39 protein-coding genes and 5 tRNA genes are annotated in these 49,935 nt (G+C 49.3%); 6 read left to right on the forward strand and 38 right to left on the reverse strand.

Annotated elements, in window-relative coordinates:
- Positions 1–236: 236 nt before the first annotated feature.
- From rpoC to HMPREF1640_RS08475, 25 genes are all read right to left on the reverse strand, one after another.
- Positions 237–4,571, reverse strand: a complete 4,335-nt coding sequence (gene rpoC / locus HMPREF1640_RS08355) for a DNA-directed RNA polymerase subunit beta' (RefSeq protein ID WP_036893866.1) — start codon at positions 4,569–4,571, stop codon at positions 237–239.
- Positions 4,572–4,595: 24 nt separating this feature from the next.
- The gene (gene rpoB / locus HMPREF1640_RS08360; protein WP_036893867.1) at positions 4,596–8,405 is read right to left on the reverse strand and encodes a DNA-directed RNA polymerase subunit beta; all 3,810 of its coding nucleotides are present in this window, start codon (positions 8,403–8,405) and stop codon (positions 4,596–4,598) included.
- 178 nt (positions 8,406–8,583) lie between these two features.
- Positions 8,584–8,964 (reverse strand): 50S ribosomal protein L7/L12, encoded by a 381-nt coding sequence (gene rplL, locus HMPREF1640_RS08365; RefSeq protein ID WP_036893869.1) that lies wholly within the window; start codon positions 8,962–8,964, stop codon positions 8,584–8,586.
- Between the two features lie 53 nt (positions 8,965–9,017).
- Entirely contained in the window at positions 9,018–9,542 is a 525-nt protein-coding gene (rplJ, locus tag HMPREF1640_RS08370) for a 50S ribosomal protein L10 (RefSeq protein ID WP_036893870.1), read from the reverse strand.
- 18 nt (positions 9,543–9,560) lie between these two features.
- Complete coding sequence (rplA, locus tag HMPREF1640_RS08375; protein WP_036893871.1) at positions 9,561–10,253, reverse strand: 50S ribosomal protein L1; 693 nt, start codon at positions 10,251–10,253, stop codon at positions 9,561–9,563.
- Positions 10,254–10,278: 25 nt separating this feature from the next.
- A complete protein-coding gene (gene rplK / locus HMPREF1640_RS08380) occupies positions 10,279–10,719 on the reverse strand; it encodes a 50S ribosomal protein L11 (protein WP_036893872.1) in 441 nt (146 codons plus the stop codon).
- A 54-nt stretch (positions 10,720–10,773) separates the two neighbouring features.
- Positions 10,774–11,322, reverse strand: a complete 549-nt coding sequence (gene nusG, locus HMPREF1640_RS08385) for a transcription termination/antitermination protein NusG (RefSeq protein ID WP_036893873.1) — start codon at positions 11,320–11,322, stop codon at positions 10,774–10,776.
- 12 nt (positions 11,323–11,334) lie between these two features.
- Complete coding sequence (secE, locus tag HMPREF1640_RS08390) at positions 11,335–11,538, reverse strand: preprotein translocase subunit SecE (protein ID WP_036893875.1); 204 nt, start codon at positions 11,536–11,538, stop codon at positions 11,335–11,337.
- A gap of 16 nt (positions 11,539–11,554) precedes the next feature.
- Positions 11,555–11,627 (reverse strand) — tRNA-Trp (locus HMPREF1640_RS08395).
- A gap of 62 nt (positions 11,628–11,689) precedes the next feature.
- Positions 11,690–12,895, reverse strand: coding sequence for an elongation factor Tu (gene tuf, locus HMPREF1640_RS08400; RefSeq protein ID WP_036893877.1), 1,206 nt, complete (start codon positions 12,893–12,895; stop codon positions 11,690–11,692).
- A 66-nt stretch (positions 12,896–12,961) separates the two neighbouring features.
- Positions 12,962–13,033 (reverse strand) — tRNA-Thr (locus tag HMPREF1640_RS08405).
- 13 nt (positions 13,034–13,046) lie between these two features.
- Positions 13,047–13,119: transfer RNA gene (locus tag HMPREF1640_RS08410), tRNA-Gly, on the reverse strand.
- A 23-nt stretch (positions 13,120–13,142) separates the two neighbouring features.
- A tRNA-Tyr gene (locus HMPREF1640_RS08415) sits at positions 13,143–13,225 on the reverse strand.
- 41 nt (positions 13,226–13,266) lie between these two features.
- Positions 13,267–13,340 (reverse strand) — tRNA-Thr (locus tag HMPREF1640_RS08420).
- 106 nt (positions 13,341–13,446) lie between these two features.
- Positions 13,447–13,749, reverse strand: a complete 303-nt coding sequence (hpf, locus tag HMPREF1640_RS08425) for a ribosome hibernation-promoting factor, HPF/YfiA family (protein WP_036893878.1) — start codon at positions 13,747–13,749, stop codon at positions 13,447–13,449.
- Positions 13,750–13,776: 27 nt separating this feature from the next.
- The gene (locus tag HMPREF1640_RS08430; RefSeq protein ID WP_036893880.1) at positions 13,777–14,655 is read right to left on the reverse strand and encodes a tyrosine-type recombinase/integrase; all 879 of its coding nucleotides are present in this window, start codon (positions 14,653–14,655) and stop codon (positions 13,777–13,779) included.
- A gap of 90 nt (positions 14,656–14,745) precedes the next feature.
- Entirely contained in the window at positions 14,746–14,937 is a 192-nt protein-coding gene (rpsU, locus tag HMPREF1640_RS08435; protein WP_036893881.1) for a 30S ribosomal protein S21, read from the reverse strand.
- 366 nt (positions 14,938–15,303) lie between these two features.
- Positions 15,304–17,415 carry a family 20 glycosylhydrolase gene (locus tag HMPREF1640_RS08440; RefSeq protein ID WP_231565869.1) on the reverse strand — a complete coding sequence of 704 codons (2,112 nt, stop codon included), beginning with the start codon at positions 17,413–17,415 and terminating at the stop codon, positions 15,304–15,306.
- The gene (locus HMPREF1640_RS13715) at positions 17,402–17,650 is read right to left on the reverse strand and encodes a glycoside hydrolase family 20 zincin-like fold domain-containing protein (protein WP_231565870.1); all 249 of its coding nucleotides are present in this window, start codon (positions 17,648–17,650) and stop codon (positions 17,402–17,404) included. The genes HMPREF1640_RS08440 and HMPREF1640_RS13715 overlap by 14 nt, the downstream gene beginning before the upstream one ends.
- Positions 17,651–18,211: 561 nt before the next feature.
- Positions 18,212–19,528, reverse strand: a complete 1,317-nt coding sequence (gene nhaA, locus HMPREF1640_RS08450) for a Na+/H+ antiporter NhaA (RefSeq protein ID WP_036893883.1) — start codon at positions 19,526–19,528, stop codon at positions 18,212–18,214.
- Positions 19,529–19,742: 214 nt separating this feature from the next.
- Entirely contained in the window at positions 19,743–22,103 is a 2,361-nt protein-coding gene (locus HMPREF1640_RS08455) for an ABC transporter permease (protein ID WP_036893884.1), read from the reverse strand.
- A gap of 2 nt (positions 22,104–22,105) precedes the next feature.
- Positions 22,106–24,499, reverse strand: a complete 2,394-nt coding sequence (locus tag HMPREF1640_RS08460; protein ID WP_081935324.1) for an ABC transporter permease — start codon at positions 24,497–24,499, stop codon at positions 22,106–22,108.
- Positions 24,500–24,508: 9 nt separating this feature from the next.
- Positions 24,509–25,189 (reverse strand): ABC transporter ATP-binding protein, encoded by a 681-nt coding sequence (locus tag HMPREF1640_RS08465; protein WP_036893886.1) that lies wholly within the window; start codon positions 25,187–25,189, stop codon positions 24,509–24,511.
- 18 nt (positions 25,190–25,207) lie between these two features.
- Positions 25,208–26,455: an efflux RND transporter periplasmic adaptor subunit gene (locus HMPREF1640_RS08470; RefSeq protein ID WP_036893887.1), complete on the reverse strand. Its 1,248-nt coding sequence runs from the start codon at positions 26,453–26,455 to the stop codon at positions 25,208–25,210.
- Positions 26,440–27,771, reverse strand: a complete 1,332-nt coding sequence (locus tag HMPREF1640_RS08475; RefSeq protein WP_197051502.1) for a TolC family protein — start codon at positions 27,769–27,771, stop codon at positions 26,440–26,442. The genes HMPREF1640_RS08470 and HMPREF1640_RS08475 overlap by 16 nt, the downstream gene beginning before the upstream one ends.
- A 278-nt stretch (positions 27,772–28,049) precedes the next feature.
- Here HMPREF1640_RS08475 and HMPREF1640_RS08480 point away from each other — a divergent pair, with 278 nt between their 5' ends.
- The 3 genes from HMPREF1640_RS08480 to HMPREF1640_RS08490 are packed head-to-tail and all read left to right on the forward strand — an operon-like array spanning position 28,050 to position 30,947.
- Positions 28,050–29,462 carry an alpha-amylase family glycosyl hydrolase gene (locus tag HMPREF1640_RS08480; protein ID WP_036893912.1) on the forward strand — a complete coding sequence of 471 codons (1,413 nt, stop codon included), beginning with the start codon at positions 28,050–28,052 and terminating at the stop codon, positions 29,460–29,462.
- A gap of 57 nt (positions 29,463–29,519) precedes the next feature.
- On the forward strand, positions 29,520–30,041 hold the full coding sequence (locus HMPREF1640_RS08485; protein WP_036893888.1) for a response regulator transcription factor: 522 nt from the start codon (positions 29,520–29,522) through the stop codon (positions 30,039–30,041).
- Positions 30,042–30,092: 51 nt separating this feature from the next.
- Positions 30,093–30,947 (forward strand): HAMP domain-containing sensor histidine kinase, encoded by an 855-nt coding sequence (locus HMPREF1640_RS08490; RefSeq protein ID WP_036893889.1) that lies wholly within the window; start codon positions 30,093–30,095, stop codon positions 30,945–30,947.
- A gap of 122 nt (positions 30,948–31,069) precedes the next feature.
- Here the strand turns inward: HMPREF1640_RS08490 and HMPREF1640_RS08495 are convergent, their stop codons facing one another.
- On the reverse strand, positions 31,070–32,062 hold the full coding sequence (locus tag HMPREF1640_RS08495; protein ID WP_036893913.1) for a malate dehydrogenase: 993 nt from the start codon (positions 32,060–32,062) through the stop codon (positions 31,070–31,072).
- A gap of 204 nt (positions 32,063–32,266) precedes the next feature.
- Between HMPREF1640_RS08495 and HMPREF1640_RS08500 the strand changes: the two genes are divergently transcribed.
- Positions 32,267–34,048 carry an aminopeptidase P family protein gene (locus HMPREF1640_RS08500; RefSeq protein WP_036893890.1) on the forward strand — a complete coding sequence of 594 codons (1,782 nt, stop codon included), beginning with the start codon at positions 32,267–32,269 and terminating at the stop codon, positions 34,046–34,048.
- 127 nt (positions 34,049–34,175) lie between these two features.
- Here HMPREF1640_RS08500 and HMPREF1640_RS13280 read toward each other — a convergent pair whose 3' ends face one another.
- On the reverse strand, positions 34,176–34,352 hold the full coding sequence (locus HMPREF1640_RS13280; protein WP_156098761.1) for a type IIL restriction-modification enzyme MmeI: 177 nt from the start codon (positions 34,350–34,352) through the stop codon (positions 34,176–34,178).
- Between the two features lie 427 nt (positions 34,353–34,779).
- Entirely contained in the window at positions 34,780–36,876 is a 2,097-nt protein-coding gene (locus HMPREF1640_RS08510) for an HD family phosphohydrolase (protein ID WP_036893893.1), read from the reverse strand.
- 100 nt (positions 36,877–36,976) lie between these two features.
- Between HMPREF1640_RS08510 and gltX the strand changes: the two genes are divergently transcribed.
- The gene (gltX, locus tag HMPREF1640_RS08515; protein WP_036893895.1) at positions 36,977–38,503 is read left to right on the forward strand and encodes a glutamate--tRNA ligase; all 1,527 of its coding nucleotides are present in this window, start codon (positions 36,977–36,979) and stop codon (positions 38,501–38,503) included.
- A 45-nt stretch (positions 38,504–38,548) separates the two neighbouring features.
- Positions 38,549–39,769 carry a 3-deoxy-D-manno-octulosonic acid transferase gene (locus tag HMPREF1640_RS08520; protein WP_036893896.1) on the forward strand — a complete coding sequence of 407 codons (1,221 nt, stop codon included), beginning with the start codon at positions 38,549–38,551 and terminating at the stop codon, positions 39,767–39,769.
- Between the two features lie 120 nt (positions 39,770–39,889).
- Here the strand turns inward: HMPREF1640_RS08520 and HMPREF1640_RS08525 are convergent, their stop codons facing one another.
- The 10 genes from HMPREF1640_RS08525 to HMPREF1640_RS08575 all read right to left on the reverse strand — a co-directional run bounded on the left by HMPREF1640_RS08525 (position 39,890) and on the right by HMPREF1640_RS08575 (position 49,935).
- On the reverse strand, positions 39,890–41,050 hold the full coding sequence (locus tag HMPREF1640_RS08525; RefSeq protein ID WP_036893897.1) for a MalY/PatB family protein: 1,161 nt from the start codon (positions 41,048–41,050) through the stop codon (positions 39,890–39,892).
- Between the two features lie 89 nt (positions 41,051–41,139).
- On the reverse strand, positions 41,140–41,985 hold the full coding sequence (locus HMPREF1640_RS08530) for a DUF3737 family protein (protein ID WP_036893898.1): 846 nt from the start codon (positions 41,983–41,985) through the stop codon (positions 41,140–41,142).
- Between the two features lie 209 nt (positions 41,986–42,194).
- Positions 42,195–42,833: a porin family protein gene (locus tag HMPREF1640_RS08540; protein ID WP_036893902.1), complete on the reverse strand. Its 639-nt coding sequence runs from the start codon at positions 42,831–42,833 to the stop codon at positions 42,195–42,197.
- A 43-nt stretch (positions 42,834–42,876) separates the two neighbouring features.
- Positions 42,877–43,926 (reverse strand): gliding motility protein GldN, encoded by a 1,050-nt coding sequence (gene gldN, locus HMPREF1640_RS08545; protein ID WP_036893903.1) that lies wholly within the window; start codon positions 43,924–43,926, stop codon positions 42,877–42,879.
- A gap of 80 nt (positions 43,927–44,006) precedes the next feature.
- Complete coding sequence (gldM, locus tag HMPREF1640_RS08550) at positions 44,007–45,563, reverse strand: gliding motility protein GldM (protein WP_036893904.1); 1,557 nt, start codon at positions 45,561–45,563, stop codon at positions 44,007–44,009.
- Between the two features lie 69 nt (positions 45,564–45,632).
- A complete protein-coding gene (gene gldL, locus HMPREF1640_RS08555; RefSeq protein ID WP_036893905.1) occupies positions 45,633–46,487 on the reverse strand; it encodes a gliding motility protein GldL in 855 nt (284 codons plus the stop codon).
- A 5-nt stretch (positions 46,488–46,492) separates the two neighbouring features.
- Entirely contained in the window at positions 46,493–47,905 is a 1,413-nt protein-coding gene (locus tag HMPREF1640_RS08560; protein ID WP_369699827.1) for an SUMF1/EgtB/PvdO family nonheme iron enzyme, read from the reverse strand.
- A gap of 78 nt (positions 47,906–47,983) precedes the next feature.
- Complete coding sequence (locus HMPREF1640_RS08565) at positions 47,984–48,922, reverse strand: type IX secretion system membrane protein PorP/SprF (protein WP_036893908.1); 939 nt, start codon at positions 48,920–48,922, stop codon at positions 47,984–47,986.
- Positions 48,923–49,008: 86 nt separating this feature from the next.
- The gene (locus HMPREF1640_RS08570; protein WP_036893909.1) at positions 49,009–49,230 is read right to left on the reverse strand and encodes a DUF2795 domain-containing protein; all 222 of its coding nucleotides are present in this window, start codon (positions 49,228–49,230) and stop codon (positions 49,009–49,011) included.
- Positions 49,231–49,356: 126 nt separating this feature from the next.
- A complete protein-coding gene (locus HMPREF1640_RS08575) occupies positions 49,357–49,935 on the reverse strand; it encodes a hypothetical protein (protein ID WP_231565871.1) in 579 nt (192 codons plus the stop codon).

A 49,935-nucleotide genomic window follows, 5' to 3' on the forward strand; every position in this document is an offset into this window, starting at 1 on the left:
AATTATGAGCATTTTTGACAGCATGGAGGCTGTATTACCCACACCACAAGGTTGTATGAAAGAAATAAATTAGCAGACCCTACTTATAGAGAACCTATAGATGTAACTATACGCGCGGCTGGGGTAACATGGAAAGACAGCCTGACCACAACGTCTCTTTATGGCAAAAACAAAAGAAGGCCGTAAAACTAAGAAACTTAGCTTACGACCTTCTTATGATGATTGATGGAATGTATTTACTCCGCGTTTACCTGATCGGCATAGTCGAGTACGTTCTTCTTGTTAGCCTCCATGCGCTCGTACTCCTCCTTGGACCCTACGATTATCTTGTCCCAAGCGCGCATACCAGTGCCGGCAGGGATGAGGTGACCGCATATCACATTTTCTTTCATGCCCTCCAAAGCGTCTACCTTTCCACGTATGGCCGCCTCGTTGAGAACCTTGGTGGTCTCTTGGAAAGAAGCGGCGCTCATGAAACTCTTCGTACCCAAAGCGGCACGCGTGATGCCCTGAAGGATTTGGGTGGAGGTGGCAGGCACGGCATCTCTAACTTGCACGGGGCGAAGGTCTCGACGCTTGAGACTGGAGTTCTCGTCACGAAGTTTGCGAGCGGTGATGATTTGGCCTTTCTTCATATTGTCAGAATCGCCAGCGTCTATGACAACTTTCTTACCCCAGATACGATCGTTCTCCTCGGCAAAGTCAAGTTTGTCTACAAGTTCCTGCTCCAAGAACGTGGTGTCGCCGGGATCGTCAATGCGTACTTTGCGCATCATCTGACGTACAATTATCTCGAAATGCTTATCATTGATCTTCACTCCCTGCAATCGATAAACGTTTTGCACCTCGTTGACGATATACTCTTGCACCGCCGTGGGACCCTTGATGGCAAGAATGTCATTCGGCGTAATCTCACCATCGGAGAGCGCCGTGCCAGCGCGGACAGCATCGTGCTCTTGCACCAAGATCTGACGTGACAGAGGCACGAGATACTTGCGCTGCTCACCAGTCTTGGACGTCACTATAACCTCGCGGTTTCCTCGTTTGAGCTTGCCCATGGTGACCTCGCCATCAATCTCTGAAACAACGGCAGGGTTAGAGGGGTTTCGCGCCTCAAAAAGCTCGGTGACACGCGGCAAGCCACCAGTGATACCACCCGCGCTAAACACTGAACGCGATATACGCACAAGAGTGACACCCGTGGAAATGGTCTGCCCATCCTCGATATTGGCAATGTGACCGCCTACAGGGAAGGAATACGTGCCAAGGACCTCTCCATCGGAATTGAGAACGTCTACCATTGGAACCATATTGTGCTCACGCGACTCTATGATAATGCGCTCGGTCATACCAGAGGTCTCGTCGGTCTCAGCTTTATAGGTGACGCCCTCAATGACGTTACGGAAACGCAACGTACCAGCATATTCACTGACTATAACAGCGTTGAAGGGGTCCCACTTACAAATAATGTCGCCTTTCTTGACTGTGTCTCCGTTCTTGAAGAACAGCGAGCTACCATAAGGAACGTTGAGGACGGCAAGAACAATATCCGTGTTCTGGTCGACAAATTGCACCTCGGCCAAACGGCTTACGACCATCTGGCACTCTCTCTCGGTGTCGCCTGTCTTGTCTACGAAAGGAACTGTACGCAAGCCGTCAAATTTGAGCTTGGCATCATACTTGGACTTCATGTTGGCATTGGCCGCAGCGTTCTCGGCCACGCCACCGGAGTGGAATGTACGAAGGGTGAGCTGTGTGCCCGGCTCGCCAATAGCTTGCGCGGCAATGACGCCCACGGCCTCGCCAATCTGCACCATACGAGAAGATGCCAAGTTGCGACCATAACACTTTCGGCATACGCCTTTCTTGCTCTCGCAAGTGAGAACGGAGCGTATCTCTACCATCTCAACCTGCGCCGCCTCTATGGCTTGGGCCTTGTACTCGGTGATTTCCTCACCGGCCTCGACAATAACCTCGTTGGTATGGGGGTTGACAACATCGTGAACAGACACGCGACCCAAGATGCGCTCGGACAATGTGGAGATGACCTCGTCTCCATCTTTAAGGGCCCGACACTCCAAACCGCGAAGCGTGCCACAGTCTTCCTCGTTGATAATAACATCATGGGACACGTCTACCAATCTACGGGTGAGATAACCGGCGTCGGCAGTCTTCATGGCGGTGTCGGCAAGACCTTTGCGGGCGCCGTGCGAAGCAATGAAGTACTCTTGCACGGACATTCCCTCCTTCAAGTTGTTCAGGATAGGGTTCTCTATGATAGAGTTGCCCTCCGCTCCAGCTTTTTGCGGCTTGGCCATAAGGCCACGCATGCCGGCAAGCTGCGCAATTTGGTCCGCGGAACCACGAGCTCCGGAGTCGAGCATCATGTACACGGCATTGAAGCCTTGGTCGTCTTCCGTCATATGTTTCATCACGGCTTTCTTGAGATTATCATTGACGTGCGTCCACGCGTCGATAACTTGATTGTAACGCTCCTTGTCCGTAATAAGACCCATGTCGAAATTGGCGGTTACCTCGTCAACCTCGTCTTGGCCTTTCTTGACCAACTCTTTCTTCTCCGCGGGAACAATGATGTCGTCAAGGTTAAACGAGAGACCTGCCACGTATGACATGCGATAACCCAAATCCTTCACACCATCAAGGAACGTGCAAGCGCGCGCCATGCCCACGGTGGTGATGACGTCGGCTATAAGGCCGCGTAATGATTTCTTGGAGATAATGCCATTGAAGAAACCTATCTCTTTCGGGATGATTTCATTAACAATAATACGACCGACAGTGGTCTCGACCATATGGCGAACAGGTTGTCTGTCCACGACATCGTCCACATAGCAATTAACAAGAGCGTGCTCGTCGCACCGTCCCTCGTTGTGAGCGATAATCGCCTCTTCCGTATCATAGAACGTGAGCCCCTCACCTTTGGCGCCAGGACGAGCCTTGGTGATATAATACAGACCCAACACCATGTCCTGTGACGGAACGGTGACAGGCGCGCCATTGGCGGGGTTGAGGATGTTGTGGCTCTGAAGCATGAGTATCTGGGCTTCAAGAACCGCCTCGTTGCTCAAAGGAAGGTGAACGGCCATCTGGTCACCATCAAAGTCGGCGTTGAACGGCGTACAAGCCAATGGGTGAAGCTGTATGGCCTTGCCCTCGATAAGTTTGGGTTGGAACGCCATTACCGACAGACGGTGAAGCGTAGGGGCGCGGTTTAGAAGCACGGGATGCCCTTTCATCACATTCTCAAGGATGTCCCAAATGACGGGCTCGCGACGATCCACGATTTTCTTGGCGCTCTTGACGGTCTTGACGATACCGCGCTCTATGAGCTTGCGTATAATAAACGGCTTGTAAAGCTCGGCCGCCATCAACTTGGGCAAACCACACTCGCCTATCTTTAGCTCTGGGCCCACAACGATAACCGAGCGGGCGGAATAGTCCACACGTTTTCCGAGAAGGTTTTGGCGGAAACGTCCCTGCTTGCCTTTCAGAGAGTCTGAAAGCGATTTAAGAGGACGGTTGGACTCGCTCTTGACCGCGCTGGCCTTACGACTGTTATCAAACAAAGAGTCTACGGCCTCTTGCAACATACGCTTCTCGTTACGAAGTATCACCTCCGGGGCCTTGATCTCCATGAGTCTCTTCAATCGATTGTTGCGAATGATGACACGGCGATAAAGATCGTTCAGGTCTGAGGTGGCAAAACGGCCACCATCCAACGGAACCAACGGACGAAGTTCTGGAGGAATAACGGGGATGATCTTTAGTATCATCCACTCGGGCTTGTTGATATTCTTGGAACCACGAAAAGCCTCTACAACCTGAAGGCGTTTTAAGGCCTCTGTCTTGCGCATCTGACTTGTGTCATTGTTAGCGCGGTCGCGAAGTTCATAGCTCAAAGAGTCCAAGTCAAGGTCGCGCAACAGATCAAGCACGGCCTCCGCACCCATCTTGGCAATGAACTTGTTAGGATCCTCATCGTCCAAGTAGTCATTGTTAGGGTCAAGCCTGTTGTCAATTATGTCAAGATATTCATCTTCGGAAAGCAAGTCAAACTGGTGAGAACCGTTGAGTTCTTCCACTCCCTCGGCATCCTTGGCGCCTGCCAACGCTCCCGGTTTGATAACTATATATTTCTCGTAATAAATGACCGAGTCCAATTTTTTTGTAGGCAGTCCCAACAAGTAACCTATCTTATTGGGCAACGAGCGGAAATACCAAATATGAGCCACAGGCACAACCAACTCAATATGCCCGCTTCGCTCACGGCGCACTTTTTTCTCGGTTACCTCTACGCCACAACGATCGCAGACGATGCCTTTGTAACGGATGCGCTTGTATTTTCCGCAAGCGCATTCGTAATCTTTTGTAGGACCAAAAATCTTTTCACAAAAGAGACCGTCTCTCTCGGGTTTATACGTACGATAATTGATGGTTTCGGGCTTGGTGACCTCACCATACGAATTTTCCTTGACCTCCTCGGGCGAGGCAAGGCCAATGGTTATCTTCGTAAAATTAGTTTTTACCTTTGTATCTTTTTTGAAAGCCATATTTCTAACTTTTCAGTATTCTTATTAATCCATCTTAACGCTTAAGCCAAGACCCCGCAGCTCATGCAAGAGCACGTTCAAAGACTCTGGGATACCAGGAGTTGGCATTGGGTCACCTTTGACAATTGCCTCGTAAGATTTGGAACGTCCCGTGACATCGTCGCTCTTAATGGTGAGCATCTCTTGAAGCACGTGGCTGGCCCCAAATCCCTCGAGGGCCCAAACCTCCATCTCTCCAAATCGCTGTCCTCCAAATTGGGCTTTACCACCAAGCGGCTGTTGGGTGATAAGCGAGTACGGACCTATGGAACGAGCGTGCATCTTATCCTCTACCATGTGTCCCAATTTCAAGAAGTAAGTGATACCTACAGTAGCGGGCTGGTCGAAACGCTCACCAGTCTCTCCATCATATATATAAGTAGAGCACAGATTAGGCAGGCCAGCCTTTTCAGTCCATTCCCTAAGGTCATCAAGCTTGGCGCCATCGAAAATGGGAGTGGCGAACTTCTTGCCTAACTTCTTTCCAGCGGCTCCCAAGATTGCCTCGAATATTTGACCAAGGTTCATACGTGAGGGAACGCCCATAGGATTAAGAACCAAGTCAACAGGCCGTCCGTCCTCAAGGAAAGGCATGTCTTCCATGCGCACGATCTTGGAGACTATACCCTTGTTACCGTGACGACCAGCCAACTTGTCGCCAACTTGGATCTTACGTTTCTTGGCAATGTAAACCTTGGCCATTTTGAGCACGCCCGAAGGAAGCTCGTCGCCAATAGTAATCGCGAATTTACGACGGTTTTGCTCCGCGGCGAGCTGCTTGTACTTATGGATATAGTTCACTATAAGTCTTCGAATAAGGCTATTGGTATGCTCATCGTCCGTCCACCCATTACTCTGTATCCCATCGTATTCGAGGTTTTTCAGTGATGCAATGGTAAATTTGCTGCCCTTGGTGATGATTTCGGCATCGGTGTAATCTTTTACGCCTTGTGATGTCTTGTCCTCCGTCAAGGTCATCAGCTTGTCAACGAGCATATTCTTCAACTCATCGCCTTTTGCCTCGTACTCTTCGTCTATTTTTTGAAGCAACAGTTTGTCTTTCTTCTTAGACTCACGTGTTTTCTCCGCGCGAGAGAACAACTTCTTGTCAATTACAACTCCACTCAAAGATGGGTTGGCCTTGAGCGAGGAGTCTTTCACGTCTCCGGCCTTGTCTCCAAAAATGGCACGCAACAGCTTCTCTTCCGGCGATGGATCGCTTTCACCCTTTGGCGAAATTTTACCAATCATAATATCGCCCGGCTCTATGCGGCTGCCTATACGGACAATGCCATTCTCGTCCAAGTCCTTGGTGGCCTCCTCACTGACATTAGGTATATCATTCGTAAGCACCTCTACGCCACGTTTGGTCTCACGCACGTCCAAAGAATATTCATCCACATGAACCGAGGTGAGCACGTCCTCGCGCACCATACGCTCAGAAATAACAACCGCATCTTCATAGTTGTAACCTTTCCATGGCATGTAAGCAACCAAAAGGTTCCGACCCAAAGCTAATTCTCCATTCTCCGTGGCATAGCCCTCGGTGAGAATGTCACCCTTCTGGACACGCTGACCTTTCGCGCAGATAGGACGAAGGTCTATTGTCATATTTTGGTTGGTTCTGCGGAATTTAGGAATGCTATATTCCTTGATAGCAGGCTCAAAACTTACAAACTCATCCTCCTCCGTACGGTCATAGAGTATCCTAATCGTCGTGGCGTCTACATATTCCACCACACCGTCACCTTCGGCCATTATCATTGTACGACTGTCTTCACAAACCTGTTTTTCAAGACCGGTACCAACTATTGGCGCGTCATTGTGAAGCAAAGGAACAGCTTGGCGCATCATATTGCATCCCATCAGCGCACGGTGACCATCATCATGCTCAAGGAAAGGAATCAGAGCCGCACTTACTGACGCTATCTGCTGGGGCGAAACGTCCATCAAAGTAACTTCCTCTGGATTCACAACCGGGAAATCCGCGGCAAAACGACAATGAACAAAATCACGGATGAAAGTTCCGTCTGTATTCAACGGCGCATTACCTTGAGCAACATATTGTCCCTCCTCTTCCTCGGCGGTCATATAGGTGACATCGTCATTGTCCATATCCACCTTTTTATTCTCAACCTTGCGATATGGTGTTTCTATAAAACCAAGCTCATTAATTGTGGCATAAACGCAGAGTGAAGAGATCAAGCCAATGTTCGGACCTTCTGGCGACTCGATAGGACAAAGACGACCATAGTGAGTATAATGCACGTCACGCACCTCAAAGCCAGCGCGCTCACGCGAAAGACCACCAGGACCAAGTGCGGAAAGGCGGCGTTTGTGCGTAACCTCAGCAAGAGGGTTCGTCTGGTCCATGAACTGGCTCAACGGATTAGTGCCAAAGAAAGAATTGATAACACTGGAAATAGTTTTGGCATTTATCAAATCCGTAGGCGTAAACACTTCATTGTCACGAACGTTCATGCGCTCACGGATCGTCCTGCTCATACGAGCCAAGCCAATAGAAAACTGATTTGCCAACTGCTCACCTACCGTGCGTACACGACGATTAGACAAGTGGTCTATATCATCAACCACGGCGTTAGAGTGGATAAGTTTTATCAGGTATTTGATAATCTCGATAATATCCTCCTTGGTAAGCACGCGAGTTTCCATACTGATGTCCTCGCCAAGTTTCTTGTTTATGCGATACCGTCCAACCTCGCCTAAATCATATCTCTTGTCAGAGAAAAATAGATTTTGAAACACCTCGCGAGCGCTGGCGTCGTCAGCAGGGTCAGCATTTCTTAGTTGACGGTAAATATAATTTACGGCCTCTCTACCAGAGTTGCTCGTATCTTTCTTAAGTGTCTCAAATATAATGTCAAACTTGCTGGCAACCTCAGCATTCTTGTGAACGAGTACTGTGGAAACGCCACTTTCAAGTATTTCGTCGAAATTGTCAGCTGTAATTTCTGTCTCACGCTCCAATATCACCTCGTTGCGCTCCACGGTAACAACCTCGCCCGTATCCTCATCTACAAAATCCTCATTCCAGCTCTTTAAGACACGAGCAGCTAATTGACGACCAATAAGCTCCTTACGATTGCGCTTGAGAACCTTTATCTCTTCAGCAAGGTCAAATATCTGCAAAATATCCTTGTCACTCTCATAACCTATAGCACGAAGCAAGGTGGTGACGGGAAGTTTTTTCTTGCGGTCGATGTACGCATACATAACGTTATTAATATCGGTCGCAAACTCTATCCATGAGCCTTTAAAAGGAATGATGCGCGCGCTATACAATACTGTGCCGTTGGCATGAACTCCTTGACCGAAGAAAACACCCGGAGAACGGTGTAGCTGAGAGACCACGACGCGCTCCGCACCATTGATAATAAAGGTGCCGTTGTCTGTCATGTAAGGAATTGTACCGAGAAAAACATCTTGAATAAAAGTACCAAAATCCTCATGATCAGGATCTGTACAATACAGCTTCATCTTAGCTTTCAATGGCACACTATATGTTAGCCCACGCTCCAAGCACTCACCAGTAGAGTAACGAGGCGGGTCAATATAATAGTCTAAAAATTCAAGAACAAAATTATTGCGCGTGTCAGTAATTGGAAAATTCTCTGCAAAAACTTTATATAAACCGTCATTCTTGCGTTCTTCTGGCGGTGTATCTAATTGCAGGAAGTCCCGAAACGACTTCAACTGGATGTCGAGAAAATCCGGATACGGATACGGATTATGAACGCTGACAAAATTTTCTCGATTATTAATAACGTTTGACATAAATAAAAATTAGTTATAATACCTATTAATCCTTTTGGATTTAAAAAGGAAATGTCGAGTGAGACACAAAAAGGTTAGGACTTACCGACTGGGCAAATCCTAACCATGTTTAGTACGATTGCTGATAAATACTGTAGCTATTTTTAAATAAGCTAAGTATTGGTCGATTAAAAATTAATTACTTCAAATCTACCTTAGCGCCAGCTTCTTCGATAGCTTTCTTCAAGCTCTCAGCTTCTTCCTTGGACAAACCCTCCTTGATGGTAGCGGGAGCGCTTTCCACAAGGTCCTTAGCATCCTTCAAACCAAGACCGCAAGCTTCCTTAACGGCCTTAACAACCTGAAGTTTTGTAGAGCCAATATCGGTCAAAACAACATCAAATGAAGTTTTCTCCTCTGCGGCTTCACCAGCGGCAGCACCACCAGCGGTAGCGGCAACAGCAACCGCTGCAGCAGCAGGCTCAATACCATACTCGTCCTTCAGGACTGTAGCTAACTCATTAACTTCCTTAACAGTAAGATTTACTAACTCTTCTGCGATAGCTTTAACATCTGCCATTTTATTCTAAAATTTATTATTTTCGTTAAAATTATGTTTTCGACTTTATTTCTTTACTCTGGACGTTCGCCTAAAGTCTTAAGCACGCCATGTATTGTATTACCTCCTGACTGAAGAGCAGAGATGACATTCTTTGCAGGTGATTGTAACAATGCCACAATATCCGCAATAACCTCATTTTTACTCTTCAACGCAGACAACTCATCAACCTTGTCGGCTCCTACATAGAAACCTTCCTCAGCATAAGCAGCCTTAAAAGCAGGAATTCCATCTTTTACGATTTTCTTGTCTTTCAAGAGTTTTGCAGGAACATTTGCAGTTTCACAAAACATCACGGCGGTTGTACCCTTAAGCACTCCATAAAGTTCAGAAAAATCAATCTCAGAAGCCTCGAAAGCCTTGTGAAGAAGATTATTCTTCACAACAACCATTTTTATCTTCTTCTCAAAACACTTGCGACGAAGAGAACTTGTAGCCTCAGCGTCCAACCCGGTAACATCTACCAAGTAGAAATGAGGGTATTCCTTCAACTTCTCGCCAAGCTTAACAATAATAGTATCTTTTATTTCTTTCTTCATATTAGCATACTTTTAGAGTTATTCAACTGATTTAGGATCTATCCTGATCCCTTGGCTCATAGTACTCGAAATATAGATACTCTTCAGATACGTGCCCTTTGCGGTAGCTGGTTTCAAGCGTACTATCGTATTGATAAACTCATTTGCATTACCAAAAATCTGTTCAGCAGTCATTGAACTCTTGCCAACAGATGAATGGATAATACCAGCCTTGTCAACTTTGAAATCTATCTTACCTTGCTTAACTTCGGTGACAGCTTTTGCGACGTCCATGGTTACAGTTCCGCTCTTAGGGTTAGGCATCAAGCCACGAGGACCGAGGAAACGACCCAACGGACCTATTTTACCCATACAAGAAGGCATCGTAATAATGACATCAATATCAAGCCATCCACCCTTGATCTTGTCGATATATTCATCGAGACCAACATAATCAGCGCCAGCCGCCTTGGCAGCCTCCTCCTGATCAGGTGTGCACAAACAGAGAACGCGAACCGTTTTCCCAGTTCCATTAGGAAGCGTCACCACGCCGCGAACCATTTGGTTAGCTTTGCGAGGGTCAACCCCCAAACGTACATCCATATCAATAGATGCGTCAAACTTGGTAGTCGTAACAACTTTTACCAACTCTGAAGCCTCTTTCAATGTGTATGCCTTCCCCACTTCAACCTTATCAGCTACTGATTTCTGATTTTTTGTCAGTTTACTCATTTTACTTAATTTAATTGAAGTTAAATTATTCTTCAGGGAAGTCCCCTTTAACAGTTATACCCATACTACGCGCAGTACCTGCGACAAGTCTCATAGCACTCTGTATCGTGAAACAGTTCAAGTCTGCCATTTTGTCTTGGGCAATAGCTCTCACCTGATCCCAAGTAACAGAAGCGACTTTTTTACGATTTGGCTGGCTTGATCCAGATTTTACTTTCGCGACCTCTCTGAGCTGAACAGCAGCGGGAGGAGTTTTGATCACAAAACTGAATGACTTGTCAGTATAGTAGGTGATAACAACTGGCAAAATTTTGCCAGCTTTATCCTGGGTACGGGCGTTGAACTCCTTGCAAAATCCCATGATATTAATACCTTTGGAACCTAAAGCGGGCCCAACGGGAGGTGAAGGATTGGCAGCGCCACCTTTAATCTGTAATTTGATTAATCCAGCAACTTCTTTAGCCATTTCTTTTTAATTAAAAAATTGGAATATATAAAGCCGCAGTTTAGTCCGTAACAACTATTCCGCAACCTTTTCAACTTGCATAAAACCAAGCTCTAATGGAGTTTTACGTCCAAAGATCTTTACCATCACTTTCAATTTATGTTTTTCAGAATTGATCTCCTCGATCACACCCTCAAAACCTGAAAAAGGACCATCTGTTACCTTTACCGTCTCATCAAGAACATATGGAATAGATACCTCGTTATCCATACCTGTATCTTCAGCGGCACCAATCATTCGATTGATTTGTGATTGTGGAACGGGATTAGGATTATCCAACCCACCAATAAAACCTAAGCAATTAGGCATAAACCGCAATGTAGCAGCCACGTCACCAATTAGAACAGCTTCTACGAAGATGTAACCAGGCAGAGAAGTTTTTTCCTTCTCCACACGTTTGCCGTTTCGCACAGTAGCATGTTTTTCCATAGGAATTAACACTTGAAAAACATTATCAGCAAGCAGCTTGTTGTGCTTCATTTCAGCCTCAATAGAATCTTTCAATTTAGCCTCTTTTCCGCTAACAACACGCAGTACATACCAATTTTTTCCTGTTACAGCCATCTTCTTAATTGATTAACCTGGATAAATTACACCCATTAGGTTCTTAAACACAAGGTCCAAAGCGAACACCACAATAGCAATGACAAGGGAAGCAGATAATACAATCACTGCACTATGGGTAAGTTCAGCGCGTGTTGGCCAAGTAGTTTTATGCGCAAGCTCATCGTAACATGCCTTGCAATAGTCTACTATTTTCTTTATTGTTTTATTAAACATATTATCTTTTTATTTGCACGGGTTGAAAGATTCGAACTCTCGACACCTGGTTTTGGAGACCAGTGCTCTACCAACTGAGCTAAACCCGTAAGAAAAGTCTCCGTAACCGCAGTTGCGGAGACATTTATATTATCTATGAAAAGAATAGCTATTATACATCTTTTACATCAGGAAGTATCTCCGTAATCTGGCCAGAGCCTACTGTACGACCACCCTCACGGATAGCGAAACGGAGACCTTCGTTCAATGCAACACGGTATATCAAAGTGACCTCGATTTCAACATTGTCACCAGGCATAACCATGTCTACGCCTTCTGGAAGAGTGATTTCACCAGTGCAGTCCATTGTGCGAAGGTAGAACTGAGGACGATATTTGTTACCGAATGGAGTGTGACGTCCGCCCTCTTCCTTCTTCAGCACGTAAACCGAAGCCTTGAAGTGGTCGTGAGGCGTGATGGCACCCGGGTGCACAACCACCATACCACGTTTAACCTCGTTTTTCTCTATACCACGAAGCAACAGACCTACGTTATCACCAGCTTCACCTTCCTCAAGAATCTTGCGGAACATCTCAACACCGGTAATTGTGGATTTCTTGTCCTCGCCCAATCCAAGCAGCTGAACCTCATCACCAATCTTGCAACGACCTGTTTCGATACGACCTGTTGCAACAGTACCACGACCCGTGATAGAGAAAACGTCCTCAACTGGCATCAAGAAAGGTTTGTCAACCATGCGCTCTGGCTCCTCAATCCAAGTATCAACGGCGTTCATCAATTCCATAATAGAATCTTGCCATTTCTCAACACCATTCAGCGCACCAAGAGCAGATCCACAAATGATCGGCGTATCTTCCTCATAACCATAAGAAGTCAAAAGGTCTTGAACATCCATCTTAACAAGGTCAATCATTTCCTCGTCAACTTCAGGGTCATCACATTTGTTCAAGAAGACAACCAATCGGGGCACGTTCACCTGACGGGCAAGCAACACATGCTCACGCGTCTGAGGCATTGGACCATCCGTAGCGGCACAAACAAGAATGGCACCATCCATCTGGGCAGCACCAGTAACCATGTTCTTCACATAGTCAGCGTGGCCCGGACAGTCTACGTGTGCGTAGTGACGCTTTTCTGTTTCATATTCAATATGAGAAGAGTTGATGGTAATACCACGCTCTTTCTCCTCGGGAGCATTGTCAATCTGATCGAAAGATTTAACATCTTCACCCGTACCCAAACGCTCATGCAAAGTCTTAGAAATTGCTGCGGTCAGAGTAGTCTTACCGTGGTCAACGTGACCAATTGTACCAATGTTAACATGCGGTTTCGTGCGCACGTACGTCTCTTTAGCCATAGCTTTACTTTTTTATTATAATAAATTAAATTTATCTATACACTCTTCTATCAGTTCACAATCTCGAGCTGTAACCGAGAGTTGAACTCGGGACCTCTTCCTTACCAAGGAAGTGCTCTACCACTGAGCTATTACAGCGAAGAAATCCATGAGCGGAAAACGGGACTCAAACCCGCGACCCCCAGCTTGGAAGGCTAGTGCTCTATCAACTGAGCTATTTCCGCATTTATCTTCCTGATCGAAGAAGTGGGTGGTGATGGATTCGAACCACCGTAGGCAAGAGCCAGCAGATTTACAGTCTGCCCCATTTGGCCACTCTGGTAACCACCCATAACATTTTCCAACAATTCCACCTAAAAGTTTTCGTGGAGAGCCTCTTGTCGGATTCGAACCAACGACCCCGAGATTACAAATCACGTGCTCTGGCCAACTGAGCTAAAGAGGCGTATATCCCAGCAGCCGGTCTATGCGACACTCGCAAAGGATTTGTTGTAAAACGGCTGCAAAGATACTGTTTATTTTTTAATCTTCAAAACTTTTTGACGATTTTTTCAACGTCTTCTTAACTTTTCCTTGAATTTCTCAAGTTGCACTTTCAATGCGTCTACACATTGATCCACCCCCTCTTCGAAAGTATCGCAAGTTTTTGCCACAAAAAGCGGACTGCCCCCTGGAGCAGACACCGTAATGCTTGTTTCTTTATTTAATGATGCCGCTGGTTTCACAACTTTTAATTGCACATCTACTTTCTGGATATCTTCAAATGTTTTTTCCAACTTGGCGACCTTCTTTTCGATGAACGCCTGCAACTTCTCGGTAGCGTCGAAGCGAATCGACTGAATTCTAATTTCCATAGTTACCTCCTATTTTAAAGGTTAAACTCACGCCCGCGGATGGGCATCTTCATATACTCGTTTAAGTTGCTCGAACGTGGTATGTGTGTAAATCTCCGTGGTGGAGACGCTTTCATGTCCCAACAACAGTTTTATGCTCTCTATACATGCGCCGTGATTGAGCATCGAAGTGGCAAAAGTATGCCTAAGAACATGAGGGGACAACTTCTTCAAAGTGCAAAACTTCGCAAGTTTTTTTTTCACTTCGTTACGCACCTGGAACGGTTTCATGCGACGACCTTCTTTCGTCAAAAACAACGCATCGTCTAACGCATTCACCTCACTGTTTCTCACCGAGATGTAACGAGCTATCGCCCCGCGCAGTTCCTCCTCAAACGGAATAAAACGCTGCTTGTTGCCCTTGCCTGTCACTTTGAGTTGCCCAATGCTCATGTCTACGGCGTCGTCATTGAGCGCGATCAATTCCGAAAGGCGCATCCCCGTTTCGTAAAACATCATGATGACCGTACGAGCGCGCACGTCCTCATATCCGTTTCCCCATTCTGTGTCATCCAACAGCCTGTCCATCTCGCTCTCTTTCAAGAACTGTGGCAGCGGCTTGCGCTTTTTAGGGCCAGCGACATGGTGCGCCGGATCTTTGTTCACCAATTTCCGCGCAAATGCAAATCGATAAAAGGATCGCAAAGCAGACAACCGTCTGTTCACACTCGCGGCATTGTTTCCCTTATCCATCATGCTCTCCATCCAATCGCGAATGACATCCGAGTCTAACGACTCCCACGAGAGTTGATCGTTCAAATTCTTGAAAAAAAATTCAAAAGCGTATAAATCTTCCGAATAATTTTTTATCGTCAGTGACGAGCGTCGCTGCTCATACCGCAGATAGTTCAAAAATTCTTCTATCATTGTCAAGTGATGTCGCTTTTCGTTTTCACGATATTTTTGGCAACGAATATATGGAAAATTACTGGAACTACCAAATTTTTCAAGAAGTTTTTACTCTTCTTCCTGACGCAGCTTCTGTACGTAGACGGCGCGCTCTTTCTGGAGACGTTTCAAGACAGACGGCTTATCGTATTGCTGACGAGTGCGAAGCTCCCTTATAACACCTGTCCTTTCAAACTTTCTCTTGAATTTTTTAAGAGCTCTTTCGATGTTCTCACCATCCTTAACTGGTACAATAATCATGTTGTTTTGGTTTTGATTTTTAAATGTAAAACATAACAAAATGAGGCAATGCCACAAAATGCGAGTGCAAAATTACTGCTTATTTTTCTATTATCCAAATGTTTAACTCTTTTTCTTTTATACCGAAGAATATTCCCTTCCACATCTGGTATTTATTTGATTAACATATTATTATGTAACCATTTTTACAGATTAGCATCGTCACGCTTATTTGATTTACCGATTTTTTCAATTAAACCAACAATCCTGTTTATTTGCGTCACCAATGGCATACAGGGTTAGTCACTCATTTTTGCTTCCGTACCAACTTGCATACCACATGCCAACACAGCTTTGTCAAAAGCATTTTACACAATCCATCCACTTCTAATTTTCATAAAAAAATTGGTCATTACTAACATTTACAAACTTCTTGGAGCTGTCCTTGCGCATTTGCATGTATAAATCGTTCCACCACGATGGCCATCCTCCTGTGACATTTGCTATAAAAACGAACTTGACTGGATGAAACCCTTGGGCCAATGCCACGCTGTTGTCATGACGCGACAGCGCTTTCACTTCGCCGGTATTGTCTATCAACAGTTTGCCATCCATCCACACTTGGTCCACCCTTGACGAAACATAATACACACCATCCTCGGGCACATTGACATAACCTTCGGCAATCGCGGCATAACATTTTTCGCCACGCAATACGAGGTAATCATCATCCTGCTTTACCTTCATGTCCTCCAGAGCGCTGATTACAGATGTCTTCCATGTAGTCTCAGACCATTCCAACTCATTCAGATTTTGGAAATATCCCATCGTACGTTTCATTTTCAAACCGGGTTTTACATTTTTCACATTAACAGCCGGCGTGTATTCTTTTCTCACCACTTGTACGTTTCTCACCTTACTCATTTTGCCATACGGCGTAATCGTCGCAATGCTGATCACGCAATCATGGCTCACCCTGATAGGTTCGGTATAAGTGGTTGATTTTGCGGTAGGAGCGGTGCCGTCCAATGTATATACCATTCGCATTGGGCGCGAGGTCTTGAATGTCACCGTTGTATCTTTTGTAATCACCACCCTGTCGCACGATCCATAAGGTTGCTCAGGTAGTGGTATGTGATAATTCACCTGACGATTGTCAAGACGCACGCAAAAAGCATCCACTCTTTTGCGGAAATCTTCAAAGTTCTTTTTCTCAAGTGGCGACCATCCCACCTCCGCCGCCGCCAGAACGCGCGGATACATCATATATTCCATTTTGGCGTTGGAATACATGTGCTCTGCCCAATAATTACACTGCACGCCTATTATGTGCTTATCGAGTCCCGCCTTTTTTATAACATCTGGCACAGGGTCAAAGCTATAGGTCAGCTCAAGCGGTCTTGTCGGACTGGGTATGGTTATAGGCTCCACCTTGCTATCTCCTTGATAATGGTCAAGATACATACCATTAGAGCCCGGACTCATAATGACATCATGGCCTAATTGGGCTGCTTCGACACCGCCTTTTATGCCACGCCACGACATCACCGTTACGTTTCCACTTATCCCTCCTTCCAAGATCTCGTCCCATCCTATGGGTGTCTTGCCATGTTTCTCCAACATTTTCGCCACACGTTTCACCACGTAGCTCTGAAGCCTATCCTCGGCCGTGCGTTTTTCATCCCCCCGAAGTCCCTCGTCTTTGATACGCTTTTGACAGGCCGGGCATGCCTTCCACATCTTTTTGGGGCACTCGTCACCGCCTATATGAAAATATTTTCCAGGAAACAAAGGCGCTAATTCTTGAAATATGTTCTCCAAAAATTCAAAAATATCCTCCTTGCCGGGACACATCACGATGTCTTCTATACCCCAAACGATACGCGGCGTGGTCTTAATGCCAGTACACGACAATTCCGGATAAGCGGCGATTGCCGCCATGAAATGTCCAGGAAGGTCTATCTCAGGAATGACCGTGACAAAGCGTTGCGCCGCGTAATCAACAATCTCTCGCAGCTGATCCTGCGTATAATAATAGTTTCCGTATGTTGTGCCGTCTGCTTCATGGCGTGTGCTACCAATGGTAGTGAGCTTGGGATATTTCTTAATTTCCACCCGCCAGCCTTGGTCGTCCGTCAGGTGGAGATGCAGTGTGTTCATCTTCAATGCGGCGATCACGTCTATCTGCTTCTTGACATTTTCCACAGTGATGAAATGACGACAAGGGTCAAGCATGAGTCCACGATAGCCAAACCGTGGATAATCCTCTACGTCGCAACATTGAGCCACCCATGCCACGCCGTCCACCTTGTGGTCGCTCTCTACCTCCGCCGGCAAAAGCTGTAGCAATGTTTGCATGCCGTGGAAGGCCCCATGGCCGGTTTTGGCATTGATCACGACACGATCGGCCCTAACCTTAAGTTTGTAACCCTCGGCGTCGATTTGCATACGCGGGTCTATATTTATATTGATGACACCTTTCTTATTAGATACTGTCACTGCGTGCCCGGTCGACGTTTTTATTTTTTTTTGCGAGATACTCGCCCACTGTCCGGCTCTCGCCAGAGTTGCAACCTATACTCACATGCGTTGGCACGCGAAACTCTCCGCGTTGCATGGACAGCTTGACGGGCATGGGAATGATGTTGACAACAGCGCCACGAAAACTACATGGAGCCATACTTAAAACAGTTGCCAAAGCCAATACAGAAATCATTTCATTCATCTTTTTCATCGGTGCGTATTTTTAGGGTATAAAGATTGTGGTCAAAGACTACATCACGTTGCAGGCCACAGGCCACATGCGTCATGTTTCTTCGCTCAACATCCAAACTATGTTATAAAATATGACAAGTGGACTTCCGTTTTCACTCGAAGTTAACCACGCATGCAAATATAAGAAAAAAAGGGGAAATCCTCGCCACCACATGTTTTTTTTATCGTTGGATGGGCGCAAAGCGTCAAGCGTTCATGGCAGCGACATGCAAGAATATACGTTCAACGGCTTGCCACAAGTGTCGCTATTGGCGCTTGCTTATATATCATTACCGGTTTTTGGCCCAGCCACTTAAAGACACTCGCTCGGATACATAAAAGCAAGACGCCACGAGAGCGCCGTAACTCATAAGGACACCTTATAAATTATGGCCTTTGCCACACACAAACATGGGCTGAGGGGAAATAACAACTCGGCATCCGAAACCAGATGGATGGCTCGTTGCCGCCAATAACGAAACACGCCCATCACCATACGAAGACACAAGATGATGGGCACGCGCGCAATGACTTCGCGACCTTATTTCCTCAAGATGAGATAACCTGTCACGCCGCCTAATATTGAGGCGGCGAAGATTCCAACCTTGGCTTGCACCTGAAACGCCACGTCATCAAATGCCAACATCGTGACAAACATCGACATGGTGAAGCCGATGGATGCCAAAAAACTTAACCCAACGACCCTGCGCCATGTGAGCGAGCGAGAGCGACGTCCAAGCCCCATCTTCTCTGTCAGCCACACGGCGGCAGCGATGCCCAACGGCTTGCCAACCAAAAGGCCCACCAACACACCAACCGCGACATGGCCGCCGGTAATGGCGCTCATGTCCATGTCAACGAAAGACACGCCGGCATTGGCCAAAGCAAACATGGGCATGACCACAAACGACACCCAAGGGTGCAACCCATGCTCCAGCCGCTGCAAGGGCGGCACGGCGCGGATGGTGTCGGCCGATACTTTGGAGAGAATATCCACTTGCCCGGGTTCCAAGGTGCGCACATCGTTGCCCTCCATGTTCTCAAACAGGCGCACATGGCGTTTGATACGCGCTATGAAAGCCGTCTCAGGTATACGCGAGTCGGCAGGTATTACCATCGCCGCCAGCACGGCCGCGATGGTGGCGTGGATACCAGACATCAGAAAGGCCAGCCATACGCCCCCAATTCCCAGCAACCCATAAAACACCACGTTCTTCACGCCTAACCTGTTGGCCAAAAACATCACCCCCAACACGGCAAATCCCACGGCCAAATTGCCAAAGGAGATCTCAGAGGTGTAAAACAGCGCAATGACGAGAACGGCTCCTATATCGTCCACGATGGCAAGCGTGGTGAGAAACACCTTGGCCGATATGGGCACGCGGTCTCCAAGCATATAGACCACGGCTAAAGCAAAAGCTATGTCGGTGGCCATGGGGATGCCCCAGCCGTTGGCGGCAGGATCGGTGCCATTGAGAAGCAGGTACAAAACGGCGGGGGTCACCATGCCCAACAGGGCCGCCGCCACGGGTATGGTGACCTTGCGAATGTCGCGAAGCTCGCCGCCTATGAACTCAGACTTAAGCTCAAGGCCAACCACGAAGAAGAACATGGACATGAAGCCATCGTTAATCCAATGGGCCACGCTGAAATTGAGGAACGGCTTGCCATTAAACATAAAACCAAAGTGATAATCGAAAAAACGATTATATTCGTCACGTAGCGGCGAATTGGCCAAGGCGAGGGCCGCTATCACCGCCAAGGCAAGCACGATACCACCCGATCGCTCTTGATTGATGAACCTGACAAAGGGTATGGCGAGATAGTTTTTAAGTGCCCTCTGGTAATGTGATCGCATAAAATAAAGGGATTTTTCGCTTCGTCAATGACGCTTGTCATATAGCTGAAGCACGTGAGAAAAATAACTTATCTCTGCAAAAATACAAAAAAACAACCAGTCGGAGCATGTTTCCTGTCCACTTTTTTTTAACACGAGACGCTCCTCGCCCACTGTTCTTTCTTGTCAAACAATGGCGAGAAGCGTGATAGATAGGCCTGTTTGTGTCTGTCGTCTACTCGGTGCGGATGCTTTGCACCGGATTGGTGGTGGCCACCCGCCAACTCTGCACAGCCACCGTGAGCGTCACCAGCATGGAAACCACGATGAGCGACAGTGGGAACACCCACCAACAAATGGGTGCGTGAGAGGCAAAATTGCGCAGCCATTGGTCGGCCAGATACCATGCTATGGGCACCGACACCACGAACGCCAAGATGAGCAACGGCAGGTATCGCCGGACAAACAGCAGCAACACTTGGCACACGGAGCTTCCCATGACACGGCGCAAGGCTATCTCCTTTCGGCGATATTCACTCTCGAACATGGTCAGGCTGAATACGCCCACGAGCGTGACGAGCAGGCATACCAACGCGAAGGTGCGCACTTGGGATATGAAGCGAAACTCGTCCTGATAGGTATATTGCAGTTTTTCGTCAAGGAAACTGAACTCGTAAACTTGCGATGGGTCGAGCTTCTGCAACATGCCAGTGAGTTGGCGCTTGGCCTCCAACTTGTCAAAACCGGCCGCGACACGCACGAACAACATTCCACAGCGGTCACCCCACTCTTTGTAGTCGTCGCCCATGATGATGAACGCCACTGGCGCGGCGCTGTCATCGCGGCGCATGGAGGTGAGCTTGAAATTCTCGCAAACGCCCACCACATCGTAAGCACCCTCTCCCCATGCGCTGGTGGAGATAGAGATAGGGCTTCCCACGCGCAGCCAACCGTACTGCTTGGCCATGTTACGGTTGATGATATAAGCCCCCCGGGCGTCGGCGTCGTTGAAGTCGCGACCTTCCACTATGCGTATTCCCATGGTGCGCAAGTAGTCTTTGTCCACCGGCACGACATTGTATCTCATGCGATGCGTGTCGTCGCCACGCCCCCACATCATAAAAAGGTCACCGTCACCAAGCTCAGACGCGCCATAGGCGGTGCTCGCCACGCATGGCAATTTGCGCAGCTCATTGGCGATGGCGGCTTTCTTGTGCATGCCCTCGCATGACAATTGGGCGAAAAGCACCTCGTCCTTGTCAAAGCCATAGTCGGTGTTAAATATGTAATGCGACTGCGATGCCATGACACCTACGTAGGCCACCAACGCGAAAGCGATGACAAACTGCACGAAGAGCATGAGTGAGCGCAACTTGCGTCCATGCGGCGTAAGCCCGAAAGCGCCCTTGAGGGCCAAGGCGGGAGCAAACGACGTGACATACCACGCGGGGAAAAGGGCCGACGCCACACCGACCATCAAGGCGCCAACAGCCGTGATAAGTGCCAATGACCACCGCAATCCACTGCCCGAAATTAGGCGCATGCAGGTGGGGCTCGAGACGAAAAGCCATACCCACAACGACGCTAACAAAATGGCTATCAACGTGATTACAAGATTTTCGATGATGACGCGCCAGCGCAATGTCGCTACAGACGCACCCATAACCTTGCGCGTGTTGACGCCGCGCATGCGCATGGGAGCCTGCGCCAACGTGAAGTTGACCAGATTGAGCAGTGCCACGATAAGCACGAAGATAGCGGCGCCATACAGTACGCCCACAAGGTTGCGACTGCCCTTGTCGGCCAATCCCACCCCGGAGAAGTAGGTGTCCGCCATCGACGTAAGCCTCAGCTTGAAGCCACTATCCCTGTCGAAGCTACGCTCGTCTGTGATACCAAACAGTTCCATAACCTTATGCTTGAGGGCTTTCTCCACGATGGCACGATTGTCGGCATTGTCAAGCCGCAGGTAGACAACGTAACTCCACTCCGAGCGGTCGTCCAAAAGGCGGTCGCCATAGCACGTGTAAATGCCATTGGGCATCATGCAGTTCTCGGGAAAGTCTTCGCACACGCCCGCCACCGTATAGGTTTGGGCGCGCTGCTTGTCGACAAACTGTCGGCCCACGGCCCGCTCGGTGCCAAAAAGTCTGACGGCCTCGCTGCGGCATACGATGGCGGCAAGCTCGTTGTGCTGCCAATCCTTGTCGCTGCCATACAGCATTTTCGCCCCGAAGAAGCGCAGGCCAGGCCGTCCCATGGCAAGAACGGTGGTCTCAAACTCACGATCGCCCACATTGACCGCAAACTCGTGCGAAGTTATATCAACGCTCTGCACGGCCTCCACGTGGGGCACCGTGGCAAACGCCACCTCAAAAGGGCGCATCACAAAGTCTGACCACCCACTGCCGTTCTCCTCGTTGAGTATCTCGAATCGATACGTACGTTCGTAATTGGGCAACCCATGATTGTAATAACTGTTGTAATGGGCCTGGGTCAGGAACAAGTAAGCGGCCGCGATGGCTATGCTCAACCCGAGCAGGTTGAGCGTGGCGGCCAACTTGTATCGGCGAAATAAATATAATAATGATTTCATTGTCATTCTGTTTTAATGGTTTTGACAGGATTTGTGCAAGCTGCCCTCAAGGTTTGGAGAAAGACAGAGGACAGTGCCAGGGCAAACGAAACAGCCACTGGCAGCAGCATCATCCACGGCGTAAGCGAGATGCGATATGGGAAATTTCGCAACCACTCACTCAAAACATACCATGCCAAAGGAGTGGCTATTATATAAGAGAGAAGCAGGGGCGAGAGAAAACGGCGCAACAGATTGCACAGGACCAATTCTGTAGAACATCCCATTATTTTTCGAATACCAACCTCTTTTTTGTGTTGACGTATGAAAAAGACAGACGTTCCGATATAGCCCAGCGTTGAGATAAACAATGCCACTACACCAAACAGTACCACGATGAGCAACGTGTTGTTGTTGTCTTCAAAAGCTGCGTTGATATCTTCTTTAAAGTTATCAACTTTCCATTTCAAGTCTTCTTTGGTTTTATCCACTCTGGCCACAGCCTCTTTAAGCCTTTGTTCAGCTTGAAGCGAGCCGTCGGTCTTTACTAAAAAAAACATGTTTTTCATGTCCGCTGGATCTAATATCCGAATGATAAAAGGCTGCGCCTCCATCAAAATATTGCAGAAATGAAAATCTTTAAATATACCCGACAACTGATGTTTGCCGTCATTCAATGTCAACACGCGATCATTGTCGCGCAGGCCAAGCAAACGCGCCCCCCTCTCATTTAGATAGTATGAGCCTTCGGAAGGGCCATAGTCTACAGAAAGTTTTAAGCCATAAATCCCAAGTGCCACACTGTCCATGTTCAATGTATAGAACGAGACGTCTTGTGTGGCATCATTATCAGGCCGATGAATTGTAATCATATTTCTGTTATTACCGGTCAAGCTGGTTCCCTCAAAACATCCCACTCGCTGAACGAAAGGCATTTTGTCCAACTCTTCACGCATGGCCTGAGCATTGTTGGCAGCCACCATGAACACATTCTCGTAATTAAATCCCAACGGAGCGTTGACCAAATGCCGCACTTGAAGATATATGACGAGTGTGGCCGTGAGCATCATGACCATAACCATACTTTGCAACATGATGAACAAACGTCCCAAAAACATCTTGGAATGATAGCGAAACGAGCCTTTTATCACGTCAACAGGCTTGTACTTGGCCATTTGCAAAATGGGAAAGATGCCTGACAATATGCTTAATGCCACTATAAACACTACACAAATTGTAATTGAGAGAACGTTGATGTCATGCTGCAACATGATATGCCCTTTGAACAACATGCTCACTTTGTCTTGGAAAGCGAAAGCCAACAACAGGCCAAGCCCAAACGAAACTGACACGATAAACGCCGATTCGGCGATGAGTTGCATGGATATTTGTATCTTTTCACTACCCAACAGCATACGGGTGGCCATTTCCTTGAACCTAAATCCCATATTGGCCATGGTAAGGTTGATATAGTTTGTGACAGCGAAAAGAAAGATGGCGACAACCACCGCCAACAAGACGCCCATTCGTCCACGGTCTCCCTTTTGGAGTCCGCAACCATCATTGAGTGGGCTGAACATGAGTTCTCTCAAAGGCGTTAAAGTTGTTTCCTTCCACGAGCTGAACCCCAAGGCAGGAATGTTCGTATTCATGTATTTTTTTATCATGTCACGTTTTGAGGACAAGTCGGCTCCCGGGCGTAACAGTAAAAAAGACCTTGTATATCCATTGCCCGTGTAAGCGTACGCATTGGGAGAAGCCATGAAGCCACATATTTGAGGTTGCCGATTCATGTGGACCACAACCTCAATACTGTTAGGGAAGATAGTCTTGTCAAAATCTTTCATCACTGCCGACACCGTATAGACAAGCGTACTGTCGTATGGGTTGTCGTTGGCAATGCAAATGTCTCTATCTCCCACTATCTCTATTCCTTTGCCTATCGCTTTTCCGTCAGGAAAAAGACGATGGGCAAGCGATTCTGTGATGACACAATTGTCCGAGACGCGTAGCGGTGACCGATGGTCTCCATCCACTATATCATAATCAAAGATGTTGAAAAAAGAAGAATCGACCAATAATATATTGGCTGCGTTCTGCCCATCGGCGTTACTCCCTCTGTCTATTTTCTTGCCCTCGACCATAACGTTGCCACTATGAGCCAGCACACAACAAGTGTTTTCCACCTCCGGCAACATCTTGCCCAAATCTTGCGTAGGGCCATGCCAAGTGTAAAGGTTGCTCTGATTGCCCAAAACAACTATCCTGTCAGCATTGTCATGTTGGCTGTCGACAGTGCATTGCCGCCATGTATAATCCCCAAAAAGAATTACAAACATTAACGAGACCGCTAATCCGACTATATTAATGAATGTATAAAGAGGATTGCGAAGAAGAAAGCGAAAAAATGATTTCATGGCGCTTTTTTATAACATTCCATCCATACTCTCCACGATTTGTCCGTCAAACAGGTTCACCACACGGTTGGCATAGGTAGCGTCATGCCTCGAGTGGGTCACCATGACGATGGTGGTACCCTCCGCGTTGAGTTTGGACAACAATTGCATCACCTCCAAGCCGTTTTTTGAATCAAGGTTTCCCGTTGGCTCATCGGCCAAGATGAGCTTGGGGTGGCCCACCACGGCACGGGCGATGGCCACACGTTGCTGCTGTCCTCCGGACAACTGTTGCGGATAATGGCGAGCGCGTTGGGACAGGTTCACCTTGCGCAGTATCTCCAACACGCGCTCGCGGCGCTCCTTCCGAGGCACGTCAAGGTACTTGAGTTGCAACTCCACGTTCTCCTCCACGGTAAGCTCGTCGATGAGATTGAAGCTCTGAAACACAAAACCTATGCGTCCCTTGCGGTATTTCGTGCGGTTTTTCTCTCTCAAACGTCCCACTTCCTCGCCATCGAGAAAATATTGTCCCTCGGTGGGATTGTCAAGCAAGCCAAGGATGTTGAGTAGCGTGGACTTGCCACATCCGCTCGGTCCCATAATGGCTACAAACTCTCCGTCGGCCACTTGCATATTCACGCCGTTCAGTGCCACGGTCTCCACTTCTTCCGTTCGGAAAATTTTTGTCAGGTTCTCAATCTTAATCATAGCAGTTTTATTTATTTGTTATTTTAATTCCAACACGTCATTGTCCTTGAAAGCCTCGTAACCACTTGTCACGACACGCTCGTTGGGCGCCAAGCCCTCTGTCACCTCGTAATACTGTGGGTTCTGCCTGCCTATGCTGATTTTACGCCGGTGTGCCTTGCCGTTGTTGTCGAGCACGAAAATCCAGTTACCGCCCGTGGTATAGAAAAACGTGCCGCGTGGAATGAGCACTGCCGGCTCGGGCTTGCCCAACTCAAGGTTGATGTAATAAGTTTGGCCGCTCCTTATGTTGTGTGGGCGCGCTCCGACAAACGCGAAGTCTATGCGAAACTTGCCGTCGCGCACCTCTGGGTACACCTTGCGCACCGTCAGTTTGAACGTCTTGCCGTCACGCTCAAAAGTGGCGGGCAGCGAGGCGCGCACACGGTCTATGTAATGCTCATCTATGAGGGCGGTGATTTTGAAGTCGCTAAGGTCGTTTATCTGCCCTACGCGCTGTCCGGGTGTGATGCTTTGCCCCAACTCCACGTCGAGCAAGCCCAGTTCTCCGTCAATGGCCGAGCGCACCTCGAGCTTGCTCTTGCGCTCACGCACGAGCAAGACATTGCGTCGCATGTTGGCGAGATTGTCCGCCATCTGCGCCATCTGTGCCTTGCGGTAAGCCGCGTCCCTTCCTATGCGTTTGCGTATGAGCGCTTGTTTCCGGCATGCCAGCTCGTAATCTTCTCTGCTTTGCTCATAGGCCTCTCTACTCACCAAGTGGTCGTCATATAGCCGTTTGTTCTGTTGGTAGGCGCGCTTGCCGCGCTCCACGCCCATGTCGAGCGTGGCGCGCTCGGTCTCATTGTTAAGATTGTCTTGCTGCATGGCAATCTGCGTGTTGCGCAGCAGGTTTTGCTTCTCGGCCAACTCGGCCTCGGCGTTGAGGATTTGAAGGTCAAGATCGCTGTTGCTCAAGCGCAATATCACGTCGCCCTTGTGTACCATCGCACCCTCCTCTACCACTTTCTCACGCACTATCCCACCCTCCTCGGGCGATATTTGCACCACTTGTATGGGCGCTACTTGGCCATTGAGACGCACATAGTCGTTAAATTGGCCCCGCGTGACGGTGCTGATGGTGAGCTGCGACGCGTCCACGCTGATAGCGCTGTCATGGTTGCCGAGAACAATCCAAGCCACGAGGGCCAACACGCCAATACCGGCGGCGATGAAAGGTAAGTGCTTGCGGCGTAGTGCCGTCTTGTGTGTTATAGGTCTGTCCATAATGCGTCTCCTTGATAATAATTGAGTATTCGTTGTCTGTACATACAGTTCAGTTGGCTTTGCAAATATTGCGCGCGACTCCGGGCGAGGGCCACCGCCGTGGCTCGCACGTCCAATGGCGAGGCCATTCCCTCCTCATACTTACGAACGCTGACGCGCGCCGCTATGCTGTCCGCCACCACCACGCTCCGTGTTTTGGCTTGCTCGGCCCATGCGTCTTGCAGGTCTGTCCACGCCTCGGTTACAAGCCGGCGTAGCTCCGAGCGCTCAAAGTCCAACCGCTCGCGGGCCTTGCGCAGGCTGTTGCGCTCCCGACGTATGCTCGACACAGTGGCCAACCGGTTGAAAAGGGGAATGGAGAGCGTGGCATAAACATATTTGCCCATATTGTTACGCAACTGGTCGCCAAGGCTCGCACCCCCCGATTGGTGCAGGTTCTTAAAATAGGTGGTCCCCAATCCTCCACCCACACTCAACGTTGGCAACAACGCTCCACGTGCGATGGCAAGCGACTGCCGAGCCGCGGCCACACCATATTCCGCCTGTCTGAGCGTGGGATTTACGGCTTTGGCGCGCGCATAAATATCGGCGGCGCTGGCAATGGGTGTCGCTATAGGCTTCACGCCCAAGGTGTCGAGCGTCAACATGGAATCGGCGGGATAGTTCATGGCTGACTTCAATGCGAGCGTGGCGTTGCTGAGCGAGTTTTGGCAACGTGTCACCTCACACTCATCGGCGGCCAACGTGGCTTCCATTTGGGCTACATCGGCGCCGCCCTTGGTGCCCACCCGCTCCATGAGACGCGTGCGTCGCAGCAGCTCCGCGCTCTCGTCGCGCTTATCCGTGGCGATGGCGAGCGCCCCGCGGCCGTAGCACACATTCACGTACGCTTTGTAAACTTGCATGGCGGTCTCGTCCTGCTTGGCGCGCAGGGCTTGCCTGCCCAGCAGCGTGTTCACCTTGGCCAAACGCAATGCGTGGTAGCGGCGCATGCCATCAAAGAGCGGCAGCGAGGCCGAGAGGCTGTAGTTGTTATAAAAGGTGTTCACGTTGGTATAGGTATTGGTCTCCGGGTCGATGGTGCGGCCGAAGTTAAACTGCCCACCTACGCCCGCCTCCACAGATGGCAAGAAAGCGCCCCAAGCCCTCATGCGGTCGCTCTCGTTGTCATCGAGCGCGAGCTGTTGTTGCCTCACCCCATGGCTATGGGCCACGGCGTACCTCATGCAACGATCCACCGACCACGCCTCTTGGGCATGGACATGGACGCAAAGCGTCACCAACATAGATAAAATTACACTTGTTCGTTTCATCATTAAAGTTTTATACCGCAAATTTAGGAAGGCAAGCTCACCCATACAAGGATTTTGTGGCGTCAAGAAGAGGTTTGTATGAATATCATACACCTGTTTGTATGAAAGTCATACACAAAGGCGCGAGAAATAAAAGAATTTTAAAAGACAAAAGCGCAGCGCGCGCGGCTTTTTCGACCATGACATATAAAATTAGCCATTCCTATTTGCCAATGTTCAATGAAATAGTCTTATCTTTGCTATTGGAATGACTATACGTGACCAATCCTAACAATACAAGAATGAAGAAATTGCTCTTATTATTCGCCTTGGCCCTTCTATTGCCGCGCCAGGGCTACGCCCTCAAGCCAGCGTCCAACGACAACATGATACTGCATGCGTGGTGCTGGTCGTTCAACACCATACGCGAGAACATGGCAGCCATCGCCAAGGCGGGCTACACCATCGTGCAAACATCACCCGCGCAGCGCTGCGTCACCGAGGTGAGCCGTGACAAGGGCGGCGGCAATCAGCTGTTCGGGCATGGCAAGTGGTATTACCAATACCAGCCCACCGACTGGAAAATAGGAAATTACCAAATGGGCACCAGAGATGATCTCATAGCCCTCTGCAAGGAGGCCAAACGCTATGGCGTGCGAGTGATAGTCGACGTGCTGCCCAACCACACCGCCATCAACGACTGCCAAGTGGAGGCCGACCTCGACGCGGCTGTCGGAGGGCACGCCAACCTTTACCACGCCAATGGGTTCACGGAGATAAAAGATTATAGCGACCGGTTGCAATGCACCACCGGCCAAATGGGAGGGCTGCCAGACGTAAACACCGAGAATCCCGATTTTCAGCATTACTATCTCACCTATGTCAATGATCTCTTGGCGTGTGGCGTGCGCGGTTTTCGCTACGACACGGCCAAACACATAGGCCTGCCGAGCGACCCGAAAGACCCCAAATCACCCCAAAACGACTTTTGGGATGTCGCGACAGGGCGCAAAGCCGTCAAAGGCCTGCGATTGGCGCTCCCCGCGGACAGCCTTTTCATATACGGCGAGGTGCTGCAAGATACCAATGTCAAGGAGAAAGAATACGCCGACGCCATAGGCCGCGTGACAGCCAGCGCGCTGGGTTGGTGCATAAGGCACGCGCTGGAGGGCCACGAATGGAAGGCAAGCGAGATTGCCAAATACTGCCATCCGGCAGCCCCCAGCCGATTGGTGACATGGGTAGAGTCGCACGACACATACTGCAACGGCCACGAGAGCGCGGCGCTGACCGACGACCAAATACGCATGGGATGGGTGTTTATCACCGCGCGGCAATTTGGCACACCCCTCTTTTATAGTCGTCCGGACGGCAGCTCACCCCAAAACATATGGGGAAACAACATTGTGGGGAAAAAAGGCAACGACGCCTTCAGGCACCCGGAGGTGGTCGCCGCCAACATGTTCCGAAAGGCCATGCACGGGCAACCGGAGAGCGTCTCATACGCAAACGACGGCCAAGCCATCATGGTGACACGCGGAAAGAAAGGAGCGGCGATCATCAACATTTCCCATAAGCCACAAGTTGTCAGCCTGAGAACCTCGCTCCGCAACGGCAAATACAAAGACAAGGTTCACCAAGACACGTTCTTCGTCAGCCGCGGCATGTTGAGAGGCACGCTCGCGCCGCTCACCTCCTACATATTATATAGGTAACGTTATTTTCCCAACCTGATCTCCCTGCAATCACAAACAATCACAAACGGATAGCGTATGGCTTCGTACGGAACAATATTGGTGGTGGATGACAATCCCGGCGTGCTCACCGCCGTGAAGATATGCCTCGATGGCGTCTTTGGCAAGACCATAGCCCTGAGCCACCCGGACGACATTTTGCCCACCTTGGCGAGCGAGCAAGTGGACGTGGTGCTGCTCGACATGAATTTCGGAATGGGTGTCAACTCTGGCAGGGAGGGGCTGGTTTGGCTCAACGCCATCATCAAGCGACATGCCAACACGCCCGTGGTGCTGATGACCGCCTACGCCGACGTGCAGTTGGCCGTGAAGGGACTGAAAGCGGGGGCGGCCGATTTCGTGACCAAACCATGGGACAACGATGATTTGGTGCGCGCGCTGAAAGACGCCGTGGACCGCAACAAACGAGTGGAACCGCTCGACAAGATAGAGGCGGAGCACGTGCGCAAGGTGGTGGAAACCTGCCACGGCAACATCAGCAAGGCGGCCGAGTTGCTGGGCATCACCCGGCAAACGCTATACGCCAAGTTGCGCAAATGAGTACAAGCCGCGCGTGCATAAGGAGATTAAGGAAAACTAACAGTTGTAAAAATGACGAACTGGGAATGGATTGTGGGGGTGATGGTTGTGACGACGCTGGCTGTTGGCGCATGGTTTTTGTATCACCAAAAGCTGTTGGCGCGCCGCGCCCAATTGATGCGCGAGGCCATCCTGAACCAAGATTTCATGTTCCGGCTGCCTACCAAAGGGCTCTTCAGGGGCGAGCGGGCGTTGCAAGAGACTCTCAACGATCTCGGGCAAGACATCGCCCGGCTTGTGGCCAGACACGAGGTGGAGTCTTGGCAACGACTCACGCGCGTCCTTACGCACGAGATTATGAACGCCACAACGCCCATCAGCAGCATCAGCCAAGCCTATCTCGCCCACCCGGGCATCAAGGGCTCGCCCTACGAGGAGGGCATCAGGGCCATCCACGACACCTGCGACGGCTTGTGCGCCTTCGTGGACAGTTACCGCAAGCTCACCCGATTGCAGGAAGCCGCGCCAACAGACATAAACCTGTTGGAGCTTCTAAACTCATTGAGAACGCTCTTCGGCAATCTCAAGTGGCATGTTGGCATACCAGCGGAGACAATCGTCCACACCGATGGAAACATGCTGAGACAAGTGCTGCTCAACCTTGTCAAAAACGCCGTGGAGGCAGGAGCCGGCACAATCGACGCAAGATGGGACGGCGCGCTGTGGGTGAGCAATGACGGCGCACCCATCGCGGCCGACGTGGCCAAAGACATCTTCGTGCCCTTTTTCACCACCAAGACCACCGGAACGGGCATCGGCCTGTCACTCTCGCGCCAACTCATGGTCGTATCCGGGGGCGACTTGCAACTGGCGGAACGCCCCGTAGCAGGCTATCATGTTACCTTTATAGTCAAGACATCAGCTTAGCGCATACCACGATCGTTACTTGCCAGCCATGCGGCAAGCGTACAAAAACGCCCGGCCAACCGCGCGCTCGCGGTTGGCCGGGCCATTTTATATCAGTCCACGGCAATGCCGTAACCCTGTTATTAGAGGTTGGCGTTGTCTTTCTTCCATTCCTCCACGGCGGGAACGATGTTGAGACTTACTATCTCATCACGCATCTTGCAGAGGTGTTCATAAGACGCTTGCAACGAAGCCATCTCGCCATCCGTGCCCTTGGGCGCCGTGTAATGCACGCCATCGGTATCGATAGTGGTTGGCATGGCCATCATAACGTTCTTGAAACCCAATTTTTCGTCGTTAACATAGCAACCAGCGGGCAGGGTGAACTTCTCGCCACCCATAGCGGCCTCTGTCATCTTCACGGCGAGATAAGCGGGACTTTGGAATGAGCTGCGGCCACGTAGCTTGATAATCTTGGAGCCACCCTGCACGGTGTCGTGCTTGATTTCTTCCCAACGAGCGTCAGAAAGGCCCATCTCGGACAATGGCTTGCCGTCCACCTTAACTTGCGAAGCGAACACGGCCATCTGCTCGCCATGGCCGCCATAGGTGTGAGCGCCAGTGACCTTGTCTTGCTGAACGCCAAACTCCAAGGCCAGAGCCTGCTGCAAACGGGTGGAGTCCAAAGCGGCCAAGGAAGACAGTTGGTTAGGTTTCAAGCCCGAGTGGATCAGGGCGGTCAAGGCGGTTACGTCGGCAGGGTTGAAGATTACCACCACAAACTTAACATCAGGGCAGTATTTTTTGATGTTCTCGCCAAAATCGGCGGCTATCTTGCAGTTGCCCTTGAGCAGGTCCTCGCGCGTCATACCCTCTTTACGGGGAGCGCCACCGGAGGATATAATGTATTTGGCGCCCGTGAAAGCCTCCGCGGGATCAACCGTATAAGTGATATTGGCGCCCGGGAAAGCGCACTGTTGCATCTCGTTGAACACACCATGCACACCCGGCTCGTAAATGTCATACAAGCAAATGTTAGGCGTAAGGCCAAGCGTCAAAGCGCTCTGCACCATGTTGGAACCAATCATACCGCCGGCACCGACGATAACAAGTTTTTCGTTTGTTAAAAATTTCATAAATATTGTGTTTATTTGGTTGAGGTATTCCAAGCGTCAGGTAGCCTGTCAAAGCCATTTAGCGTGGCATCAAGGTAGCCCTTGTTGATTAAATGCAAAGATAATAAAAATCGAGTTCATTCGGTATTTATTTTTCATTTAATTTGTTGTTTATTCTTAAAAAACACTATCTTTGCCATGTCCATTTCGCAAATTAATCATCTTATGAAAATTCAACAACGTTTATCGGCTCTAAGAGAGGAGATGCGACGAGAAAAACTCGACGCTTTTATTTTTCCAAGTACCGACCCACATCACAGCGAGTATGTGCCCGAGCGATGGAAAGGCCGACAGTGGATTAGCGGTTTCGACGGCTCCGCCGGAACGGCCGTGGTGACCCTTCGGTCGGCGGCGTTGTGGACAGACAGCCGTTATTTCTTGTCGGCGACCAAGCAATTGGAGGGCACCGAGTTTCGATTGATGAAGCTCAGGATGCCCGGCACGCCCACCATCGCTCAGTGGATAGGTGCCGAATTGCGAGCGTTTGGCGGCAACTCGGTGGGCGTAGACGGCATGGTCAACGCGCTTGACGACACCGAGAGCCTCATCGCCGACCTTCGACGCGAGGGAGGCATCACGGTGCGCACCAACCTCGACATTCTCAATAATATATGGACAGACCGCCCAGCCATACCCACCAACAAGGTGACAGTGCACCCCATGACTTATGCCGGCGAGACCGCCAAGAGCAAACTGGCGCGCGTCAGGCAGGCTTTGCGCGAGCTTCACGCCGACGGCATGTTAGTGTCGGCGTTGGACGACGTGGCATGGACGCTCAACTTGCGAGGCACAGACGTACACTGCAACCCCGTGTTCGTGGCCTACCTGCTCATCGACAGCGACCACGCCACGCTATATTGCGACAAGGAGAAGCTCTCCGCCGACGTGACAAGTTACCTCAACGACCAAGGAGTGGCGACCGCCCAATACGCCGATGTGCGAAAAGGACTGAAAGATTATTTTGAGTACAACATTCTATTGGACCCCAAGGAGACGAGCTACACACTGGCCAAACTGGTGAACACCAAGGAAGTGGTGCGGCAAGCATCGCCCATACCGGCCATGAAGGCCGTGAAAAACGACACGGAGATAGCGGGATTTCGCCACGCCATGCTCAAGGACGGCATAGCCATGGTCAAGTTTTTGCGGTGGCTCAAGCCAGCCGTCAAGGCGGGCGGGCAGACAGAGATGTCCGTCAGCCAGAAGCTCACCGACCTGCGCGCCGAGCAACCGTTGTTTCGCGACATCAGTTTCGACACCATCGCGGGCTACGCCGAGCATGGGGCCATCGTGCACTACGAGGCCACGCCCGACACCGACGCGGCGCTGCTGCCACGGGGCTTCCTGCTGTTGGACAGTGGCGCGCAATACGAGGACGGAACCACCGACATCACGCGCACCATACCGCTCGGCCCGCTCACCGACGAGGAGCGGCGCGTCTACACGCTCGTTCTCAAGGGGCACATCCAGCTTGAGCTTTGCAAGTTTCCGCGCGGAGCCTCGGGAACCCAATTGGACATACTCGCCCGGAGTGCCATGTGGCGCGAGGGCATGAACTATATGCATGGCACCGGGCACGGCGTGGGCTCCTATCTCAACGTGCACGAGGGGCCGCACCAAATACGAATGGAGTACGTGCCCGCGCCGCTCAAGGCCGGCATGACGGTGACCGACGAGCCCGGGCTGTACCTTGCGGGGCGTTTCGGCGCGCGCATAGAGAACACGTTGCTCATCACGCCCTACAAGGAGACAGAGTTTGGGCAGTTCTTGCAATTCGAGTCGCTCACCCTTTGCCCCATAGACACCGCCCCCATCGTTCGGGAGATGATGCTCGCCGAGGAGGTGGCATGGCTCAACGACTACCACCAACAGGTGCGCGACACGCTCTCGCCACACCTCGACGAGGGAGAGCGGGCATGGCTGCGCGAGGCCACCGAGGCCTTGTGACATTTATAACAAGGCGTCAAGGATTACCGACAACAGGCGAGCGCGTCGCTCACCATGACCCGCGCGCCACGTTTCAGGCGCGCGCCAAAAGCCCGTCCCTCAACCATTGCCATACCCCCACGCGCCACTATACCATGCGCTCGTACAGCCTGGACAGCTCGGCCACGCACTCCGTCTCTGTCATCTTGAGCCCAAAGCCATACAGACGCATCACCGCGCGGTCGTTGTCTTGATGCGCTTGCAGCAGCTCTCGAGGCATAAAAAAAACAGGACAAAAAGCTACTGGAAATGAGCGTATTTGCAAACGACGAAGTCTTTGGTCGAAAATACGCAAGAATGGAGGGTTTTCATTTATCGCCTATAAATCAAACTGATACGTCGTCATTTACCAATTGACAAGAAAAAAGTTTTCTTGCGCCGTCACGTTTAGGCACTTTACGTGGCACGATAAAGCGCGAAACAGCTCGCCAATGGCATCGTATCGCATTGGGATTGGGCGCGAAACGCGACACGAACGAGCGCCAATGGCATGGGGGCAGCGTCACGGAGCCACCAAGAACCCTACTTTATGATAAAAAAAAGAAGTTGGGTACAGCTAAAACAGATGATTTGCGAAGCCCAAAATTTGTGATTTTTCTCTGACAGTTTATATAGAAAAGACACGTAGAGATGGCCTCCAAGCCACGGCCGAGCCGTATGCCCCAACCCACCATCCACGCGCGACCCGACGGCTATCGGGGCGCGCCGTCGCCCCTCTTGGCCATTCTGGACGGGTATTTCACGCGGGTGTGGTAGATGGCCTTGAGCCTGTCTATGAGCACGAGCTTGGCCGTGGCGATGTCGTAAAACGTGATTTTGCACTCCTTGAAACAGCCGTCGGCAACCAATTGGTCTATGAGCTTGTTGACCAACGCGGCCAACGTCTCCTCGCTGTACTCGCGCAACGAGTGCGAGGCGGCCTCACAGGTGTCGGCCATCATGAGGATAGCCTGCTCGAGAGTGTATGGGTTGGGTCCGGGATAGGTGAACAGCTCCTTGTCGACCACCTCGTCGGGGTGGTCGTTTTGATACTTCACATAGAAATACTTTGTGACGTTGCGCCCATGATGCGTGCGTATAAAGTCGATGATGGCGACGGGGAGATTGGCCTCCTCGGCTATCTTGACACCATTGGCCACGTGCTCGATGATGACGCGCGCGCTCTCCTTGTCGGTTAGATTGTCATGCGGATTGACGCCACCCTGCTGGTTCTCGGTGAAGAATGCGGGATTGACCATCTTGCCAATGTCATGGTAAAGGGCGCCGGTACGCACAAGGGTGCTGTTGCCCCCCACCTTGTTGGCTATCTCGGCGGCAAGGTTTCCCACGGTGATGGAGTGCTGGAACGTGCCAGGAGCCACCTCGCTGAGATTGCGCAACAACCCCTTGTTGGTGTTGGAAAGCTCTATGAGGGTAATGTTTGAGACAAACCCGAAGGCCTTCTCCACAAGGTACATCATGGGGTAAGCGGGCAGGACGATCACGCCATTGATAAGGAAATGGTAGAGCATGTTGGTGTCCATGTTGAAGTCGTCGCCACTCTGCGCGAGCTTGATGGCCATGTAGGTGGCGCTCATGGCGAGGGCGACGAAAAGCGCCGTCTTGAAAACCTGCGCGCGGGAGGACATCTCTCGCAGCGAGAAGATGGCCACCAATCCCGACACTATCTGTATGATGATGAAATCAAACTGGTAGCGCACGGCGATGGCGGATATGAGCACCGTGATCGTGTGCGTCATAAATGCCGTGCGAGCATCCATGAAAACCCTGACAAAGATGGGGATAAGGGCGAAAGGAATGATGTACACGCTGAGATTGAAATAGACATGTTTCATCATGAGCGACACCAATATGGGGTACAACACGATGAAAGAATAGAGCATGGCGATGCTACGCGGCTTGTTGAAATAATCTTTGCGAAAGAGCGCCAAATAGCAAGTGAAGCAAGCCACCAAGATGAAAACGTAGATGAAATTTCCTATGAGGATATTGGTGAGCTGCGATTTGGAGGCGCTACGCCGCTCCATCTCCCTCTCCCACGAGGACAGCACGCGATAGTTGTAATCGTTGACCATATCACCCACGCCAATGATTTTCTGCCCGCTCATCATCATGCCACTCGCTGGCGACACGCCGCTGAGCAAATCGTTCTTGGCCGTCTCCGTGCGCTCCTTGTCGAAAAGGAGGTTAGGCTCTATATAATCGGTGAGATCGAGCTTTTGCAACGCGGCGCGCTCGGGTGCGAGTGTCTCGTCATCGAGCAAACTCTCATAGGCCGACATCGTGGAGTAGAGACAGTTGATGGGCAAGCTCTCCGTGCTCTTGCCAAAGATGACACGCACCAACTTGGCCGTGTCGCCGCGCATGATCCGGTCGTAATTGGGTTTCTCCATGATGCCGGATTGATACAACCGGTGCAGCCTGTCGACCACCACCTTGCGGTAAGCGGAGGGCAAACCGTGCATGCCGTTCTTGAAATCTCGCTTGAACTTGGCCAAAACCTCTCCCTCCACATGGTGGTCGTAAATGAAATAAGGCTGAAACTGGCTGAGCAACGAGTCTTTTTCGGAGGCGATAGCCTCATCTGTCTTGTAGATAGGAAAATCGTATTTGGCTATGACGGTGCCATAACGCCACGGCTCACCCACCTCGTAAGCGTACTGCTTACCCTCTCGACGTGGCAAAAACCAGACGACAAGAGCCGTGGTAAGAAAGACAAGGGCTACTCGTATGGCATTTTTGCGCCAATGCCGTCGTTCCTTTTTATAATGGTTCTCAATGATACCCATGCACGATTCTTTTATTGTGTTCGCTCTGCGAAAATACTAAATTAATACGGCAAAATCGAAAAAATATATTAATTTTGCAAAAAATTATAAGTTTTATATCATGTCAGCAAGAAGAGTACGGGTTCGATTCGCACCCAGCCCAACAGGCCCTTTACACATTGGCGGCGTGCGCACCGCGCTTTTTAACTATCTCTTCGCGCGCCAGCACGGCGGCGATTTGATACTCCGCATAGAAGACACAGACTCCAACCGGTTTGTAAGCGGCGCGGAGGAATACATCCTTGAGGCTTTCGAATGGTTGGGAATAACATTTGACGAGGGTGTGGGCATAGGTGGAAAATACGGTCCCTACCGCCAAAGCGAGCGACGGGAGACATATCGGAAATATGTTGATCAGTTGGTGGAGGAAGGCAAGGCGTACTATGCTTTTGACACGCCCGAGGAATTGGAGCGCAAGCGCAAGGAAGTGCCCAACTTCCAATACGACGCCACCACGCGCATGGAGATGCGAAACTCGTTGGTGATGGATCGCACGGAATGGGAGCAGCTTATCGTGGATGGTACCCAATATACCGTGCGCTTCAAGGTTGAGCCGGGACAAGACATCATGGTGGACGACCTGATACGCGGCGAGATACACGTGAAAAGCGACATCTTGGACGACAAGGTGCTGTACAAAAGCGCGGACGAACTGCCCACCTACCATTTGGCAAATATCGTGGACGACCACTTGATGGAGGTGAGCCACGTAATTCGCGGCGAGGAATGGCTGCCATCGGCGCCATTGCACGTGTTGCTTTACGAGGCGTTGGGATGGAAAGACAGCATGCCAAGTTTCGCGCACTTGCCGCTACTGCTGAAACCGGAGGGCAAAGGCAAACTGTCCAAGCGCGACGGCGACCGGCTGGGATTTCCGGTATTCCCATTGGAATGGCGTGACCCCAAGACCGGCGACGTGAGCGCGGGTTATCGCGAAAGTGGCTATTTCCCGGAGGCCGTGATCAATTTCCTGGCGCTGTTGGGATGGAACCCGGGCACAGAGCAGGAAATATTCTCCATGGAAGAGCTGGTGAACACTTTCGACATTGGGAAATGCTCGAAAAGCGGTGCCCGTTTCGACTACCAAAAAGGCGTATGGTTCAACCATGAGTACATCTTGCGCAAGAGCGACGACGAAATCGCGCGCGACTTCGCGGCGATCGTGGCCGGAAACGGCGTGGAGGAAACGTTTGAGCGGGTGAAAGAGGTGGTGCACATGATGAAAGACCGGGTGAACTTCGTGAAAGAACTGTGGCCGCTATGCTCTTTCTTCTTCATCGCGCCAACTTCTTACGATGAGAAAACCGTGAAAAAACGCTGGAAGCCCTACTCTACGCGGCAAATGACAGAGCTGGTTGAGGTGCTGAAGGATATAGACGACTTCTCCGTGGAGGGACAAGAACCCATCGTGGAACAATGGATAGCCGACAAGGGATACAAGATGGGCGACATCATGAACGCTTTCAGATTGACATTGGTGGGTGTGGGCAAAGGCCCCGGCATGTTTGACATATCCGCTTTTTTAGGAAAAGAAGAAACTATCAAACGATTGAGAAAAGCCATTGAGGTACTTCCCTCGGGCGAGTAACATAGATTCGGCCGAGTGTCGAGACATGGAACGCTAACTTAAAACATGTATCAAATCTTTATTTGGTTATACCAAATCGGTGTATGGATGGGCAGCCTGCTCAGTGAGAAAGTGAGAAAAATGTGGGTGGGCGAGCATGACGCTTACCACATTTTGGAGGGAAAGGTTGACCCGTCGGCACGGTACGTATGGTTTCACGCGGCGTCGTTAGGCGAGTTTGAGCAGGGCAGGCCGCTCATAGAGCATATCAGGAAAGAGTGGCCAGAATACAAAGTGCTTCTGACTTTTTTCTCACCCTCTGGCTACGAGGTAAGGAAAGATTATAAAGGAGCGGACATTTGCTGCTACTTGCCCATAGACACCATAAGCAACGCACGGCGTTTTTTGCGGATGGTGAGGCCTGAAATGGCGTTTTTCATAAAATACGAGTTCTGGTACAACTACCTGCACATATTGAAACACAGAGGCGTGCCAACGTATAGCGTATCGAGTATTTTCCGCCCTGACCAAATATTTTTTAAATGGTATGGCAGGAGTTATCGAAAGGTGCTGTACTGTTTCAGCCATTTTTTCGTGCAAAACGAGAAGAGCCGAGAACTATTGAGACAGCTGAATATTGGCTGCGTGAGCGTGGTGGGCGACACGCGTTTTGACCGAGTGCTACAGATTAAAGAGGCCAGCAAAAGACTGCCCATCGTGGAGGCTTTTGTAGAGGGAACGCAAGGCGTTTTTGTGGCCGGGTCGTCGTGGGAGCCTGACGAGGATGTTTTCATACCCTATTTTAACCAACACAAGGAATGGAAGCTGATCATCGCGCCTCATGTGGTGAGCGAAGACCACCTGCGGAGCATCGAGGAAAAACTGAACCGAAAAACCATACGATATTCCACAGCCTCGGCTGAAAGCGCAAGTGCGGCCGAATGTTTGATCGTGGACTGCTTCGGATTGCTATCGAGCATATACCACTACGGCACCGTGGCCTACGTGGGGGGTGGATTTGGCGCTGGCATCCATAACGTGCTGGAAGCGGCCGTATGGGGCATCCCGGTTATTTTTGGCCCTGAGAACAAGCATTTTCAGGAAGCACAAGAGTTGATCGCGGCACAAGGCGGATTGGAGATAACAGACCCACGAACATTTGACGCGGTGATGGGCAGGCTCACGCACGACAATGATTTTCGAGCCCGGAGCGGCGGACAAGCGCAAGAATACGTGAAAGGAAAGGCTGGCGCGATGAGACGCATCATGGAAAGCATAAATATGTGAAGCGGCAAGACAAAAAGAAAGAAACCAATGCCGACGCGATTGGACAATCGCGTCGGCATTGGTTTTTTCATGAAAGCGTCGACCCATTGACAGACATGGGCACAAGCGCTTGTGGAACGCTTATATCGCGGACAGTGTCGCGACCACGCGAGACATGGCCTCGCGCAGCAAACCGCGAGGACAAGCAAGGTTGACACGGAGATAATCGCGCCCTGCACGCTTGCCATAGAGCATGCCACTGCAAAGGAACACCTTGCCATCTTTTAATAAAAGACGAGCCGCCTCATCGCCATTGATACCCAACGAGCGGATGGAAACCCACGCCAAATAGGTGCCCTCAAGCCGAACGACATCCACAGAGGGAAGGTGCTCGGCAAGGTATGATTTGAGGAACTGGTAATTACCGTGTATATACGGTATAAGCTCGTCCAACCATCGCTCACTCTCATTATAGGCGGCCTTTAAAGCGATGGGGCCAAAGGGATTGACATCGCATACTTCGTAAATATTGATGACACGATCCACGCGCCGGCGCACATCGGCGTCGGGGCATACGATATTGGCTATTTGCAAGCCGGCGATATTGAAGCTCTTGGACGGCGAGTTGAGAGTGACACTGTTGTTGAGGTTGGTATCATTGACCGCGGCAAAGGGCGTATAGGTGTAACCCGGCATGACAAGTTCGCAATGTATCTCGTCGCTGATGACGCGCACGCCGTGACGACGGCAGATTTGGCCCATACGTCCCAACTCTTCGGCTGTCCATACTCGGCCGGCTGGATTGTGGGGATTGCAAAGCAAGAATACCGTGACTTTCTCGTCGGCGCATTTCAACTCGAAATCGTCCCAATCAATAACGTATGTATCATCATGGCGCACAAGCTCATTCTCCACAATGTCGCAACCTTGATTGCGAATGGACGAGAAGAAACAATTGTACACTGGAGTTTGCACGAGCACTCGCTCACCCGGCAGCGTGAGTGCCTTGAGGCAACAACTGATGGCGGGCACAACTCCCGTGGTGTAGCGTATCCATTCGCGCTGGATAGACCAATCGTGCCGACGGCCAAACCATGAGATGATGGCATCGTAGTAAGTGTGGTCTACATTGGCGTATCCAAATATGCCATGAGACACTCGATCGACGAGCGCTCGCTGTATGGCGGGAGCGACTGGAAAATCCATATCGGCTACCCATAATGGAAGAACGTCGGCGGGTATGGTGTCCCACTTTAATGAGCCGGTATGACGGCGACTGACAGGGGTATCGAAATTGAACATTGGAACAAGTGTTTAGGATATGAGAAAATGGATATATGGCACAACGAATGGTATTCTAACACAAAGAAAATAACGTCGGAAAATAAACGCTACCGACGTGTCTCAATAACACAATCATGGCCTTTAGCAAACTCGTCATAAGTAACAGACCCAATAGCGTCGGCCACTATACGGCCAGAAACTGGGTTCTTGACATTGGTGATAGCACCCCTTATGTCGGCGTTGATATTGGTGCAGTCTTCAAAAGCACGGTCGCAAGCGGAATCGAAAGTGCAATCTTCGAGCACGACATTGTCCATATAACACAACGGTTGCTCGCCACTGATGTGACAACGCACAAATTTGATATTGGAAGAATGCCATGCAAGGTATTCGCCATCGAGAACTGAATCGTACACTACCACATTTTTACACTCCCAAAATGAATCTTTGGTAGTGATCTTGGCATGATGGATCTCAACGTTCTCACAGTACTGGAACACATATTTGGCATCGCTCACAAGTCTGTCAACAAAAATATCGCGACAAAACATGAAGGGATATGTACCTTGATGAAGCTCCACATTCTTTATGGACAGGCCATCTATTTTCCAGAAAGTCTCATCGGCATCGTTGATTTTTACATTCTCCAAGCTGAGCTTTTTCATCTCCCGGAAGAACTTGGGGCCATCAATAACGCAATCTTTCATAACCATGTCGTCGCTGTACCATATGGCAGACCGGCTGCCCTCGGCAAAATAACAGTTGGTGATGACGCTATGATTGACATGCCACCACGGATATTTGCCATAGAAACGAGAATTGTCGCATGTGAGATTCTCGCAGCACTTTACGCCCGACTCTCCATCTGTTATCTCAATATTATCAATAGAAGCGTTTTTTAATCCAAAGAGGGGACGCTCCCCTCCAAACTTATTGTCTTTTATAATCTTCATGTTGCTTATTGTAAATCAAATGGATGGTTGCAAAGATAACACCAAAATATGTTATCCGCAAACCAAACATGAGCCACGGCGTTTAATTTAAGTCTTTTTACAAAAAACGAAAAAAACATGGCCAAGGCTGTCACTTGCGCCTGGCCATGCTTTTTCAATATAAGTTTATCTACAAAAAAAACACTTGTGAACAAGCAGTCTAACCGCGATTAAAAGAAATAGGTAGCAGAGAGCTGCCAAGTGTTAGTATGGGCCATGTCAATGGCGTCGGTTACTTGTTGGTCAAGTTTGTGTATCTTTATCTCGCCAGTTTTGCCTATAGCGACATTATAATTGCCCGTAATTTGCAAGTGATCGAAAAGCGTAAAACCAGCTCCAAGATTGACATTGGTAGTCGACTTCTTGAGTTGGAAAACGTTTTTATAGCTTTTGGCATCGGTCCACTCAAAATTGCTATCGCCTACATTGAAAGCAAATTCAGGCCCAGCGAAGACAAAAACATTGGCCAAACTGCTAAGCCCCCAACCATAACGTAAATTGATGGGCAAGACAACGGAACGCTGTTTCACCGTGGTTTCGCCGCTGGCGGCCGTCCCACCGGCTATCTCGGTGGCGCGCTGGTCAAACAACGCAGAAGCGTCAAGGCCAAGGCCGACAATTGGCAATGTGAACTTGACAGTAGGGCCAATGAAAAAACCTGTGCGATTTTTTCCGCTGAACGTGGATTGACTAAAACTGATTTTGGACACGTTGACACCGCCTTTAACACCAAACCTCACTTGAGCGTCGGCCTGATTAGAAAACAATAAAGCGATGAGAAAGATCAAAGTGATTGAAAGTTTTTTCATAAAAATATTATATCTTGAAATGTATGAATATTATTGAAACATATCAGTGTCTCTGCCGACGAACCGTGACACGCGCAGTGGTCCCCTTGGAAACTGGAGAAGAATCACTGTTTTTTTTCTTAAACGAACTTCGGCCACTTCCAGACCGATGTTTTTTTCGAACAGATTTGAGCGTTTTTTGGTCTAATTTCGCAATGGAGTCGAGCGAATCCTTAACAGCGGGATCACCCCAAATACGCCGCTCGAACTCTTTAATCTCGTTATCAACACGCCGCTGCTCGCGCGACAACTTGACGGAATCGCCACCGACCTCCTGCGCGAGTGTTTGTCCGAGCATATTGGTTGTTTTATAAATTTTGCCTTTGTAAGCATTGATCGTGAAATAATCATCAAGGCTCATGGTGGCGGCATTGTTGAGATTGCTGGTCATAATGGTCTGTTTGGCCAAGAAAGGCACCAAGTCTTCATACTTGACCCAAAAGAGTGGATATTTTGTGGTGCCATCGCCAAAATCGTCTTCGCGGTACATCACGGGGCAGATGGCTTGCACCTGCTTGTGGAACGTGGCCGTGGATTGGTCAAAATAGGCGCTCTCCTTGATAAAATAGCCTTTGACCTCCGCCGATGGGATATCGCTGTCGCTGATATGAACGCCGCGATCCGTGCGCTCGTAAAAAATGTGATAGTCGTCCAAGAACTTCAAAGGGTTGACGCGTAGCGACTCGTCAAAACGCTCACTGCCAGTATTGACATCATAGGCGTAAGCGGCAATGCCACCGTGACGAGGTCCGGCCATGATGAGCTTGAACATATAGGTGAAAAGGTTCATCTGCGTGCCCAAAGGCTCCACTGGATAATAAAGACAGGCGTTGGCGTCGTCCTTGAGGTCAAGCTCGCGGTAAACATCACGTCGCCATACCACCGACTCGCTCATTTTGGGCTCTGTGGGAAATGATATCTGAGCGCGAACCGTCATATTATTTCCATTGGACTGTCGAGCCTCGACTACTTGCCGCTCGCGACGCGCACGCGGTTGAGCCATGGCGACAGTGGCAACAAAAACAATGATCAACGTTAAAAATATTTTTCTCATGATCTATATAGCCTTCTAACAAATATTTTTTATTTATCAACCTACACTAAAGCAAACACCCACGCAAGGAAAAGATGTTCCTATCTGAGCTTAATCTCCATGGCTCCGGGCAACGTCCTGGCAATGCCATCAGGGCCAACAGCCTTGACTTCGGTGATATAGAATCGCCGGCCACGTGACAATCTACGGAACTGGCCAACCATACGATCGGTGAATCTATCACCCGCGGAAGCCATCTGGACGGCATTGCCCATATTATCATAGAACACGACGGAGAAACTTGCGACCCTGAACTGTATGTCAAGAATGCCATCGTCTATAGCGGCACTAAGACGCGTGGCCTGCATAAGGGATGCCTTGGAAAGATTTCCACCCTTGTACCTATCTGTGCCCATGGCAATATAAGGCGTGGGGTCCGGCAGCTTACGCACCTTGAACGTAAATGGGGGGAACGAACGCATCTTGCCACCATCACGAGCCGAGACCCTGAATGTAACATCGCGACCAACCGCTGACGGAACGGCGACATACCGCCCAGGGCCCAACGTGGAGAGCCGCCCACCGTTCATGGATATGGAAACCGCGTTTTGGGGAACTCCCGGAACACTGACGCTGATGGGATTTTTATATCCGGCATAGAGCACGTTCATAAGATCAGCCGCCACCGTGGCGCCTCCCGGCACGGGGATGACGCTGTATTTCTGCGTGAAATTTCGACGCAAAACATCTCCATTGGCATTGCGCATCAAGATATATCCTCCAAACCGGTGTTCGCCAACACCGCCTGCCGTAAAACCATACTGGCCGTTGGAGGTGGACACCCTGCTGCCATTGACATAAATCTCGGGTTGCTTGGTGGTGTCTATCGCCGCCATTACAATTTGAGCCGAGAAACGCTCGCCGGGATATAGCGTGGTCTTTTCAGGCACCACAAACGCCGAGAGCTTGTTGACGCGAACATCTTTGATGTCTACGTTTGACACCAATGTATGCAACGCCTCCCCCTCCGCATGGCGAACATCGTTTTGCAATTTGGAGAGAAGCGTGACCGCGGCGGCAACCGGCATGTTCTCAAACATGTATTCTTGCCAATTTTTGCCGAGGGTATTGGCTTTTCGTGGCACGCTGGTGGACAAACTGTTATTGACAAGCTGCCGCCGTTTAGGATCAGGCAAATACGCGAGTATACGCGCGCGAAATGAATTGATGGCCTTGTAAAGTTCCGCGCCTCTACCCGTGATTGGAGCCAGCATAACGGTTCCGGCGGCATCAATGTTGTCATTGTTCTCTGCATCCGCGAGCGTGGCATTCTTGCCTTCGGCTTCTTGCACAATGGCAAATTTGAGTTCTTGGGCAAGATTATAGAGCGAGTCGCTCATGTTTTTCACCTCGGTAGCTTTCTCAAACCATTCCCTGACCTTCGCCGGATTGGCTGCCATCTGTTTTTTGAAATCGCCATATACGGCGTCATTTTCGATGGTCGCGTTATTGGTAGTCCTGCTTAAACTTTCTTCAACGACGGCGAAACCATTGAGCACCTCCGTGGAGATGTTCAACGCGAGCATTGCCAACAAGACGACGTACATGAGGTTTATCATCTTTTGGCGAGGCGATACCGGTCTTTTCTTGATTGCCATTTATATTTTTATCTTTTTAAGGGGGACACATTCGCGGGGGCACAAATGTGACAAGAAATGAGAGATGGGCTACACCCCGCTGTCGTTTGGCGTCGCGGAGGGATTTGTTGTGGCGGCATGCATATTGACCGTCATGGCTTCTATCATACGGGCGTAAATTTGATTGAGCCGCTCTATCTGCTGAGCCATTTTGCGACTTTGGTCGTTTATCTGATCTATCGTACCAATCTGCTGACTGGCTCCCTTGAGTTGCATCTCGTAAACCTTGCTGATGCCCGTGAGCGTGCGGTTGAGATTTTCCATCTCCTCGCTGTCACGCGTGAGGCGGGCACTCTGTTGATTAACTTTTTCAAGCGTACTCACAAGTTTTTTCAATTCCTCCACGTAATTGGCTTGAGCCGCGTTGAGAGCCTCGGCATCCTCCGCGGACATTTGCGGTACGAAATTAGGAGAAATTGTCTTCGCCTCCATGGGATTAGAAGTGTCTTTCAACAAATCTTCTTGATGCGCATGGAGGGGCGCTTTGTGCCCAAGAGCAGAAGAACCAATGGGAAGGGAAGCGTTTTCTTCAAAGTTATGAACAGACTGTGACTGAAACATATTGTCGGATTGATGATCTCCGGAATAGCTAACAATACCTTGTGAAAGATATTCTTCCGTAACACGAGTAGGTATTTCACGGCCATCGGCAGTTTTGTCAAACGGCCGATCAAAAGCGGAAATAAAAAACACCACCACCTCCGTACCCATGCCTATGAATAACATGACATTTGCTCCCGGCAGGTGTGTGAGCTTGAAGAGAGCACCTAAAATAACTATGGAAGCGCCCCAACTATAGGCATAATTGAGGAACGTTTGCCCGGCAACGGTGTCCATCCACTTTTGCAGACGGTATACTATATTGTATTTACTATAGTTAGACATGGCGTTTATTTCTTTTTTTGTTTTGCAGTGATTGAGTTGGCGAACGAACGGACGCAGCGAAAGCCAATATAGGAACGTGGTTGGTTTTGGTACTCCCAAGTGCGCCAAGCAGACTTGATGAAACTCTCAGGATCTTTCCAAGAGCCACCCCGCACGCTCTTCTTTTTAAGCCTATAAGGATCCTCTATCGCCGCATTATACTTAAGTTGTGGATTAAGGTCATTCATCGCGTTGACTCCAGCCTCCGTGTAGATGGTACTGGTCCATTCCGCCACGTTGCCCGCCATATCGTAAAGGCCATTACTATTGGGCGAATAAGCAGCTACCTTACTGGAGATAAGATTGCCATCTTTGGTATAGTTGCCACGGTCTGGCTTGAAATTGGCATAAAAACAGCCATCCCCGTTTACAACCATCTCGTGGTTCCACGGAAACTCATTTTGCTCCTTGCCACGAGCCGCATACTCCCATTCCGCCTCGGTGGGCAAGCGATAGCGTTGAATATAACGAGCCTCGGCGCCAAGCCCCTTGAGAAGATAGTCTGTGCGCCAAGCGCAAAAAGCGTTGGCTTGCTCCCAAGTCACTCCCACCACCGGATAGTCGTTATAGGCTGCATTGGAAAAATAATTACGTAGATAGGTCTCATTATCAGAATTTTGAAAATCATTAACCCATACCGTGGTGTCAGGATAGATATTGACAATATAAGTGTTAAGGAAATCCCACGGTCCTGACAAAGGCCGATTGATAGTCTTCCTGACAATGCGTCCCTCATCGTCAATGTATGCCGTGTCTTTGCTGATGATGACAGACTCGTTGGGATCAACGGCAACATCCGTGTTAAGATTGCGCTCTTTGGGGTTTATGCGATTGCGCCGTAAAGCTGCCGCGGCATAATCATAGATTTCAAACTTATAATTCATCTGACGACAATCGAGCAGCTTTTCTCCCGTGACCGGATTTGTAACATACAGGCTCTCTATAGCTCGCTCTTCGTCTTCGTTGGGTTTTCGAGGCAAACGCTTTTTCCAATTGAGATGCGGCGTGACAGGATCACCATTCTTATCTTCTGTTATCATGTAGGTCTCGTCACCGCCATAGGAAGGGTCGGCCAATCGAGTACGAAGTATGCTGTCGCGTACCCACATGACAAACTGTTTGTATTGCGAGTTGGTTACTTCGGTCTCATCCATCCAAAAACCATCGACGGATATGTCTCGCTGTAGCGTTTTTTTACCCCAAAGACTATCTTTCCCGTCAAGTCCCATCCTCAAATGGCCACGATTGATACGCACCATGCCATAAGGGGTAGGCTCATTGAAAGTCTTACCCATAACACCCACGACCTCGCCGCCTTTTCCCGAAGCAGACACAGACTTCGCGCTGAAACATGACGAAACGGTCGAAATGAGTGACATAAGGCACAAAGTTATGATTAAATTTTTTCTCATATAAATGTTTTACCTTCTGTTTTTTGAAAAGCCCTGCTTGTTTCATTAAAGAATACGAACACTTTTGTGCAAGGCCTTGCCTTTTTTCGCAAGATTAATTTCGTGTTGATAGCCAATAAAAATCTCATGACTGCCATTTCCCGGGTTAATAGCCGAAGTGTAGACCTCATAGCTATAACCAACAAGAACACCATGAACGCTGCCTCCAACCAATGCCGTAACGGAATTGGACGGGCTGTAACTTAATCCACCATATATGATTTTTTTATCATTTGAATAGATTAACCTTGCCGTAATATCTGATCGAAAAGTTACCATGTCTGTTCGCATCAAGAAAGAGGGCTTTATTGTTAAAAACGGATGACGTAGTTTAATATTGCCTCCAGCCGTCAAATAATAAGTTCGATCTATTTGTAATTCTTGTCTTTCTCCAAGACTAACCAATGGTGAGGTGAGGTGCATCACTGACATGCCTACATACCAACCATGGTTTGTATAGCGCAAGCCAGCTCCAAAATCCAAAATATTACCGGAAAGTTTTGTGGCGGCAAAAGCCGGATCGTTCGCGTCTTCTACATCAACTTTAGTACCATCAAAAATCTCACTTATCATTCCAGCTTGAACGCCAGCACTTATTTGACCATTAAAAAGATGGAATTTTGACGCGTATTGCAACGCAAATCTCTGATGAGCAAAAAGCCCTAATTTATCATTCATAAACTGCACGCCTGCGCCATGACAACTCTTCAAAGCATAAAAGGGCATGTCTAATGCGGCATACGCTGTTTGCGGGTTATGTTCAAATCCAGCTAAATCAAGTGCATAACCAGCCGTTACGTTCAGTTGGGATTGCTTCCCCACAGCGGCAGGATTATAGGCGGTCTCCATGTCGAAGTAATGACTGAACGATGGGTCATACTGCGCGCGTACGTTGGTCGCCCCAACAGCAAATGCGAATAATAATATCCAATGTCGAATAATCACATTGTGATAACGATTGAGCCCTTGGTTTATTGCACAAAATAGGCCGTTCTTAATAATTAAAGAACGGCCACTCGTTAACTTTGAAATTAATATTCGTCCTCATTCCATAGAAAATCATCCTTTGTAGGATAATCGGGCCAAATATCCTCGATACTTTCATAGACATCACCCTCATCTTCTATCTCCTGTAAGTTTTCCAGCACCTCAGCCGGAGCGCCAGAACGTATAGCATAATCAATCAATTCCTCCTTAGTTGCAGGCCAAGGAGCATCTTCCAATTTCGAAGCCAAATCCAATGTCCAATACATAGCGGTAATTATTACATGTAAGTTTTTTGTGGCGCAAAAATAACCAATTAATTTGAATTTCCAAATAAATTACCATCTTTTTTGCTTAGCATAAAACAAATGTAATTTAAAGAAAATAAAACAAGATTACAGATTTACTTTATAATGTTGTTTGTACATGTTCAGATCGAAAAAAACAATTCCACAGTCATACAGATCAAATGTTACTCCCGTTCGATTATCTGCGCATATTTTTTTCCAATCTTTTAATGATTGTGGAGTGGAATAAATATCCTGAACTATTAAAATGCTACCGCGAGACGCACGATGAACAAAAATATTAAAAACAACTTGCCAATAATCCGATAAATCCATGATGAGCATATCACAATCATTCAACACGGCAGCAACAGATGATTGCGAGGGCATGTTCGGCATTTGATCAAAACAATATTCAAAAGCATGAAAACTTGATTGGACGCAAAAACCAATCGGCATTTGACCTAAAACGTTTTTAAGATTGATAAATGGCAAATCACACAAAAGAGAATGAAGATATTCTATTATGACATTGGGATGTTCCACACAGATACATATATTTTTATAATCTGATGATTTTGCTATCCTACAATATAACAGAATGGTTTTATGTTGATTACGTGAAAACCTTAATCCAGATAGCTTGTCGTTTTCAAATGAATAAAATCTATTTTTATCCCGAACTAT

This window comes from Prevotella sp. S7-1-8 (assembly GCF_000758925.1).
Classification (GTDB): domain Bacteria; phylum Bacteroidota; class Bacteroidia; order Bacteroidales; family Bacteroidaceae; genus Prevotella.

What these genes read in the sequence shown, in the direction of transcription:
- HMPREF1640_RS08540 (WP_036893902.1), bottom strand. Translation starts at nt 42,833, where the DNA reads ATGAAAAAACTTTCAATCACTTTGATCTTTCTCATCGCTTTATTGTTT.
- HMPREF1640_RS08570 (WP_036893909.1), bottom strand. Translation starts at nt 49,230, where the DNA reads ATGTATTGGACATTGGATTTGGCTTCGAAATTGGAAGATGCTCCTTGG.
- HMPREF1640_RS08525 (WP_036893897.1), bottom strand. Translation starts at nt 41,050, where the DNA reads ATGTTCAATTTCGATACCCCTGTCAGTCGCCGTCATACCGGCTCATTA.
- rpoC (WP_036893866.1), bottom strand. Translation starts at nt 4,571, where the DNA reads ATGGCTTTCAAAAAAGATACAAAGGTAAAAACTAATTTTACGAAGATA.
- HMPREF1640_RS08460 (WP_081935324.1), bottom strand. Translation starts at nt 24,499, where the DNA reads ATGAAATCATTTTTTCGCTTTCTTCTTCGCAATCCTCTTTATACATTC.
- rpsU (WP_036893881.1), bottom strand. Translation starts at nt 14,937, where the DNA reads ATGATTATTGTACCAGTTAAGGATGGTGAGAACATCGAAAGAGCTCTT.
- secE (WP_036893875.1), bottom strand. Translation starts at nt 11,538, where the DNA reads ATGTTTAATAAAACAATAAAGAAAATAGTAGACTATTGCAAGGCATGT.
- tuf (WP_036893877.1), bottom strand. Translation starts at nt 12,895, where the DNA reads ATGGCTAAAGAGACGTACGTGCGCACGAAACCGCATGTTAACATTGGT.
- rplA (WP_036893871.1), bottom strand. Translation starts at nt 10,253, where the DNA reads ATGAGTAAACTGACAAAAAATCAGAAATCAGTAGCTGATAAGGTTGAA.
- HMPREF1640_RS08560 (WP_369699827.1), bottom strand. Translation starts at nt 47,905, where the DNA reads ATGTCACTCATTTCGACCGTTTCGTCATGTTTCAGCGCGAAGTCTGTG.
- HMPREF1640_RS08465 (WP_036893886.1), bottom strand. Translation starts at nt 25,189, where the DNA reads ATGATTAAGATTGAGAACCTGACAAAAATTTTCCGAACGGAAGAAGTG.
- HMPREF1640_RS08430 (WP_036893880.1), bottom strand. Translation starts at nt 14,655, where the DNA reads ATGATAGAAGAATTTTTGAACTATCTGCGGTATGAGCAGCGACGCTCG.
- HMPREF1640_RS08475 (WP_197051502.1), bottom strand. Translation starts at nt 27,771, where the DNA reads ATGATGAAACGAACAAGTGTAATTTTATCTATGTTGGTGACGCTTTGC.
- HMPREF1640_RS08530 (WP_036893898.1), bottom strand. Translation starts at nt 41,985, where the DNA reads ATGAAGATTATAAAAGACAATAAGTTTGGAGGGGAGCGTCCCCTCTTT.
- gldN (WP_036893903.1), bottom strand. Translation starts at nt 43,926, where the DNA reads ATGAGAAAAATATTTTTAACGTTGATCATTGTTTTTGTTGCCACTGTC.
- gldL (WP_036893905.1), bottom strand. Translation starts at nt 46,487, where the DNA reads ATGTCTAACTATAGTAAATACAATATAGTATACCGTCTGCAAAAGTGG.
- HMPREF1640_RS08455 (WP_036893884.1), bottom strand. Translation starts at nt 22,103, where the DNA reads ATGAAATCATTATTATATTTATTTCGCCGATACAAGTTGGCCGCCACG.
- rplL (WP_036893869.1), bottom strand. Translation starts at nt 8,964, where the DNA reads ATGGCAGATGTTAAAGCTATCGCAGAAGAGTTAGTAAATCTTACTGTT.
- HMPREF1640_RS08500 (WP_036893890.1), top strand. Translation starts at nt 32,267, where the DNA reads ATGAAAATTCAACAACGTTTATCGGCTCTAAGAGAGGAGATGCGACGA.
- HMPREF1640_RS08470 (WP_036893887.1), bottom strand. Translation starts at nt 26,455, where the DNA reads ATGGACAGACCTATAACACACAAGACGGCACTACGCCGCAAGCACTTA.
- HMPREF1640_RS08490 (WP_036893889.1), top strand. Translation starts at nt 30,093, where the DNA reads ATGACGAACTGGGAATGGATTGTGGGGGTGATGGTTGTGACGACGCTG.
- HMPREF1640_RS08495 (WP_036893913.1), bottom strand. Translation starts at nt 32,062, where the DNA reads ATGAAATTTTTAACAAACGAAAAACTTGTTATCGTCGGTGCCGGCGGT.
- nhaA (WP_036893883.1), bottom strand. Translation starts at nt 19,528, where the DNA reads ATGCGATCACATTACCAGAGGGCACTTAAAAACTATCTCGCCATACCC.
- nusG (WP_036893873.1), bottom strand. Translation starts at nt 11,322, where the DNA reads ATGGCTGTAACAGGAAAAAATTGGTATGTACTGCGTGTTGTTAGCGGA.
- HMPREF1640_RS13715 (WP_231565870.1), bottom strand. Translation starts at nt 17,650, where the DNA reads ATGAAAAAGATGAATGAAATGATTTCTGTATTGGCTTTGGCAACTGTT.
- HMPREF1640_RS08485 (WP_036893888.1), top strand. Translation starts at nt 29,520, where the DNA reads ATGGCTTCGTACGGAACAATATTGGTGGTGGATGACAATCCCGGCGTG.
- HMPREF1640_RS08520 (WP_036893896.1), top strand. Translation starts at nt 38,549, where the DNA reads ATGTATCAAATCTTTATTTGGTTATACCAAATCGGTGTATGGATGGGC.
- gltX (WP_036893895.1), top strand. Translation starts at nt 36,977, where the DNA reads ATGTCAGCAAGAAGAGTACGGGTTCGATTCGCACCCAGCCCAACAGGC.
- gldM (WP_036893904.1), bottom strand. Translation starts at nt 45,563, where the DNA reads ATGGCAATCAAGAAAAGACCGGTATCGCCTCGCCAAAAGATGATAAAC.
- rplJ (WP_036893870.1), bottom strand. Translation starts at nt 9,542, where the DNA reads ATGAAGAAAGAAATAAAAGATACTATTATTGTTAAGCTTGGCGAGAAG.
- HMPREF1640_RS08510 (WP_036893893.1), bottom strand. Translation starts at nt 36,876, where the DNA reads ATGGGTATCATTGAGAACCATTATAAAAAGGAACGACGGCATTGGCGC.
- hpf (WP_036893878.1), bottom strand. Translation starts at nt 13,749, where the DNA reads ATGGAAATTAGAATTCAGTCGATTCGCTTCGACGCTACCGAGAAGTTG.
- HMPREF1640_RS08480 (WP_036893912.1), top strand. Translation starts at nt 28,050, where the DNA reads ATGAAGAAATTGCTCTTATTATTCGCCTTGGCCCTTCTATTGCCGCGC.
- rplK (WP_036893872.1), bottom strand. Translation starts at nt 10,719, where the DNA reads ATGGCTAAAGAAGTTGCTGGATTAATCAAATTACAGATTAAAGGTGGC.
- rpoB (WP_036893867.1), bottom strand. Translation starts at nt 8,405, where the DNA reads ATGTCAAACGTTATTAATAATCGAGAAAATTTTGTCAGCGTTCATAAT.